Origin of the sequence: Citrobacter sp. Cpo103, from assembly GCF_030332605.1 — a bacterium.
GTDB lineage: Bacteria > Pseudomonadota > Gammaproteobacteria > Enterobacterales > Enterobacteriaceae > Citrobacter > Citrobacter portucalensis.
The window spans coordinates 285,561-343,231 of sequence record NZ_JAOWHO010000029.1 but is presented as its reverse complement, the minus strand read 5'-3'; the positions used below and the strand labels follow the sequence as shown (position 1 = coordinate 343,231).

The following is a 57,671-nucleotide window of genomic DNA, read 5'->3' as shown; positions in this document are numbered from 1 at the left end:
AAAACTATTAAACTGCGGCGACATCCAGGTTTTAAACCCCTCACCCTCTTTCACAATCATATAGACCGCCAGCCCTTCACGACGCACGACTTCTTTGGCCTTTTCCGGGCCGAGCACCATCAATCCTGTATCCCAGCCATCGGCTTCCAGCGCCGTTGGCGCAATCACCGTTACGGATACCAGATTATGTTCGATCGGGCGACCGGTTTGCGGGTCGATAACATGGGAAAGGCGCTTACCGTCCAGCTCATAATAGTTCCGGTAGCTGCCGGAGGTGCTAATGCCATGCCCATTAATGTCGACAATCGCCTGCACCGCGTTTTCACGATCGGTGGGTTTCTGGATTGCCACTCGCCACGGATGCCCTTCAGCATTCATTCCCCTGCTGTTCAGCGCACCACCAACGGAAACCAGATAACGGGCGATCCCCTCTTGCTCCATCAATCGAGCCAGATGATCGGCGGCGTACCCTTCGCCAACGGTTGAGAGATCAACATACAGATCCGGCAAGTCTTTTTGCAGGTAGTTCTGATGCGCTTCATTCACGACTTTCAGATGAGAAAGCCCGGTTTGCGCTTTTGCAGCGTCCATTTGCCCCTGGGTGGGAATATGCAACGGCTGCTGATCCGGGCCAAAGCCCCACAGGTTGACTAACGGCCCCACGGTGATATCCATGGCCCCATCGGTTTTTGCACCAATGCGTAGCGCCGAAGTCACGATATCCGCCATAGCGTCATTAACCGGCCACGGCGACAGACTTTTCGACAGGTTAAAGCGCATTAACGCAGAATCGTTTTTATAGGTGGAGAGCAGTTGATCATCGGCATCAAGCTGAGTCTGGATCTTAGCCTGCAGTTCCCTTGCGCGTTTGGCATCTACGCCTACCATACTGACCCGCCAGAAAGTGCCCATCGTTTTACCTTCCAGAACGGTGGCAGGTGTTGTGGTCTGAGCAGGTTTCGAGGCCTCATCGCACCCGACAAAAAAGATGGTCACAGCCAGCAGTGCTGCGCGATAAAAATTCATTTCCATACGTAATTATCCTCATGCGAACGGGCGCAAGAGTACACCAAAAATCGTTGTTTGTACGGCGGAAAAACGACATTAAAAAAGGCCCCGCAGGGCCTTTTAACGACATGAGCGCAGATTAGAACTGGTAAACCAGACCCAGCGCTACGATGTCATCGGTAGCAATGCCAGCATCACGGGTGAAGTTGTTGTCATCCAGCAGGTTGATTTTGTAATCAACATAGGTAGACATATTTTTGTTGAAGTAGTAGGTTGCGCCAACATCAACATATTTCACGATATCCTGGTCACCGTAGTTGGTGAAACCATTGCTGATGTCTTTACCTTTTGACTGCAGGTAAGCGACGGATGGACGCAGACCGAAATCGAACTGGTACTGTGCCACAACTTCAAAATTCTGTGCTTTATCCGCGAAGCCATATGCAGCAGTCGGGTTGCTACCATTAGAGGTACCGAAACGGGTTGCGTTATAGGACTGGGAGTACTGTGCTGCCAGGTAAACGTTGTTAGCATCGTATTTCAGACCACCGGTATAAACCGTTGCACGGTCACCGCTACCGTACACGCCAACAGCATTCTGATCAGCAGTACGTTTAGACGTCGTGATAGCACCACCGACACCAAAGCCAGCGCCGATATCATAGGTCACAGATCCGCCGTAACCGTCGCCATTCTGGGTCAGCAGGCTACGACCACCTACGTTTTCACCGCTTACGCTGCCGTTTTTACCCTGGTACTGCAGGGCAAAGTTCAGGCCATCAACCAATCCGAAGAAGTCAGTGTTACGGTAGGTCGCATAACCGTTACCACGCTGCTGCATGAAGTTATCAGCACCGTAGGTGTCGCCGCCGAACTCCGGCAGAACGTCGGTCCAGGACGTTACATCATATGTCACGCCATAGTTACGACCGTAGTCGAAAGAACCTGCATCAGCGAATTTAAGACCCGCGAATGCCACACGCGTCCAGGCGTCGTTGCTCGCTTCACTCTGGTTACCCTGAATCTGGTATTCCCACTGGCCGTAACCGGTCAGTTGGTCGTTAACCTGAGTTTCGCCTTTGAAGCCGATACGCATGTAAGTCTTGTCACCATCATCACCTTTGTTGTCGGAGAAATAGTGCAGACCGTCGACTTTACCGTACAGATCTAATTTGTTGCCGTCTTTGTTATAAATTTCAGCCGCATTCGCTGCGCCTGCTACCAGCAGTGCTGGTACCAGGAGGGACAGTACTTTAACTTTCATGTTATTAACCCTCTGTTATATGCCTTTATTGCTTTTTTATGCCACTGCATACTGATTAAGGTCATTAACCAGTCGGCAACTTCATTCTCCGCAAAAACACAGAATAATCCAACACGAATATGATACTAAAACTTTTAAGGTGTTTCATTTATCGGTATAGATGTTTCAAAATATTAATATGAGGGAACTTTTTTAAAATCAAAAAACAGACAAAATAAGCACAAATAATCAAGAATCATTTTAATGATCTTTAAAATCAATGCATTACACAAAAAAATCTTATAGCACTGAATGACAAAACAAAATCTTCACTCGCAACTAAAATAGACCCGCTATCATCATTAACTTTATTTATTACCGTCATTCATTTATGAATGTCTGTTTACCCCTATTTCAGCCGAATGCTCTGCGTTCGGTTTTTTTTTACCCTTCTTTACACAAAACTTACCTTTCCGTGCTACCGATGCAAAACTATAACGACTATTAACTATCTCGGGCGTCACGATCAGATATAAGTTTGATAAATAATTTCTTGTTATTTAATGCTAAATGTATACATTCCGTACGAATATTTGTACCCGCCTTTATCTTCTGTACACCTTTACATCGTAATGGCTGCAACAAAATCAGGCGTAAAAAATGCAAGCCAGGCGACACGGTGTAAGTGTGGTAATTCATACATTACCCTTTATACTGCCTCTTCATCTTTCGCGTCGTTTAACAGGTCATAAACACGAATGAGTCAGTCTGACACAACGGTTTCCACCCGATTCTCCCTGTTACCAGGAAGTATTACCCGTTTCTTCTTATTACTGATCGTTGTGCTGTTGGTGATGATGGGTGTTATGGTCCAGAGCGCCGTCAACACCTGGTTAAAAGATAAGAGCTATCAGATTGTTGATATTACCCATGCCATTCATAAAAGGGTCGATACCTGGCGATACGTGACCTGGCAAATCTATGACAATATTGCCGCCTCAACCAGTTCGCCGGGTGCAGAAGGGCTGCAGGAAACACGTCTGAAACAAGACGTCTATTATCTTGAGAAGCCGCGCAGAAAGACTGAGGCGCTGATTTTCGGCTCGCATGACAGTTCTACATTGGAAATGACCCAGCGCATTTCAACGTATCTGGACACGTTGTGGGGCGCGGAGAATGTCCCATGGTCAATGTATTACCTGAATGGCCAGGACAACAGCCTGATCCTAATCTCAACGTTACCGCTGAAAGATCTGACCTCTGGTTTTAAAGAATCGACGATTGGGAATATTGTCGATTCCCGGCGCGCTGAGATGCTGCAACAGGCTAATGCGCTAGATGAACGTGAAAGCTTCTCTTCACTGCGCCGTCTGGCCTGGCAGAACGGGCATTACTTCACGCTACGCACGACCTTTAATCAGCCAGGACATCTGGCAACGGTTGTCGCCTTTGACCTGCCGATTAATGACTTGATCCCGCCCGGTATGCCGCTGGACAGTTTCCATCTGGAACCTGATGCCACCTCAACGACCGAGCACCTGAATGAAAAAGAGTCGCCTGACAGCGTCAGCATTAATTTCAACAACAGTAAAATTGAGATCTCTTCGGCGCTAAACTCAACGGATATGCGGCTGGTGTGGCAGGTTCCGTTTGGCTCATTGCTACTCGACACATTGCAAAGCATTCTGCTACCGCTTTTGCTGAACATTGCGTTACTGGCTCTGGCGCTGTTTGGCTATACCACCTTTCGCCACCTCCCTGCCCGTTCTACCCAGGTGGCGCCAAATCTTGCGGCAAATAATGAGTTGCGTGTTCTGCGCGCAATCAATGAAGAGATTGTTTCCCTTCTGCCGCTGGGATTACTGGTACACGATCAGGAAGCAAACCGCACGGTTATCAGCAATAAAATTGCCGACCACCTGCTGCCGCATTTAAATCTGCAAAATATTACCAATATGGCAGAGCAGCATCAGGGAGTGATTCAGGCCACCATCAATAATGAACTGTATGAAATCAGACTGTTTCGCAGCCAGATCTCCCCGAGAACGCAGATCTTTATCATTCGTGACCAGGACCGCGAGGTGCTGGTCAATAAGAAGCTGAAACAAGCGCAGCGGCTGTATGAGAAAAACCAGCAGGCCCGAGCGGCCTTTATGCAGAATATTGGCAACGCGCTGAAAGACCCCGCGAAAACGCTGGCTGCTAATGCCGCCGCGCTCAATACACCAGACAGCCTGAAACTGGCCAATCAGGCCGACGTTCTGGTGCGGATGGTGGACGAAATCCAGCTAGCCAACCTGCTGGAGAACGATGCCTGGAAAGGTGAATCCACACTGTTTTCCGTGCAGGCATTAATTGACGACGTGGTTCCGGAAGTTCTGCCGGCCATTAAGCGTAAAGGGCTGCAGCTACTGATTAAAAATCACCTAAGCGCCCATGACGAACGCCGTGGCGATCGCGATGCCTTGCGCCGTATTTTGCTGCTGTTGATCCAATATGCGGTAACCACCACGCAGATAGGTAAAATCACGCTGGAAGTCGACCAGGATGAGTCGGAGGCCGAACGCCTGACCTTCCGCATTCTGGATACCGGGGAAGGCGTCACATTAAATGAAGTTGATAATCTCCATTTCCCATTCATTAATGACACGCAGGGCGATCGGTATGGCAAAGCCAACCCGCTGACGTTCTGGCTGTGCGATCAGTTAGCCCGCAAGCTTGGCGGACACCTGAATATTAAAGCACGGGAAGAACTTGGAACACGTTACATCGTCCATGTTAAAATGCCGCTGCACGATCAACATGCTGATAGTGAAGAGCGCCTGTTGGATGACGTCTGCGTAATGGTTGATGTCACCTCAAATGACGTACGGAGCATTGTATTACGTCAACTGGAAAACTGGGGAGCAACCTGCATCACGCCCGATGAACGGTTGAATAGTCAAGAATATGATCTCTTTTTAACAGATAATCCGTCTAATCTTACTGCCTCGGGCTTGCTTTTAAGCGATGATGAGTCTGGCGTACGGAAAATTGGCCCCGGTCAGCTGCGCGTCAACTTTAATATGAGCAATGCTATGCAGGAAGCTGTCCTTGAGCTGATTGAAGAGCAGCTGGCACAAGAAGAGTTCCAGGAACTCCCCCTCGGCGGAGATGAAAACGCCGAACTTCATGCCAGTGGTTACTACGCACTCTTTGTAGACACAGTACCGGATGATGTTAAGAGGTTGTATACTGAGGCGGCTATCAGCGATTTCGCTGCATTAGCCCAAACGGCCCATCGCCTGAAAGGCGTGTTTGCCATGCTTAATCTGGTACCCGGCAAGCAGTTATGTGAAGCGCTGGAACATCTTATTCAAGAGAAAGATGCTCCAGGTATAGAAAAATACATCAGCGACATTGACGTTTACGTCAAGAGCTTGCTGTAGCAAGGTAGCCCAATACATGAACACTATGAACGTAATTATTGCCGATGACCACCCGATTGTACTGTTCGGTATTCGTAAATCACTTGAGCAAATCGAGTGGGTAAATGTTGTCGGCGAATTTGAAGACTCCACTGCACTGATCAACAATTTGCCTAAGTTGGATGCGCATGTGTTGATTACCGACCTCTCCATGCCGGGAGATAAATACGGTGATGGGATCACGTTAATTAAATATATCAAGCGTCATTTCCCGAGCCTGTCGATTATCGTTCTGACCATGAACAACAATCCGGCTATCCTGAGCGCGGTACTGGATCTCGATATTGAAGGGATCGTACTGAAGCAAGGTGCGCCAACCGACCTGCCAAAAGCACTGGCCGCGCTGCAGAAAGGTAAGAAATTTACCCCGGAAAGCGTGTCTCGTCTGCTGGAGAAAATCAGCGCCAGCGGCTATGGCGACAAACGTCTGTCACCGAAAGAGAGTGAAGTTCTGCGCTTGTTTGCCGAAGGTTTCCTGGTTACTGAGATCGCCAAAAAGCTCAACCGCAGCATTAAAACCATCAGTAGCCAGAAAAAATCGGCAATGATGAAGCTCGGTGTGGAAAACGATATCGCACTGCTGAATTACCTCTCCTCCGTGACGCTGAGTCCGTCAGACAAAGAATAATTCTTTATCACGTCAAAATGCCTGATGGCGCTGCGTTTATCAGGCCTACGAACACACAGCATCATGCACGTTTCGTAGGCCGGATAAGACTAACGCCGCCATCCGGCTCTTTTATTCCCTATCCCCGCGTTTTTCTCACTCTTTCCGCATAGACCGCCAGCGTTTGCTTCAATACGTCTAAGGTCACCGGCTTGGACAGACAGCTATCCATACCTGATTCCAGACAACGCTGCTTCTCTTCGGCAAGCGCGTTTGCCGTTACCCCCACAACAGGCAGCGTTAACCCTAGCTGGCGGATACGCTGCGTCAGGCGATAACCATCCATATTTGGCATGTTGACGTCACTCAGCACAATGTCGATATGGTTTTTGCTGAGTACATTGAGCGCATCCACACCGTCATTCGCCGTTTTACACTGATATCCCAACGATCCCAACTGATCGGCCAGTAAGCGCCGGTTGATAGGGTGATCGTCAACAACCAGGATCATCATGTCATCGTTCGTCGCACCGGCTTTATCCGGGGCTGGCAGCGCCGTGGAGAGATCTTCACTCCCCAGCTCTACACTGTATATATGCGCCAACAGCGCAGGCAGTTCGTGCGGTGACGCCACGCTGTGTACCCATTCTCCAGGCTCTCTTTCCAGCGGAATGCCAATATGGCGGCGGCAGAAAATCACCGCAGCCCGTCCCTGCCACGCCTGTTCCAGCACATCGTCAGCCACCAGCAGGTCATCCGCATCGGGCTGTTGTCCCTCATATCGCAGCACCGTCATCCCGTTACGCGTCAGGCTGGATTCGAGAAAATGGTACAGTGACGCATTACGTACTGCCAGCCAGCAACGCGTGCCAGCCAATCCTTCAACACCCTTTTTCAGCGGATACTGTGCGCCATACAGCGGAATACGTAGCGTAAACTGACTCCCCATTCCCGGCTCGGAATCGACGGAAATATCCCCATCCATCATGCTGATCAGTTTTTCACAAATCGCCAAACCGAGTCCCGTTCCCTGGAAATTACGCTGTACGCCAGTCCCCACCTGGAAGAAAGGATCGAACAACCGAACCACCTCTTTGGCAGGGATCCCTACACCGGTATCACGCACTCGAATGCTCAGGTAGTCGCCGCTGCACTGCACGTGCAGCACAATACAACCGGTATCGGTAAACTTGATTGCGTTACTCAGCAGATTAGAAATCACCTGTTGTAAACGCATCGGATCGCCATTCAGCGCCACAGGCACATCCGGGTCGATAAAGCAGTACAACCCCAACTGCTTGCGGACCACCAGCGGCAAATAGTTAGCCGTAATATGGTTCATGACTTCACGCGGTGAAAACTCTCGCGGCTCAATCTTCAGCTGTTCAGATTCAATTTTTGAGAAGTCGAGAATATCGCTGATAATTTTCAGCAGCAGACTGGAAGAGTTATTCATCGCCGTTACCAGACGATCCACCCCACTCGGTAACTCTTTGGTTTGCAACAAATCAAGGTTACCGATAATGCCATATAGAGGTGTACGTAGCTCATGGCTCACCGTCGCAAGGAACATCGATTTGGACTGGCTGGCCTGTTCCGCCGCCTGCGCCATCTCCTGCAACGACTCTTCCATTTTAACGCGCGCACTGACATCAACCAGGACACAAATTGCCACGTTTTCATTGCGATAGCGCGAGTGCACAAAGCTGATTTGCAGATTGGTATTGTTGCTGGTCAGCACATCAACAAAATTGACCTGTTGGCCGCAAATAATTTGCGTTAACCGCTGACGGTCTTCATGCGTCAGCATGTTCAGATAGGTGTGCGCCAGTTCGTTACTCAGGATGTTAATGCCATCCATCGTGCGCAGAATACAAATACCCACCGGCGCAGAAGCTACGATTTTACGGTTAAACTGCTCATGTTCTTCCAGACGCTGAGCATCGCTTTCCGCTGGAATAAAAATGCGCCGTTCATACATGCGCGTGAGCATAAACAATGCCGCGCCGACCAGCACGTTCAACAAGATAGCGTTCAGGATCATCATGCGGATCCGCTCCAGCACCAGATCGACCGGTACGGAGTACACGATGCTCAGGGAGGACGGAGGCAGATTCTTCTTCAATACCAGCTCGCGGAAACCCGGTGTGTAACCAAACCAGGAGCGTTCCTGCATCCAGTGGGGCTCAGCCTTAATATTCCCTTCAGGGCCAGTGAGAGAAATTAGCGCATGCCCATTTTCGTCGAGGATGGTCACGCCCATCGGTAAACTGCCCGGCGTGAAGAAATTCTCCATGCGAATTGGCTGCTCTACGCCCAACAGCGCCTGGAGGCGATTGGCGAGGTAAACCGGCGTCAGCGCATAGAAATACCCTACTCCCGGACGTGGCCCCTGGCTGATCCAGAACAAGTTGTTGCCATTTTCGTCTTGCGTAGCATTACGATACTTAATAATGCGCTCATGCAGCGCCTTCAGGGCCTCGTCACGTTCAACGGGCATATCACGCAAACCGAAATTGGCCATACAGAGGTTGTCGCTGCCGATCAGGAACACTCGATTTAAATCATAGGCGGCGGAAAAGTTGTCGCGCCAGTAGCGCATAAACCATGCCAGTGATTCCAGAGAACCTCGCCAGGCGTTGCCCATGACAGAACAGTCGGAGTCGGCAAACAACGGCTCAAAATTAGGCACGACGGTTTTATCATCTCGCGCCCGCAGCGACATCACACCGTTTTCCGCCGTTAAGCGATTCTCGGCAATATATTTCAGCTCTTTAATGACATCAGATGTACGCTGAATGTAGCGCTGGGCCTGATCGGAGCTGAGATTAAGCTCCTGATGGATCTCAGACTCTCGCTGGTGCAGCGCATTCACAATGTAGAACACGGAAGCAAACGCAATCAGACACCAGATAACGAGCGCCAACGCTCTGAACAGGTAGCGTGAGACTTTTAGGGTTGAATGAACGGAAGCAAGGTATTTCAAAGGGGCGAAGCTCCGCCTCAGGGCATTAATAGAGTGTGGTTAAGGTAGCGGTAAATGTCTTTTGTCGCAATGCCATTAAAAAAAGGGCCGGATTTCTCCGGCCCTTTTTATAGCGTCTTAATTACTCGTCAGCGTCATCCGCTGCTGCATCGTCATCGCTTTCCGCTTCAGGTGCGATATCCTCGTCACCTTCAGCTGCGCTTCCGTCGATGGAGTCGAGCTCTTCATCATCAACCGGTTCAGCAACGCGTTGCAGACCCACGACGTTTTCGTCTTCCGCAGTACGGATAAGGATCACACCCTGGGTATTACGCCCTACCACGCTGATTTCCGACACGCGAGTACGTACCAGCGTACCTGCGTCGGTGATCATCATGATCTGGTCGGTATCTTCAACCTGCACTGCGCCAACAACGGAACCGTTGCGCTCGGTAACCTTGATGGAGATAACGCCCTGGGTCGCACGAGACTTGGTCGGATACTCTTCCGCCGCCGTACGTTTACCGTAACCGTTCTGAGTAACGGTCAGGATCGCACCTTCACCGCGCGGAACGATCAGCGATACCACGCTATCTTTTTCCGCCAGCTTGATACCGCGTACACCGGTCGCGGTACGACCCATTGCACGGACAGCATCTTCTTTAAAGCGTACCACTTTACCTGCCGCAGAGAACAACATGACTTCGTCACTGCCGGATGTCAGATCTACACCAATCAGTTCGTCGCCTTCGTTCAGGTTAACCGCAATAATACCGGCAGAACGCGGACGGCTGAACTCAGTCAGCGCCGTTTTCTTCACGGTACCGCTGGCGGTTGCCATGAAGACGTTCACGCCCTCTTCGTACTCACGTACTGGCAGAATTGCGGTAATACGTTCGTTAGCTTCCAGCGGCAACAGGTTGACGATTGGACGTCCACGTGCGCCACGGCTTGCTTCCGGCAACTGATAGACCTTCATCCAGTACAAACGACCACGGCTGGAGAAGCAGAGGATCGTGTCATGGGTGTTGGCCACCAGCAGGCGGTCAATAAAGTCTTCTTCTTTAATGCGTGCTGCTGATTTACCTTTACCGCCACGACGCTGCGCTTCGTAATCGGTTAACGGCTGATATTTCACGTAGCCCTGATGAGACAAGGTTACGACAACATCTTCCTGGCTAATCAGATCTTCGATGTTGATGTCAGCGCTGTTCGCGGTGATTTCAGTACGACGAGCGTCACCGAATTGTTCACGAATCAGCTCCATCTCTTCACGGATAACTTCCATCAGACGATCGGCGCTGCCCAGAATGTGCAGCAGTTCAGCGATCTGTTCCAGCAGCTCTTTGTATTCGTCGAGCAGTTTTTCGTGCTCAAGGCCGGTCAGTTTCTGCAAACGCAGATCCAGAATAGCCTGGGCCTGCTGTTCAGTCAGATAGTACTGACCGTCACGCACGCCAAATTCCGGCTCCAGCCATTCAGGACGCGCGGCGTCATCACCGGCACGCTCCAGCATGGCGGAAACGTTGCCCAGTTCCCACGAACGCGCAACCAGCGCAGCTTTCGCTTCAGCCGGGGTCGGCGCGCGGCGGATCAGTTCGATGATCGGATCGATGTTCGCCAGCGCAATCGCCAGCGCTTCAAGGATGTGCGCACGGTCGCGGGCTTTACGCAGTTCAAAGATAGTACGACGGGTAACGACTTCACGGCGGTGACGTACGAACGCGGCAATAATATCTTTCAGGTTCATGATCTTCGGCTGGCCATGGTGCAATGCAACCATGTTGATACCGAAGGAAACCTGCAGTTGGGTCTGGGAATAGAGGTTGTTCAGAACCACTTCCCCGACCGCATCGCGTTTCACTTCAATCACGATGCGCATACCGTCTTTGTCAGACTCGTCACGCAGCGCGCTGATGCCTTCAACGCGTTTGTCTTTTACCAGCTCGGCGATTTTCTCAATCAGGCGCGCTTTGTTTACCTGATACGGAATTTCGTGAACGATGATGGTTTCACGACCCGTTTTGGCATCCGCTTCGACTTCCGCGCGTGCGCGAATGTACACTTTGCCACGACCGGTACGGTAGGCTTCTTCGATACCACGACGACCGTTGATGATCGCGGCAGTCGGGAAGTCCGGACCCGGAATATGTTCCATCAGCCCTTCAATGCTGATGTCTTCATCGTCAATATATGCCAGACAGCCGTTGATCACTTCGGTCAGGTTGTGCGGCGGAATGTTGGTCGCCATACCTACCGCGATACCGGACGAACCGTTCACCAGCAGGTTAGGAATTTTGGTCGGCATGACGTCAGGAATTTGTTCGGTGCCGTCATAGTTGTCGACGAAATCAACCGTTTCTTTTTCCAGGTCAGCCATCAGCTCATGGGCGATTTTCGACATACGGATTTCCGTATAACGCATCGCCGCTGCGGAGTCGCCATCGACAGAACCAAAGTTACCCTGACCATCTACCAGCATGTAGCGCAAGGAGAATGGCTGCGCCATACGAACAATGGTGTCGTAAACGGCGATATCACCATGAGGGTGGTATTTACCGATTACGTCACCAACGACACGGGCAGATTTTTTATAGGCTTTATTCCAGTCGTTGCCCAATACGTTCATGGCGTAAAGTACGCGACGGTGAACCGGTTTCAGGCCATCTCGGACGTCCGGCAGCGCACGGCCAACAATGACCGACATCGCATAATCCAGATAGGAGCTCTTCAGCTCTTCCTCAATGTTGACCGGTGTAATTTCTCTCGCAAGGTCGCTCATCTAACCGCTATCCCTCTACTGTATCCCGGATTCAAAGGTCGCAAATTATAACACATCCGTGCAGATTCAGGTAAATGGATTCCCCCTGACAGAGGCTTTATTCATCCCGTCAGGCTGATATACTCATTTGCATCGCAAATTTAGGAGTAGAAGCCCCAATGAATGCCGAAAAACCTCCGGTAGCTCACAACGTTGACCATGAAGAAATTGCCAAGTTTGAAGCAGTCGCGTCACGCTGGTGGGATCTTGAGGGTGAATTTAAGCCGCTGCACCGCATTAACCCACTGCGTCTGGGCTATATTACTGAGCGCTCAGGCGGCCTGTTTGGTAAAAAGGTACTCGACGTCGGATGCGGCGGCGGTATTCTGGCGGAGAGTATGGCGCGCGAAGGCGCCACCGTCACCGGACTGGACATGGGTTTTGAACCGCTGCAGGTAGCGAAACTGCATGCGCTGGAAAGCGGTATCCAGGTAGAGTACGTACAAGAAACCGTCGAAGAGCATGCGGAAAAGCATGCACATCAGTATGACGTTGTCACCTGTATGGAAATGCTGGAGCACGTGCCAGACCCACAGTCAGTGGTCAGAGCTTGCGCCAGGCTGGTCAAACCGGGTGGCGAAGTATTTTTCTCCACGCTTAACCGCAACGGCAAATCCTGGCTGATGGCGGTGGTCGGAGCGGAATATATTCTGCGCATGGTGCCGAAAGGCACGCACGATGTGAAAAAGTTTATTAAGCCTGCTGAATTATTAGAGTGGGTTGACCAGACCGTACTGAAAGAGCGTCATATGACCGGCCTGCATTACAACCCCATAACCAACACCTTCAAACTTGGCCCGGGCGTTGATGTGAACTATATGGTACATACCACCGCCAAGGTTGATTAACTGCTCCTGTAGGCCGGAAAAAGCGTGCTACGCCGCCATCCGGCCTGCTTACTGGAACCATGCCTGATGACGTTTCGCTTATCAGGCCTACAAATCCTGTGCCAGATCATAAGAACTTTCCTTGCCTTAGATGAAGAAATCAGCACTCGATCAAATTTTCTATTTTTTTTCTCAATTATTGACATCCTCGCCAGGCCTTATAAGACGCGCACTTAGCGATTATCACCCTTTTGCAACCTCAATTTAACCTCAAAATCAACTCTTGTGCTGAAAAGAATCCCTACTAGAATACTCACCATATAGCGTCTATTTTATCAAACAACCCCTACATATAGTATTTATCCACAGACTTAGTCACAACATGACTCTGTGGATAATATGGGGGATATTTTTTCTTTCACGGACAGGTAAAAAACCACATGAATCAGAGTCTGCTGGTGACAAAGCGTGATGGTAGTACAGAGCGCATCAATCTCGACAAAATCCACCGAGTTCTGGATTGGGCGGCAGAAGGACTGAATAACGTATCGATTTCTCAGGTCGAGCTGCGCTCCCACATTCAGTTTTATGACGGAATCAAGACCTCCGACATCCATGAAACAATCATCAAAGCAGCCGCCGACCTGATCTCCCGCGAAGCGCCGGATTATCAGTATCTGGCTGCCCGTCTGGCGATTTTCCACCTGCGTAAAAAAGCCTACGGTGAGTTTGAACCGCCAAAGCTGTTCGACCATGTCGTGAAAATGGTTGAAATGGGCAAATACGACAATCATCTGCTGGAAGACTACACGGAAGAAGAGTTCAAGCAGATGGACTCGTTCATCGTACACGACCGTGATATGACCTTCTCCTACGCTGCGGTGAAGCAGTTGGAAGGTAAATATCTGGTGCAAAACCGTGTTACCGGTGAGATCTATGAAAGCGCGCAGTTCCTCTACATTCTGGTAGCGGCTTGCCTGTTCTCTAACTATCCGCGTGAAACACGTCTGCAATATGTAAAACGTTTCTACGACGCCGTTTCTACGTTCAAAATCTCGCTGCCGACGCCAATTATGTCCGGCGTGCGTACCCCAACGCGTCAGTTCAGCTCCTGCGTACTGATCGAGTGCGGCGACAGCCTGGACTCCATCAACGCAACCTCCAGCGCAATTGTGAAATACGTTTCTCAGCGTGCCGGTATCGGCATTAACGCTGGTCGCATCCGTGCGCTGGGGAGCCCGATTCGCGGCGGTGAAGCGTTCCACACCGGCTGTATTCCGTTCTACAAGCATTTCCAGACTGCGGTGAAATCCTGCTCTCAGGGGGGCGTACGCGGTGGTGCAGCCACGCTGTTCTACCCAATGTGGCACCTGGAAGTTGAAAGCCTGCTGGTCCTGAAAAACAACCGTGGCGTCGAAGGCAACCGCGTTCGTCACATGGACTATGGCGTACAAATCAACAAGCTGATGTACACCCGTCTGCTGAAAGGCGGCGACATCACCCTGTTTAGCCCGTCCGACGTCCCGGGTCTGTATGACGCGTTCTTCGCCGATCAGGATGAGTTCGAGCGTCTGTACACCCAATATGAAAACGACGACAGCATCCGCAAACAGCGCGTAAAAGCAGTTGAGCTGTTCTCACTAATGATGCAGGAACGTGCCTCGACCGGTCGTATCTACATTCAGAACGTTGACCACTGCAACACCCATAGCCCGTTTGATCCGGTTGTCGCGCCGGTACGCCAGTCCAACCTGTGCCTGGAAATCGCCCTGCCGACCAAACCGCTGACCGACGTTAACGATGAAAACGGCGAAATTGCGCTGTGTACACTGTCCGCATTTAACCTGGGCGCTATCGAAAGTCTGGACGAACTGGAAGAGCTGGCTGTACTGGCGGTACGTGCGCTGGATGCGCTGCTCGATTACCAGGATTATCCGATTCCGGCCGCCAAACGCGGTGCGATGGGTCGTCGTACGCTGGGTATTGGCGTGATCAACTACGCTTACTGGCTGGCGAAAAACGGGAAACGCTACTCTGACGGCAGCGCCAATAACCTGACTCACAAAACCTTTGAAGCGATTCAATATTACCTGCTGAAGGCTTCTAACGAGCTGGCAAAAGAGCAAGGCGCATGCCCATGGTTTAACGAAACCACCTATGCGAAAGGTATTCTGCCGATTGATACCTATAAAAAAGATCTTGATGCTATCGCTAACGAACCGCTGCATATGGACTGGGAACAGCTGCGTGAATCTATCAAGACTCACGGCCTGCGTAACTCCACGCTGTCAGCCCTGATGCCGTCCGAGACCTCTTCGCAGATCTCCAACGCCACCAACGGCATTGAACCGCCACGCGGTTACGTGAGCATCAAAGCATCGAAAGATGGGATTCTGCGTCAGGTCGTGCCGGACTACGAACACCTGCACGACGCATACGAACTGCTGTGGGAAATGCCAAACAACGACGGCTATCTGCAGCTGGTAGGCATCATGCAGAAATTTATCGATCAGTCGATTTCCGCCAACACCAACTACGATCCGTCGCGCTTCCCGTCCGGAAAAGTACCGATGCAGCAGTTGCTGAAAGACCTGCTCACCGCCTACAAATTTGGTGTTAAAACGCTGTATTATCAGAACACCCGTGACGGTGCGGAAGACTCTCAGGACGATCTGGTGCCGTCCATTCAGGACGATGGCTGCGAAAGCGGCGCATGTAAGATTTAATCTTTTGCCGGGTGGCGTAGCGCTTACCCGGCCTACAAATTAATTCGCGGTATTGTAGGCCGGATAAGCAAAGCGCATCCGGCAGTACATTCCAGACAGGATTCACATCAATGGCATACACCACTTTTTCACAGACGAAAAATGATCAGCTTCTGGAACCGATGTTCTTCGGCCAGCCGGTGAACGTCGCCCGCTACGATCAGCAAAAATATGACATCTTTGAAAAACTGATCGAAAAGCAGCTCTCTTTCTTCTGGCGTCCGGAAGAAGTCGATGTTTCTCGCGATCGTATCGACTTCCAGGCATTGCCGGAACATGAAAAACATATCTTCATCAGCAACCTGAAGTATCAGACGCTGCTGGACTCCATTCAGGGACGTAGTCCTAACGTCGCGCTGCTGCCGTTAATCTCGATCCCTGAACTGGAAACCTGGGTGGAAACGTGGGCGTTTTCTGAAACGATCCACTCCCGCTCTTACACCCACATCATCCGTAATATTGTTAACGATCCGGCGGTGGTGTTTGACGATATCGTCACCAACGAGCAAATCCAGAAACGCGCAGAAGGCATCTCCAGCTACTACGACGAATTGATCGAGATGACCAGCTACTGGCATTTGCTCGGTGAAGGCACGCATACCGTTAATGGTAAAACGGTTGTCGTAAACCTGCGTGAGCTGAAGAAGAAGCTGTATCTGTGCCTGATGAGCGTGAACGCGCTGGAAGCGATCCGCTTTTATGTCAGCTTCGCCTGCTCTTTCGCCTTCGCCGAACGTGAACTGATGGAAGGCAACGCGAAAATTATTCGTCTGATCGCCCGCGACGAAGCCCTGCACCTGACCGGTACTCAGCATATGCTGAACCTGCTGCGCAGCGGCGTGGACGATCCGGAGATGGCGGAAATTGCCGAAGAGTGCAAACAAGAGTGCTACGACCTGTTCGTACAGGCCGCGCTGCAGGAAAAAGAGTGGGCAGACTATCTGTTCCGTGATGGCTCAATGATTGGCCTGAACAAAGACATTCTGTGCCAGTATGTTGAGTACATCACCAACATCCGTATGCAGGCTGTTGGACTCGATCTGCCATTCCAGACACGTTCTAACCCGATCCCTTGGATCAATACCTGGCTGGTGTCTGACAACGTCCAGGTTGCGCCGCAGGAAGTGGAAGTCAGCTCTTATCTGGTCGGCCAGATCGATGCCGAAGTCGATACTGACGATCTGAGTAACTTCCAGCTCTGATGGGCCGCGTGACTCTGCGCATCTCTGGCACGCAGTTGCTGTGCCAGGATGAACACCCTTCCCTGCTTGCCGCGCTCGAGTCGCACGATGTTGAAGTCGAATATCAGTGTCGTGAAGGCTACTGCGGCTCCTGCCGTACCCGCCTGGTGGCGGGACAGGTTGACTGGATTGCAGAACCGCTGGCCTTCATTCAGCCCGGTGAAATATTGCCGTGCTGTTGCCGGGCAAAAGGCGATATTGAAATAGAGCTGTAGTGTTTAGTGAACTTCATGCGCGGAGACCAGTACCACGTCTCCGCGTTTTTTCATCTGCATGATATACAACGCCCCGGCCAGTACCACCAGCAGCGCCCCCACCAGATAAATCGCCCGATATCCCACATCCTCGACCATCATCCCCATGATAAACGCGCCGATTGCCATTCCTGCATCCATCGCATTGAAAAACAGCGAATTGGCGATACCAATTTTATGGGGTTCCACCGAACTAATAATTTGTGTCTGAAATACGGGTGTGACCGAACCATAACCGATGCCAATTAATCCACCGGAAATAATCATCATAATGCTACCGTTAGTATAGCCAAGCGCCACCAGCCCGACTGTGAAAGCCAGCAAACACGGATAGACCACGTATTTCGGCCCTTTTTTATCACAAACATTGCCGGTAAAGGTTCGACAGATCATCAGGCAAATGGCGTAACACAACAGGAAATTACTGGCGGCGGCCATCAGATCGAGCTCGCGCGCATACAGTGCGAGAAAAGCGGAAACGCCCGCGTAGGAAAAGGTCATGAAAAACGTCACCATCGCGAAAGGCAGTGCGGCGCGATCAAACATTGCCGCAAATCCCAGCTTCGGTTTTGAGCCGTCAGCATGACGGATAACCGGCGGTACGGCGACAATCAATGACAGGATAATACCCAGTACGGCAACCGCGCTACACAGCCAGAATGCTGTGGTAAAAGCTCCCCAGCGTGCCATGTTCAGCCCTACCCACGGCCCCACAACCATTGCCAGTCCCATGGCTAACGAGAAAAAACTGATGCCCTCTCCACGTCGGGAGGCCGGTATCAACCGCGCGGAAATCGTTCCTTTTACCGTGGTAATAACGCCAAACGTTACACCATGAAGCACCCGAATCAACAGCAGTGATTCAATTGAGTGGCAAACAGGATACAGCGCAGTGACCACCAAAAAGGCCAGAGAAGAGAGCACCAGAATTGTTTTATTCGAATATTTTCCTACCCATTGTCCCGCAAACGGGCGCACAACAATTGCGGCCCCCAAAAAGAAGGTGACTAATAATCCGGCCTTATCTGGAGTGGCATGCAGGCGATCCGAAATATAGATCGGTAACAGCGTGAGCAGGACATAAAAAACAAAAAATATAATAAAGCTGATTATCGTTATTGCCCAAAAATCTTTCGTCCACAGTTTTTCTTTCATATTCGACAACCTGTCCAGACGGCGCACGCAGGCAACGCTCAGCTCAACTGAACTACGGACAGGTGCGTCGAAGTGTGATTTTACGGTAGACCGCAAGTATAAACAGGTCCATTATATTAGAGAAATTAATCGTTTTAATATTGTTGATTAGAATAAACTAATGACACTAACCCAGATCCACGCCCTGCTTGCCGTACTTGAGTACGGTGGATTTACCGAAGCCAGCAAGCGGCTGTACATGACCCAATCCGCCGTTAGCCAGGCAATTTCAGCGCTAGAGGAAGAGCTAGGGGTTGATATTCTTATCCGAGAACGCCGCAAAGACATTCAACTTAGTCCGGCCGGGAGTCGGATCGTTTCACACCTGCGGACGATCGTGTCTGAAACCAACGCGGTGAAAGAGATTGCCGAGCAGGAGCGACAAAACCCGGCCAGAACCCTGCGTATCGGCTGCTTTCCCAGCGCCTGTGCCTGCATTTTGCCCGGCATCATCCACCACTTCGAACAGCACCACCCGCATATCAAAATTATCCCTTATGAAGAAAACAGCACGGCAATAGTTGATTCCCTGCGCAGTGGGGATATCGATGCGGGATTTGTGCATTTCCCGGTAAATGGCATGTACTGCGTACCGGTGTATCGCGACAAATTTACCGTTGTAGTTCCTGAAAGCCATCCGCTGGCGGCCAATAGCACGATTTCAGTGGAACAACTGGTTGGAGAACCGCTCATTATCAGCAAAGGTCGCTATGAATTAAGCATCATGGCGCTATTTAAAGAGAAGGGGATTGAACCGGTCATTAAATACGAGTTTAACCATCCGGATACCGCGATGAGCTTTATTCGTCAGGGGCTGGGTATAGCATTATTACCGGAATTAACGCTGAAGGCTGTTGGTGGGAAAGTACGCTCAGTCGCGCTGGAACCAACGTTCTATCGACAGATATCCTTACTGGCAAAAGAGCCGCCGGTGGACGGCAGCCCTTTATTTCTCCTGCAGGCATGTATGGAAACGTTGACAGCAGACGGCCTTATCTAGCAGTTAAAACGTTCATCCATTAAGGCCTGTGACCGGAGGTGCATCACAGGCCTTACATCATCACTCTTTATTCAAGAATTTCACTGCTTTGTCGGGGAAGTCGGTGAACAGCCCGTCAACGCCCGCCTTGTTATAAAGAATGTCATACAGCTGGTTTACGTCAGTGGTGTAATCCGGCAGTTGATCGGCGCGAACGGTATAAGGATGCACCACCATCTTACTCTGATGTGCGTCCTGCACCATGCCAGTTAACGAGATATTGCCCTTCTTCGACTTCTCATCAATCAGCATGTGGTAGTCCGGCCCAATGCCGTCCGCATACTGCGCAACCTGCTTCATGGCACCCGGTTTAAACATCCAGTCGTAGTTGTAATTCACCCAACTGCCGTCCGGCTTTTTCTCCTGGGTTTCATTCCAGTCAGTGTACGCAATCAACTGTACCAGATTGAGATCCATCCCCATCTTCGGTTCCAGTTCATTTTTAATGCGCTTCAACTCTGCAACATCAAAACACTGTAGATAGACCTTGTCGTTCTTGTCGGTATACCCGTACTTTTTCAGTACTTCCAGTGTTTTAGCCGCAATGTCCTTCCCTTCCTGGTGATGGAACCACGGTGCTTTCATTTCCGGGTAAATACCGATGTTTTTACCGGTGGAATGATTTAATCCCTGAACAAACTCAATCTCTTCTTCGAACGTGTGCACGCGGAAATCAGATTTACCCATCGGGAAGCGCCCTGGGTAGGTCTGGACCTTTTTGCCATTTTCGATATCGAAGCCTTCGGTAAATTTCAGCGATTTAATTTCATCCAGCGTAAAGTCGATGGCGTAGTAACGCCCATCTTTACGCGCACGATCCGGAAAACGCTCGGCAACATCGGTGACGCGGTCAAGATAGTGGTCATGCAGGACGACCAGATGGTCATCCTTGGTCATAACCAAATCCTGCTCCAGATAATCCGCACCCTGGGCATAGGCCATCGCTTTTGCTGGCAGCGTATGCTCCGGCAGATAACCGCTGGCGCCACGATGCGCAATCACGATTTTATCTGCGGCAACCGCTGCACTGCTGACCACCATACCTGCGAGCATCAGCGCCACGCTGAGGCTTTTCAATGTGGTTTTCATCTATTAGCCCCCGTTACGCTTCAGTTCCATCTCTTCGTGATGGCGTTTTTCGCCAATCATGACGACTACCAGCAGAATAACCGCCAGCACGCTACCGCCAATCATCACCATAAAGCCGCCGTCCCAACCGAAGAAGTCAACGGTGTAGCCAACAATGGCGCTCGCGGCCACAGAACCACCGAGATAACCGAACAGACCGGTAAAGCCAGCCGCCGTTCCCGCCGCTTTTTTCGGTGCCAGTTCCAGCGCGTGCAGACCAATCAACATTACCGGGCCGTAGATCAGGAAGCCGATGATGATCATACAAGCCATATCCACGTTCGGGTTGCCTGCCGGGTTCATCCAGTAAACGATGGTTGCAATAGTTACCAGCGTCATAAAGAACACGCCGGTCGCACCACGGTTACCACGGAAGACTTTATCCGACATCCAGCCGCACAGCAGCGTGCCCGGAATACCCGCATACTCATACAGGAAGTAGGCCCAGGATGACTTGTCCAGTGCGAAATGCTTCACTTCTTTCAGGTAGGTCGGTGACCAGTCCAGGATGCCGTAACGCAGCAGATAAACAAACACGTTAGCGATAGCGATGTACCACAACAGTTTGTTCGGCAGTACGTACTGCATGAAGATCTGCTTCGCAGTCAGCTCTTCTTCCGCTTTCTCGGTGTAATCGTCCGGATAGTCGTTCTTATACTCTTCGATAGGCGGCAGACCACAGGACTGCGGCGTATCACGCATCAGGGCAAAAGCAATCAGCGCGACGACGATCGCACCGAAAGCAGGCATATACAGCGCCGCTTTCCAGTCATTGAACCAGGCCATACCCAGCAGGAACAACAGCGGAGGCAGACCGCCACCCACGTTGTGCGCACAGTTCCAGACGGAAACAATTCCTCCACGCTCTTTCTGCGACCACCAGTGCACCATAGTACGGCCACACGGCGGCCAGCCCATCCCCTGGAACCATCCGCAGAGGAACAGCAGCACAAACATAATAGCAATACTCGATGTCGCCCACGGCACAAAGCCCATGAACAGCATCACTGCGGCGGCCAGAATCAGACCGGCTGGCAGGAAAACGCGCGGATTCGAGCGATCCGAAATGGACCCCATGATGAATTTCGAAAATCCGTAAGCAATGGAGATACCGGACAACGCAAAACCCAGATCGCCACGCGAGAAACCTTGCTCAACCAGATACGGCATCGCAAGGGCAAAGTTCTTACGTACCAGATAGTACGCGGCATAACCAAAGAAAATCCCCAGAAAAATCTGCCAACGTAATCGACGATATGTCGGGTCGATCTCCGCTGCAGGTAAACGCGCCGTGTGTGACGCTGGTTTAAAAATGCTCAACATAGTGTAGCCTCCGTGGCCGTCTTTCATTCGAAGTAAACACTGCAGTTCGTCATTACTACCCTACCGCTCCCAGTGTGGCCGCGATGTTAAGGAAAGATACATAACAAAAATGTGAAACGCAGCACATATTGTTACAGATTTATGACAAATGTTCATAAAGGCGCACGAAATCACGTTTCATTTTCGAATAATGAGCGATTATGCGCGAAATCAAACAATCCATGTTTTTTATGTGGCTAAATGATAAAAAACGAACTGTGAGGAAAAACAATGAAAACTCGCGACTCGCAAACAAGTGACGTGATTATCATTGGTGGAGGAGCAACAGGTGCAGGGATCGCACGTGACTGTGCGCTGCGCGGGTTGCGCGTCATCTTAGTGGAACGCCACGATATCGCCACAGGTGCGACCGGGCGCAACCACGGTCTGCTGCACAGCGGTGCACGCTACGCCGTCACCGACGCTGAATCTGCCCGTGAGTGCATCAGCGAAAACCAAATTCTGAAACGTATCGCCCGCCATTGCGTTGAGCCAACGGACGGTCTGTTTATCACCCTGCCGGAGGATGAGCTGTCCTTCCAGTCCACCTTTATTCGCGCCTGTGAAGAGGCAGGGATTCGCGCAGAAGCGATTGACCCTCAGCAGGCACGTATTATCGAACCTTCTGTGAATCCACAGCTGATTGGTGCAGTAAAAGTACCAGACGGCACGGTCGATCCTTTCCGCTTAACAGCAGCTAACATGCTGGATGCGCGTGAGCATGGCGCGGTTATCTTAACGGCGCATGAAGTGACGGGACTGATCCGCGAAGGCGCAACGGTTTGCGGCGTTAACGTGCGCAATCATCTGACAGGCGAAATGCAGTCCCTGCATGCACCGGTTGTCGTCAACGCCGCTGGGATCTGGGGTCAACGCATTGCGGAATATGCCGATCTGAGCATCCGTATGTTCCCGGCCAAAGGTTCGTTGCTGATTATGGATCATCGCATTAACCAGCATGTCATTAACCGCTGCCGTAAGCCATCTGACGCCGATATTCTGGTGCCTGGCGATACCATTTCACTGATCGGTACCACCTCACAGCACATTGATTACGACGATATCGACAGCAACCGCGTCACCGCAGAAGAGGTCGATATTCTGCTGCGTGAAGGCGAGAAGCTGGCGCCGATTATGGCGAAAACGCGCATTTTACGCGCCTACTCTGGCGTACGCCCGCTGGTGGCTAGCGACGACGACCCAAGCGGTCGTAACGTCAGCCGTGGGATTGTACTGTTCGATCACGCTGAACGTGACGGACTGGACGGATTTATCACCATTACCGGCGGCAAACTGATGACCTACCGCCTGATGGCGGAATGGGCCACCGATGCCGTTTGTCGTAAGCTGGGCAATACCCAGCCTTGCACAACGGCAGACACCGCGCTGCCTGGCTCACAGGAATCTACCGAGCATACGCTTAAACGCGTGATCTCATTGCCTGCGCCACTGCGCGGCTCGGCGGTCTACCGTCACGGCGATCGCACCCCTGCGTGGCTTAGCGAAGGCCGCCAGCACCGCAGTCTGGTCTGCGAATGCGAAGCAGTCACCGCAGGCGAAGTGCAATACGCCGTCGAGAATTTAACCGTCAACAGCCTGCTCGATTTGCGTCGCCGTACCCGTGTTGGAATGGGGACCTGCCAGGGCGAATTGTGTGCCTGCCGCGCCGCAGGTTTACTGCAACGTTTTAATGTCACTACCGCAGCGCAGTCCATTACCCAGCTTTCCGACTTCCTCAATGAACGCTGGAAAGGCGTGCAGCCTATCGCCTGGGGAGATGCGCTGCGCGAAAGCGAATTCACGCGCTGGGTTTATCAAGGGTTGTGTGGTCTGGAAAAGGAGCACCAGGATGAAATTTGATACCGTCATTATCGGCGGCGGCCTCGCCGGACTGCTATGTGGCCTGCAACTGCAAAAAAGCGGACTGCGCTGCACGATTGTTACCCGCGGCCAAAGCGCCCTGCATTTTTCCTCCGGCTCACTGGATTTGCTCAGCAGCTTACCCGATGGTCAACCGGTGACGGATATAGAAGCGGGTTTGAATGCGCTGCGCACTCAGGCACCCACACATCCGTATAGCACCATCGGAACGCAGAACGTTCTGGAACTGGCCCAGCAGGCGCAAAATTTACTGGATGAATGCGGAACGCATTTGCAGGGCAAAGTGCATCAGGCGCATCAACGTGTTACCCCGCTGGGCACCCTGCGCTCAACCTGGTTAAGTTCCCCGGAAGTGCCGGTCTGGCCGCTGTCCGCGCAGCGTATCTGCGTTGTAGGGATTAGCGGGTTACTGGATTTTCAGGCGCATCTCGCCGCAGCGTCATTACGCCAACGCAATCTCAGCGTCGAGACGGCAGAAATCGAGCTGCCGGAGCTGGATGTCCTGCGTGATAACCCAACCGAGTTTCGCGCCGTTAATATTGCGCGCCTGCTGGATAACGAAGATAAATGGTCGCTGCTCTATGACGCATTGCTGCCAATGGCAAAAACCTGCGACATGATAATCATGCCGGCATGCTTTGGTCTGGCCGATGAGCGGCTCTGGCAGTGGCTTAACGAGCGCCTCCCCTGCTCGCTGACACTGTTACCGACCCTACCACCTTCGGTGCTGGGCATGCGTTTGCACAACAAATTACAGCGCCAGTTTGTGCGCCAGGGCGGTGTGTGGATGCCGGGTGATGAAGTGAAAAAAATCACCTGTCAGGATGGCGTGGTCAGCGAAATCTGGACCCGAAATCATGCCGATATCCCCTTGCGGCCACGTTTCGCCGTGCTCGCCAGCGGCAGCTTCTTCAGCAGCGGGCTGGTCGCCACGCGTGAGGCAATCCACGAACCAATCCTGGGACTGGATGTACAGCAAACAGCTACCCGCGCCGAGTGGTATCAGCGTGATGTTTTCGATCCACAACCGTGGCAACAGTTTGGCGTAACAACCGATACCGCATTGCGTCCATCACTGGCGGGAAAAACGATAGAGAACATGTATGCCATCGGTTCCGTCCTCGGCGGATTCGACCCTATCGCCCAGGGTTGCGGAGGCGGCGTGTGCGCAGTTAGCGCCTTACATGCCGCGCATCATATTGCGAAACGTGCAGGAGGACAGCAATGAGCGACACACGTTTTGAAAGTTGTATCAAATGTACGGTGTGCACCACCGCCTGCCCGGTAAGCCGCGTCAATCCGAGCTACCCGGGCCCTAAGCAGGCCGGCCCGGACGGTGAACGTCTGCGCCTGAAAGATGGCGCGCTATATGACGACGCGCTGAAATACTGCATCAACTGTAAACGCTGCGAAGTGGCCTGTCCGTCAGACGTGAAAATCGGCGATATCATCCAGCGCGCGCGTGCCAAATACGACACGACGCGCCCATCGTTGCGTAACTTTGTCTTAAGCCATACAGATTTAATGGGTAGCGTATCCACCCCCTTCGCCCCAATAGTGAATACCGCCACCTCATTAAAACCGGTGCGTCAATTGCTGGATTACGCGTTAAAAATCGATCATCGCCGTACGCTGCCGAAGTACTCCTTTGGCACCTTCCGCCGCTGGTATCGTAGCGTTGCCGCACAGCAGGCGCAGTATCAGGATCAGGTCGCCTTTTTCCACGGCTGTTTTGTGAATTACAACCATCCCCAGCTCGGCAAAGACCTGATCAAGGTGTTGAATGCGATGGGAACCGGCGTGCAACTGCTGAGTAAAGAGAAATGCTGCGGCGTGCCGCTGATTGCCAACGGTTTTACCGATAAAGCGCGTAAGCAGGCAGTAAGCAACGTGGCCTCACTCAGAGAGGCAATTGATGGCAAAGGCATTCCGGTGATTGCCACCTCATCAACCTGTACCTTTGCGCTACGTGATGAATATCCGGAAGTGCTGGATGTCGACAACTCAGGCCTGCGTGAACACATTGAACTGGCAACCCGCTGGCTATGGCGCAAGCTGGATGAAGGTAAAACGCTGCCGCTGAAAACGCTGCCGCTGAAGGTGGTCTATCACACGCCATGTCACATGGAGAAAATGGGCTGGACGCTCTATACGCTGGAGCTACTGCGACAAATTCCAGGGCTGGAGCTGACGGTGCTGGATTCTCAGTGTTGCGGGATTGCCGGGACTTACGGCTTTAAAAAGGAAAACTATCCGACTTCACAGTCTATCGGCGCACCGTTATTCCGCCAGATTGAAGAAAGCGGCGCTGATATCGTCGTCACCGACTGCGAAACCTGTAAATGGCAGATTGAGATGTCAACAAGCAAGCGCTGCGAACATCCTATCACCCTGCTTGCCAAAGCGTTGGGTTAACTCTGTTGCCCGGTAGCATTTGCTACCGGGCATTTTTGCGTAGCCCGTTCCGCTTAATTGAATACGTTGCAGTCGGACGTATTTATCTCTGATTCATCCACGCAAAGAACCCATTTCCCACATGCAGTGCATATTAAAAGTAGATACCGTCACGCCATCTTCTCTTTCTGGTGACGGACTACCATGGCTAAATCCACTACATCTACACCGCATGATGCCGTTTTTAAAAATATAATGTCTTACCCTGAGATGGCTCGGGATTTTCTGGATATACACCTTCCCATCGCATTACGTGAGATATGTGATTTACAAACGCTGAAGCTGGAGTCCACCAGTTTTATCGAACAGGATCTCCGCGCATACTACTCCGACGTAGTGTGGTCACTAAAAACCCGCGAAGGCCTGGGCTATATCTATTGTGTTATTGAACATCAGAGTACCGCGGTACCGCACATGGCATTTCGCCTGATGCGATATGCCACCTCGGCGATGCAGCATCATCTTGATGCCGGCAATAAAACTCTGCCGCTGGTGATCCCCATGTTGTTTATCACGGCCAACAAAGTCCTTATCCCTGGTCACTAAACTGGCTGGATGAATTTGACAATCCACAGCTGGCACGACAGCTTTATTCAGAAGCCTTTCCGCTGGTCGACCTTACCGTAATACCTGACGATGAAATCGCGCAGCATCGTGGGGTTGCGCTGCTTGAGTTGATGCAAAAACATATCCGCGATCGTGATTTAATGGGGTTAGTGGATCGACTGGTCTCGCTATTAGTTACAAGCACGGCTAATGACAGCCAGCTACAAACGCTATTTAATTACCTGCTACGGTACGGCGACGTTTCTCGCGCCAGCGAGTTTATCCGCGAAGTTGCCGAACGATCCCCCCAGCACAAGGAGAAGCTGATGACAATTGCAGAGAGGCTCAGGCAGGAAGGCCACCAAAATGGACTGCAAGAAGGGATACAGCAAGGGTTAGAACAAGGGGTGCAAAAAGGTACGCAAGAAGAAGCCTTACGTATCGCTCACATAATGCTGGAACAAGGTATTGATCGTGATTTAGTTCAGTTAATTACCGGGCTATTGCCTGGCGATACCACCGCATGAGCCAGATTGGGAAGGCATTTAGCCTTCCCAATCAATGATTAAATCGTCAACGACTCAACCACTTCGATCCAGCCGTGTTCGCTAGCGATATCCTGATTGTTAAGCCAGCGGCGCAGCATATTTAGCGCCATCATCGCGCACACTTCCTGACGAATCGCCAGACTGTAGCGATTTGCATTCAGCCGTACGCGCAAGGCGTGTGTCCCATCAGGCGTGGCCAGCGCAAAGTTAATATGTTCGTTTTCGAAAGCCGATATCGCGAGCGCCAATCCAGCATAATGCTTGCTGCGTCGCTCGGTTATCCAATGCGCCGTTTGTGCCAGCGTTTCTTCCTGGGGCGGAACCACTTCACTCGCCAATAACGGAGCATTCGCACGAGAAAGCTGCAATGCCACCAGACCACCGGTGAATTGTTCGCTCAGCGTCAGGCTGTATTGCCGTTCCTGCAATGTGCGGGCGATTTGCGCGGGTAAGCCTTCCGTACCTTCAAAAATCATATTCTGCCCGGCAACCCGCTTAACTTCTGGCCACAGCGCCAGCATCGCTTCCCGTTGGGAATCCGGACCGGTCAGCTTCAGCTCAATAATCGGCATTGAGGAGCGATAGCCCATTGTTACTCCCGGAGGCAACGGGAGCGGATCCAGGCTCTGCGCCAGGTCGCTTTCAGAACGGCCAAATGTGGTTAATCGCAGGCATAACGGGGGTTGAGCCAAAGAGAAACGCTCACGCAAACGAGGCAGGATCTCATGCTCCACCATGACTTTGAATTCTGACGGTACACCCGGTGTAAAGAACATCAGGCAGCGGTTAAGCTTCAGGGCGAACCCACACGCGGTACCCACCGGATTATTGATAAACTCAGCGCTGGCTGGGAGTTCAGCCTGTTTGCGGTTGCTTGACGCCATCACGCGGCCACGATCGCGGAAATATCGCTCCATCTCGGCCAGCCATGCTTCATGCAACACCAGCCCTTCGCCTTTTGCCGCTGCCGCTGCCAGCGCGCTCAAATCATCGCTGGTTGGTCCCAGACCGCCATTAACGATCAGTACATCGGCGTGTTCGCTACGCTCACGCAAAATGGCGACCAAATCGTTAAGATTGTCACCTACCGTGTTGCGGCGTGTTAGCGGTAAACCCTGATTAAAGAAAAAATCGGCCAGCCAGGCGGCATTAGTGTCGACGATTTGTCCGTGCAACACTTCATCCCCTGTGGATAGCATCTCCACGTTTAACATCGTGTTCTCCTGCTTTTATGATGAAAACACTATAACGCATGGAGGGGGGAGGGCGCGACTGAACGCCGCGCCAGAAATGTTAGAAGCTGGCGTTAACCCCAACGTACGGGCCATCAGCAATCGCGTTATCACGGTTGCCGTCTTTGCCTGCCAGGTTTAGGTAACGATAACCGGCTTCGATGCTCAGCGGACGCATAATGGTCAGACGCGCACCGGCATTCGCTTCTTCATAGCTGTCGATACCGCTGGAAAGTGAATCAGGAGAGTAATAATACTCACCAAACAGACGGAAGCTATCGCCAATCGGCCATTGTAAACCACCACCGACAGCGGCAGCATAGCCTTCATCGCCATCATTTGGATTGGTATAAACACCTTTACCACCAACGGTCGCCATCAGCGGCCCCAGTGGGATATTCAGACCTAAACCCAGCCCGGCAACATCACCGTCGTCATCGTTATGCATCCAGTTACCGCTGACAGCCAGACCGGTGGTCTCAGTGCCCATACCGAATCCCAGGTTGGTGTAGTCTTCACCAGCCTGGCCGCTGATGCTAATCGCGTTCGCCGACGCGGAAACAAACAGCATTCCGGCAAAACCCAACATTAAACTTTTTTTCATTTTCTATCCTTTCCAGCAAGAATCAAAACATAGCCCCAAAACCGATGAATTGTACTGTCAGATGACGAGGAATCAATGAGCTAAAAAAGCGATGCAATGACATATTGTAACTAAATACTACTCACAAGATTTGTTAAAGGTTAAATTCTTGTGCCAATTACACAGATGGACGTCCCAGAACGTCATTTTCAACAAACATCCTGATTTCCCTGCCAAAGCGCTCTTAATTGCCGATGAAACATTTTTTCTGCCGCCAGCAAAAGGTAAGATGAGCACATGATGGAATTTTTCTATACCTCCCCCACAAGGACTCGAATGATGCGCCAAAGAACGATTGTTTGCCCATTAATTCAAAACGATGGCTGTTATTTACTCTGCAAAATGGCTGATGACCGCGGTGTGTTTCCCGGTCAGTGGGCGCTTTCCGGTGGCGGTGTTGAACCGGGTGAACGTATTGAAGAAGCTCTGCGCCGTGAAGTGAGGGAAGAGCTGGGCGAACAACTGGTGTTATCAGAAATTACCCCCTGGACCTTCAGTGATGATATTCGCACTAAAACCTATGCTGATGGCAGTCAGGAAGAGATTTACATGATTTATCTCATCTTCGATTGTGTGGCGGCGAATCGTGAAGTGAAGATTAACGAAGAGTTCCAGGCATTCGCCTGGGTTAAACCAGAAGATCTCGGTGCCTACGATTTAAATATCGCCACGCGTAAAACGTTAACCTTGAAAGGGTTACTGTAGGTTATCATTTTAATAACGGCATATAATTAACATTCCGAATAGCGGCATTGCACTCATAAACTTATAGCAAACAGCAATGCCGCAAAAACAGAAAAAATAATTTAATTTCATCAAGATAAATAAAAATCACCTCTATTTATCCGTCTATCCCAAACCTTAAACTCTTAAGGATAAATTAACCTTCAGTCATTAACCTTTGTAGCCTGATGAAATAATTAACGACGCCCCTGTTTATCACTAAAAATAAAGCTTTGGTGGCGTTAAATGGCTTGAAGGAATAATGATGTCTGACTTTTTGCCTTTCTCTCGCCCGGCAATGGGTGCTGAAGAACTTGCCGCAGTGAAGGCAGTTCTGGACTCTGGGTGGATAACCACCGGCCCGAAAAATCAACAGCTGGAAGAAGCCTTCTGTCAGCTCACAGGAAATCAACACGCCGTCGCCATCTGCTCCGCCACGGCGGGTATGCACATCACGCTGATGGCATTGGGCGTAAGCGCAGGCGACGAGGTCATAACGCCGTCGATGACGTGGGTTTCTACCCTCAACATGATTGTCCTGCTGGGGGCAACGCCCGTCATGATCGATGTCGACCGCGATACGCTTATGGTCACACCTGAGCAAATTGAAGCCGCTATCACCCCACGAACCAAAGCCATTGTTCCGGTACATTACGCTGGCGCTCCCGCCGACCTCGACGCGATTTATGCCATTGGCGAGCGTTATGGCATCCCGGTAATAGAAGATGCAGCCCATGCCGTAGGGACATTGTATAAGGGCCGTCATGTCGGTGCTCGCGGTACGGCAATCTTCTCGTTTCACGCTATTAAAAATATCACCTGTGCGGAAGGTGGACTGATCGTTACCGACGACAGCCAGCTCGCTCAGCGGCTTCGCAGCCTGAAGTTTCACGGTCTGGGCGTTGATGCTTTTGATCGACAAACCTACGGCCGGGCACCACAAGCCGAAGTGCTTGCACCTGGATACAAATACAACCTGACGGATATCAATGCCGCTATTGCGCTGGTACAGCTGAATAAGCTGGAGCAACTGAACTCACGCCGGGCGCAAATTGCCCAGCACTATCAACAAGCGCTGGCTGATACGCCATTTCAACCGCTGGGCCTGCCCCAATGGTCGCACGTTCATGCCTGGCACTTATTCATCATTCGAGTTGACGAAACGCGCTGCGGGCTGAGCAGAGATGCCCTGATGGAAGCGCTGAAGACCAAAGATATCGGCACCGGTCTGCATTTTCGTGCGGCCCATACGCAAAAATATTATCGCGAACGCTTCACTACCCTTTCGCTCCCAAATACTGAATGGAACAGCGCGCGCATCTGCTCGCTGCCGTTATTCCCAGACATGACTGAAGCGGATACCCAGCGGGTCATTACGGCGCTTCGCGAGATCGCAGGACAATAACCATGTTTGAAGCTGCACCAATCAAAAAAGTCTCGGTGGTCATTCCCGTTTTTAATGAACAGGAAAGCCTGCCAGAGTTAATCAGACGCACCAGCGCCACCTGCGAGAAATTGGGCAAAGACTATGAAATTCTGCTCATCGACGACGGCAGCAGCGACCGTTCCGCTCAGTTGATGATGGACGCCTCTCAGGCACCGAACAGCCATATTGTCTCTATTTTACTGAATCGTAATTACGGACAGCACTCGGCGATTATGGCCGGTTTCAGCCATGTCACCGGAGACTTGATCATCACACTGGATGCCGATTTGCAAAACCCGCCGGAGGAGATCCCACGGTTGGTCGCCACCGCAGATGAAGGCTTCGATGTGGTAGGCACGGTACGCCAGAACCGTCAGGACAGCGTATTTCGTAAGACCGCCTCACGAATGATCAACCATCTGATACAGCGCACCACCGGTAAAGCAATGGGTGATTACGGCTGCATGCTACGCGCCTATCGCCGTCACATCGTCGATGCCATGCTGCATTGCCAGGAGCGCAGCACCTTTATCCCTATTCTGGCCAACATTTTTGCCCGTCGCGCCACGGAGATCCCGGTACATCATGCAGAGCGTGAATTTGGTGACTCCAAATACAGCTTCATGCGTCTGATCAACCTGATGTATGACCTGGTAACATGCCTTACCACAACACCGCTTCGCATGCTGAGCCTGTTGGGCAGCGTGATCGCCGCCACGGGCTTTACCTTATCAGTCTTGCTTGTTGTTCTGCGCCTGACGCTCGGCCCACAGTGGGCAGCGGAAGGGGTATTCATGCTGTTTGCCGTCCTGTTTACCTTTATCGGCGCACAGTTTATTGGCATGGGTTTACTCGGCGAATATATCGGTCGCATCTATAACGATGTCCGCGCCCGCCCCCGCTATTTTGTTCAACACGTTATTCGCCCACAAACCACGCAGTCAACCGAGGAAAACCGCGCATGAAAGCCGTCGTATTTGCCTATCACGATATGGGATGTCAGGGTGTCCAGGCCTTGTTGGATGCAGGTTATGAAATCGCTACCATTTTTACGCACACAGACAATCCGGGTGAAAAAGCGTTTTTTGGATCTGTTTCCCGCCTCGCGGCCAGCGCCGGTATTCCGGTTTACGCCCCCGACGAGGTTAATCATCCCCTGTGGGTTGAGCGCATTAGCCAACTGGCGCCGGATGTTATCTTCTCATTCTACTATCGCCATTTACTGAGTGATGAGATCCTCAGTCTTGCCCCTAAGGGCGCATTTAATCTGCACGGCTCGCTGCTGCCGAAATACCGTGGTCGCGCCCCGCTGAACTGGGTATTGGTCAATGGCGAAACCGAAACCGGCGTCACGCTTCACCGCATGGTCAAACGCGCGGATGCCGGTGCCATTGTTGCCCAGCAGCGCGTTGCTATTTCACCAGATGATGTGGCGTTAACGCTGCACCATAAGCTGTGCCAGGCAGCGCGTCACCTGCTGGAAGAGGCGCTGCCCGCGATTAAAACGGGAGATTATGCAGAACTCCCCCAACAAGAAGCAGAGGCTACCTGTTTTAGTCGCCGTACTCCGGAAGATAGCTTCCTCGACTGGTACAAAGCTGCCGCGGAGTTACATAACCAGGTCCGCGCCGTCAGCGATCCGTGGCCGGGCGCATTTAGCTATGTTGGCACACAAAAGTTCACCGTCTGGTCATCGCGCGTTTGCACAAACGACATTGCGGCCCAGCCGGGCACCGTCATCTCCGTGTCTCCTTTACTGATCGCCTGTGTCGATGGTGCACTGGAGATTATTACCGGACAAGCTGGCGATGGTATTGCAATGCAGGGTTCACAACTGGCGCAAGTTCTGGGTCTGGTGCCAGGTTCTCACCTGAACAGCCAGTCAGTGACCACCAGCAAACGCCGTACTCGCGTACTGATCCTCGGCGTTAACGGCTTCATTGGTAACCATCTGACCGAGCGCCTGCTGCAAGAAGATAATTACGAAGTGTATGGACTCGATATTGGCAGCGACGCCATTGGGCGTTTCCTGCAACATCCGCGATTCCATTTCGTCGAAGGTGATATCAGCATTCACTCCGAATGGATTGAATATCATGTGAAAAAATGCGACGTTGTGCTGCCGCTGGTGGCGATCGCAACGCCTATCGAATATACCCGCAACCCGCTGCGCGTATTTGAGCTCGATTTTGAAGAAAACCTGAAAATCATTCGTTACTGCGTGAAATACCGCAAGCGCATCATTTTCCCGTCAACCTCCGAAGTCTACGGCATGTGTACCGACAAAGTCTTTGATGAAGACAGTTCGAATCTGATCGTCGGTCCGGTCAATAAACCACGCTGGATCTACTCCGTATCCAAGCAGTTACTGGACCGTGTTATCTGGGCGTACGGCGAAAAAGAGGGATTGCGCTTCACCCTGTTCCGCCCGTTTAACTGGATGGGACCGCGTCTGGACAGCCTTAACGCCGCGCGTATCGGCAGCTCACGCGCCATTACACAGCTGATCCTCAACCTCGTGGAAGGTTCACCGATTAAGCTGATTGAAGGCGGTAAGCAAAAACGCTGCTTTACCGACATTCGTGATGGTATCGAAGCTCTGTACCGCATCATTGAAAACGAAGGCGGCCGCTGTGACGGTGAGATTATCAACATCGGTAATCCGCAGAACGAAGCAAGTATTCAGGAACTGGCAGAAATGCTGCTTTCCTGCTTTGAAAAACATCCGTTGCGTAACCACTTCCCGCCGTTTGCCGGTTTCCGTGACGTCGAAAGCAGCAGCTACTACGGTAAAGGTTATCAAGACGTTGAGCATCGTAAGCCTAACATTCGCAATGCAAAACGCTGCCTGAACTGGGAACCGACCATTGAGATGCAGGAAACGGTAGAAGAGACGCTGGACTTCTTCTTACGCAGTGTGGATATCACGGAACACACATCATGACCAAAGTAGGCTTGCGTATTGATGTCGATACATTCAGGGGGACGCGCGAAGGCGTGCCCCGCCTGCTGGAGACATTAAACCGACATAACGTTCGGGCAAGTTTTTTCTTTAGCGTTGGGCCTGACAACATGGGGCGCCATCTCTGGCGTCTTGTGAAGCCGCAATTTCTGTGGAAAATGCTGCGTTCAAACGCAGCATCGCTCTACGGATGGGATATTTTATTGGCGGGAACCGCATGGCCGGGAAAAGAGATTGGCCAGGCCAACGCGGCAATCATTGCACAAACCGCCCAGATTCATGAAACCGGTTTGCATGCCTGGGATCATCACGCCTGGCAGGCACGAAGCGGAAACTGGAATGACAAACAGCTGATTGATGATATTTCGCAAGGCATCACCGCACTTGAAGCCATCATCGGTCAGCCAGTCTCCTGCTCTGCCGTTGCCGGATGGCGTGCCGACAACCGTGTCGTCCATGCCAAAGAAGCATTCCATCTGCGCTATAACAGTGACTGTCGGGGAACGTCGTTATTTCGTCCGGTGCTGGAATCCGGGAAAACGGGGACGCCACAAATTCCCGTCACCCTACCAACATGGGATGAGGTGGTTGGCCAGGAGGTCCAGGCGGTGGACTTCAACTCTTATATCCTCTCCCACATCCAGATGAGCAGAGGAACACCGGTGTACACCATTCATGCGGAAGTTGAAGGCATCGCCTTTCATCAGAATTTTGACGAGCTGCTTACTCGCGCCGCGGACATGGGGATGACATTCTGCCCGCTTGGCGAGCTGTTACCTGACGACATCAGTACACTGCCGTTAGGACAGATCGTACGTGGAAAAATACCCGGCAGAGAGGGATGGCTCGGCTGCCAACAACCGTTGAGTGTGACACAATGAAATCTGCTGCCCGCTACACTCTGGCATTTATCGCTTTAATCGCACTGTATTTTATTTTACCTATCAACAGCCGTATGCTCTGGCAGCCTGATGAAACGCGCTATGCTGAAATCAGCCGGGAAATGCTCAACTCTGGTGACTGGATCGTTCCACACTTTTTAGGGCTGCGTTATTTTGAAAAACCAATTGCCGGATACTGGTTGAACAGCATCGGACAATGGTTGTTTGGCGCCAATAATTTTGGCGTCAGAGCGGGGGCTATTTTTGCCACTTTGATGACGGCGCTACTGGTAGCCTGGCTTGCCATGCGACTGTGGCAGGATAAGCGTACCGCCGTACTCTCCTCCGCTATCTTTTTAACGTTTTTTTCGGTTTACAGCATCGGCACCTACGCGGTACTTGATCCCATCATTGCGCTTTGGCTGATGGCGGGCATGTGCTGTTTTTGGGAAGGCATGCAGGCCACCACCAGAACACGCAAAATCATCGCTTTTTTGCTGCTTGGTCTGACCTGCGGTATGGGTGTAATGACCAAAGGTTTTCTGGCACTCGCCGTTCCTGTGCTTAGCGTATTACCATGGGTTTTTGCACAAAAGCGTTGGAAAGACCTCATTCTCTACGGTCTGCTGGCGGTGATCGGCTGCATCGCGATCGTACTACCGTGGGGTATAGCGATTGCGCAACGCGAGCCGGATTTCTGGCATTACTTCTTCTGGGTTGAACATATTCAGCGCTTTGCGCAGGATGATGCCCAGCATAAGGCTCCTATCTGGTACTACATCCCGATATTTGTGGCAGGCACATTACCGTGGCTCGGGCTACTCCCCGGCGCGCTGCGTACGGGCTGGCGTGAGCGGGATGTTCCGCGCAGTGCTCTGTACCTGTTAAGCTGGATTATTATGCCAATCCTGTTTTTCAGCATCGCGAAAGGAAAACTGCCGACCTATATTCTTTCCTGCTTCGCGCCGCTGGCGATATTAACGGCGCGCTTCGGCCTGCAGGCTGCGGAAAAAGGCTCGACCGCGCTGCGCGTGAATGGTTGGATCAACGTGCTGTTCGGCATCGTCGGCATCGTCGCCACGTTTATTGTTTCCACGCTGGGTCCATTGAAGACGCCAGTCTGGTCGCATATCGAAACGTATAAGGTTTTTTGTGCCTGGGGCATCTTTATCATCTGGACGCTTTTTGGCTGGTATACGCTAAATAACCGCGAGAAGAACTGGAAATTCGCAGCACTATGCCCATTAGGGCTGGCGCTGTTATTTGGCTTCTCCATTCCTGACCGGGTGATGGAATCTAAACAGCCGCAGTTTTTTGTCGAGATGACCAAAGAATCGCTGGAGCCGAGCCGTTATATTCTCACCGACAGCGTTGGCGTCGCTGCGGGACTGGCCTGGAGCCTGAAGCGCGACGACATCATGATGTACGGACAAACGGGCGAGTTAAAATATGGCCTCAACTACCCGGATGCCCAGGGTCGCTTTGTCAGCCGGGAAGGCTTTGCCGACTGGTTAGCGCAACATCGACAGCAAGGAAACATTACGCTCGTGCTCTCGATTGATAAGAATGAAGATATTAATCAACTTGCCATCCCTCCCGCTGACTACATTGATAATCAGGGGCGTCTGGTCCTGATTCAGTATCGGCCCAAATGATCTGGATAGCCTTAGTCCTCGCCAGCCTGCTCAGCGTCTGCGGCCAGCTATGCCAGAAGCAGGCGACCCGACCGGTGTCTGTTCGTGCGCGAAAACGCTACATTACGCAATGGATTGGGCTTGCTCTGGCAAGCCTCGGCCTGGCCATGCTGCTATGGCTGGCGGTTTTACAAAACATTCCTGTCGGTATTGCCTATCCCATGCTGAGCCTTAACTTTGTCTGGGTTACTCTCGCCGCATGGAAAATCTGGCGCGAACCCGTAACAACCCGCCACTGGCTGGGCGTTGGGCTGATCATTACCGGCATATTTATTCTTGGGAGTGCAGTGTAATGGGCGTATTTTGGGGATTATGTAGCGTGATGATCACCTCTATCGCCCAGTTGAGCCTCGGCTTTGCGATGGATAATCTGCCGCCAATGCTGCAGCCGCTGGCGTTCATCTCTGCCGTATTCTCTGTCAGTATCGGAGCGTTTGCTTTATATGCCGGATTGACAGGGTATTTACTGTCAGTGATTTGCTGGCATAAAGCCCTACACCAACTCGCGCTGAGCAAAGCCTATGCCCTACTCAGCCTGAGCTATGTGCTGGTGTGGGTTGCCTCAATGATCCTACCCGGCTGGCAGGGAACATTTTCAGTGAAAGCGCTGGCAGGGGTACTGTGCATCATGGCAGGGCTAATGACGATTTTTCTGCCTTCACGCAAACACCAACCCTGAGATTACTTATCTTCAGACTGTCGTAACAGACGTTCCCATTCATCACAGATGTACTGTCTGGCATCAATTACCTTAATGACCCGGGATTTATCGCGGTTAATACAATACTGTGCATCCTTCAGCGGTGAAAGGAGATCGCCGGGCTTAACCCGCTCGGAAGATTGCGCCTCAGCAAGCATCTTTAGCGAACCACCGCTATCGCAAAGTACGATATAGAGCTTCCCTGCTTTTTTGTGACAGCAAGACTTCTTCACATGCCATTCCATAGCGCACCTTTTGTTAATAAATTTCACAATAGGTTACACTTTAGCAGATAAACAAAAGGACAATCGCTGCTGAATGACAAAAACGAGAAATACTGTTAATGTTTTCTTAATGTTAATGATGAAGTACTTACCCAATCCAATAACGCACGGCGCGAAATTTTAATTCCTCCAGCTTTGAGCTCGGGCGGCAATGTTAGCCAACATACCGGCTGCTGAAAGCGGGCCAGCTTATCTTTTACCCACACTGCGAGATTAGTTTCTCCAGCATTAGCGTCATACTCAATGACCGCCACCGGGCGATGGCCAAACTCTTTGTCTTCTATCGGCACAATAAAGGCTTGTAGAACATGCGGATGCGCTGCAATCACGCGTTCCACTTCTTCCGGCTGTATACCTTCCCCGCCGCTAAAAAACAGATTATCCATACGACCGACAATCGTTAACTTGCCGTCCTTTAGCATGCCGCGATCGCGGGTTGCAAACCAGCCTTCCGCGTTCACTAAAGGAATAAGCTGTCCGTTACGCCAGTAACCTTGCGCCATGCTGGCAGCCCGTAACCAGACTTCATCATCAACGATTCTGACTTCTCTGCCTGCCAGAGGGGAACCCACATCTGCCAGACCATCCGCCTCTTTCGCACAGACCGTAGAAGCAAACTCCGTTAATCCGTAACCGCACCAGCAACGAATCCCTTGCTCGCGCGCTTGCTCCGTCAATTCAACAGGAATTGCAGCGCCACCCAGCAGTACCGCTTTGAGCGTGACTGGCGTGTTGTTGACCAGCAAGCGCCACAGCTGCGTGGGCACCAGTGAAGCGTGGGTACATCCAGCCAGCATTTGCTCCAGCGGCTGCTTGTCGCGCACGGTCATTCGCGCTCCGGCGAACAACCAGCGCCACAAAATACCCTGGCCGGAAACATGAAACAGCGGCAGCGAGAGCAGCCAGTCATCCTCAGCACCAAACGGCATTAATGACAGGACGCCCTGCGCGCTTGCCAGATGCGCCTGACAGGTATGAACAGCCGCTTTTGGCAATCCGGTAGAACCTGAAGTTAACGTCATCGTGCTCAAACGTTCAGGCAACCACGCTGCGGCGTGATCGCCTGGCAATGGCTGCATCTGCAACGGGCTGAGTTCCGGAAGTGCGATAGCGGCCTCCAGATCCAGCGCAAAACGTAGCGTTAAGTCCGGGATCAGCGCATCAAGCAGCGGCTGAGGCAACTGTGGGTTCACAGGTAAAACTCGTGCCCCACATTGCAGCAGCGCGAGCCAGGCCAGCAAAGCGCGCGGATGATTCCACGCGCGAAGCAGAACACCATCGCCCTCTTCCACGCCCTGAGCGGCAAAACCGCAGGCCAGCTGATCTACACGTGTGCAGAGATCGCTCCAGCTTAATACCTCATCGTTGAGGCGTAAGGCTGGCACCTTCGCACGAACCTGTCGCCAGTGACGCCACGGCCAGTCACCCGGTTGTACCAAGCCCGATAAGCTCACGCTATCGGACCTTTCCTGCTGGGTCATAGCAGACGTTCCAGCGCATCAACGTCGATACACGGCAACGTGCTACCCGGCCAGGTGCGAACCTGCTGGCACTGCATCAGGCTCAGGGTATCCAGACCCGGAATGGTCTGCGGCGTTAACCATGCGGCAATTCGCGCCAGCTGGGTTAAGCCCAGACTCGACTCGATTGACGAACTGATAACGGCAGTAAGACCAAGCGCATGCGCCGCAGCCACCTGTTCACGGACTTTATCGAGACTGCCGGTCAGCGTAGGTTTGATAACAACGGCCTTGACGCCTTCTTCGGCTTCGAAGGTGAAATCCGCTTCACGCAGGCTTTCATCCCAGGCGATGGCAATGCCGGTTTCACGCGCGAAGGCACGGGAGTCGTCGCGGGTTTTGCACGGTTCTTCGAGGAAGGCAATGCGTCCGCGATACTCCGGATTAACGTATTTCGCGAACTGCTGAGCTTTCAACGGCGTCCAGGCCCGGTTGGCGTCAAGTCGCAAATGCAGCTCCGGGATCGCCTCAAGCAGCAGATTGGCTACCATGCCGTCACGGACCGCTTCATACAGACCGACCTTGATCTTCGCCACTTTTTCGCCCGGCATGTCCGCCAGTTGTAGCACCAGATCGTCAGGATCGCCCGTGCACAGCGGCGCAGCACGATAGTCCGCGTCCTGTGGCAATACGCCAGTCAGTTCGGCCAGCGCACAGCTTACGCCAAAGGCGACCGAAGGCAGTTGCGGTAAGGAGTCATCCCCTTGCAGCCAGCCTTTCACCCAGGCCAGCAGCTCGGTTTGCGCCTCTTCCCAGCTTTCCTGACTGAAGCCCGGCAGCGGGGAGATCTCTCCCCACCCTTCGCGCTCACCGTCACGAAGACAAACGTACAACCCGTCACGCGTTTTTAACCGCCTGTCGCGCAGAATCACCCCCGCGTCCATGGGGATCTGCCAGCGGTATACCTGCGCGCTACGCATTACGGATTCCGTTTGAATTTGCTGAAATCAGGCTGACGTTTTTGGTTAAAGGCGTTACGGCCTTCCTGACCTTCTTCCGTCATGTAGAACAGCATAGTGGCGTTACCTGCCAGCTCCTGCAGACCAGCCTGACCATCACAGTCGGCGTTCAGTGCGGCTTTCAGGCAGCGCAGCGCCATTGGGCTGTTTTGCAGCATTTCACGGCACCAGCGTACGGTCTCTTTTTCCAGATCCGCCAGCGGAACCACGGTGTTGACCAGACCCATATCCAGCGCCTGTTTCGCATCGTACTGACGGCAAAGGAACCAAATTTCACGCGCTTTTTTCTGACCGACGATGCGCGCCATGTAGGAAGCGCCCCAACCGCCGTCAAAGGAACCGACTTTCGGGCCGGTCTGACCGAAAATAGCGTTTTCAGCCGCAATGGTCAGGTCACACATCATGTGCAGCACATGGCCACCGCCAATGGAGAAACCTGCAACCATCGCTACTACCGGTTTCGGACAGGTACGAATCTGGCGCTGGAAGTCCAGTACGTTCAGGTGATGCACACCGGAGTCATCCTGGTATCCGCCGTAGTCACCACGCACTTTCTGATCGCCGCCTGCGCAGAACGCTTTGTCGCCAGCACCAGTCAGAATAATGACGCCGATGTTGTCATCATAGCGAGCATCCGCCAGCGCCTGGATCATCTCTTTCACGGTGACCGGACGGAAAGCATTGCGTACCTGCGGACGATTAATGGTGATTTTTGCGATACCGTCGGTGGATTTCTCGTAAAGAATGTCGGTATAGCCTTCAGAGCAATCGTGCCATTCTACCGGTGCGTAAAGCATTGTTTCATCAGGATAGATCATAAAATGTCCTATAGTTAGCGACGCAGAATCTGAGCCAGACAGTCCACCACGCCCGCGGGGTTGTCCCGATGCGCGTTGTGTCCGGCATTACGAATCACATGGTTTGGTACTGATATTTCCGCCGCCAGAGCGCGGAATTTATCGTCACGTTCACCACATAAATAATAAAACGGAAATGTGCGCATCGTGAGTTGCGCACGTAAATCAGGTTGTACGGCAAGCGAGGTGGCCTCCAGCATTGCCGCCAGCGTTTGCCCATTATTCTGGCTACGCAGAGCGACCAGCGCCTCTCTTTGTGCCGCGTTCAGCGAGGAAAAAACGGGCTGTTGATACCAGTCATTAAACACCTCACGTAGCGGCTCTGCGCGAAAACGCGCAGCCCAGCGGCCATCCGAGAGACGACGCTGAACGCGCGCTTCTTCGCTTTGCAAGCCGGGATGTCCACCCTCAACCACCAGACCACAAAGCCCTGGCATCTCCTGACTGGCCGCCATCATCGCGACTCTGCCGCCAAGAGAGTATCCCACCAGCCAGTAGTTAAGTATGTTGTAACTAAGTAGAGTATTACGCAGCAAAACGCTGACATCATCGAACCCGCTCACGCTGATGTCAGCGGAGCCACCGTGTCCCGGCAGGTCGATGTATAGCCGCGAATAATCCTGAAACGCTTCGCCGACCGTCTGCCATTCCTGGCAATCACCAGAGAAACCGTGCAGGAAAACCAGCCAGGGAAACCCCGTCTGCCCCTCTTTCGCCTGCGCATGCAGGATCATAGGTGACTTACCTTCGCCAGCAGTTGCTGCAAGGTTTGCGCCCCGTCAGTTTCGTTCACCACCAGCTCAATCACCGTGGCCGCAGGTGTACGCCACGCGTTAGTCAACGCGCTCTCCAGCTGCTCCCAGTTTTCCGGGCGCTGGTATTTAAGGTTAAACATGGCGGCAGCATGCTCGAAATGTACGTTCTGCGGCATCAGATAGAACCGTTCGCGTTCGCTGGCTGGCGTCGGCAGCAGGGAAAAAATCTGCCCGCCGTTATTATTGACCACTATCAGGACAAACGGCGCGGATACCTGGCGCAATAATGCCAGCGCATTCAGGTCATACAATGCAGATAAATCGCCAACAATCGCCAGCGTCGATTTCGCGCTGGCACGCTGTACGCCTGCTGCCGTTGACAGCAGGCCATCAATACCGCTCGCGCCACGGTTGCTATAGACCGGGTAACCAGCCGGAAGCTGCGACAGCGCATCAATCAGGCGCACCACCAGACTGTTACCCACGAACAGCTGGCCCTGCTCCGGCAAGTAGTCGCGGATACGGTGGGCTAGTTGCGCTTCACCAAACGCCTCGCGACGGGCTTCTACCGCCTGCCAGGCCTGTTGCGCCAGACGAGGGATCTCAATACACCAGGGCTGACGTTTCTCCGCCGGATGTAGCTCCAGCCAGTCGCCAACTTTCGCTACCAACCTGCGGCCGCGATGATGGGCCGGATCGAGGCGGCCTTCGATATTATCGACAATCCAGTATTCCTGCGGATCGCAGCTGGCCTGCCATTGCAGCAGACGTTTTCCGGTCAGGCTGCTACCAAGCTGCACCACAATCTGCGCCTGCTGCAATTCAGCTACAGCTTTCGCATTTCCCAGCCACAGGTCGGCGCACGGCAGCGGTTGTCCGGTTTGCGACAGAACATCGCCAATCAGCGGCCAGCCTAATGTCTGCGCCCACTGCGCAACCTTCTTACCTTCTTCCGCGCTCATGCGACCGGCAATGACTACGCCGCGTTTTTGTCGCCAGAAAAACCAGTCGCGCTGTTTGTCGCTTTCCAGCCGACGCGCTTCTCGCAGCCAGGGTTTATCGTCCTGCCACCAGTCGCCGAGGCGCTGCTGCCAGGCAATCCCCGTTTCGTCCATATCGCCATACAGCGGTTCCGCAAACGGGCAATTGATATGAACCGCCCCGCTATGCAGGGCAGCTAACGCATTATCAATAGTGGACACCAGCCAGCTTGCCGGAATGTCCTGAGTCGGACGCGGTAAAGAGAGCGTTTGCGATGGATGCGAGGCAAACATTCCGGCCTGACGAATCGCCTGGTTCGCGCCACAGTCGATAAGCTCTGGCGGTCGGTCTGCCGTAAGTAAAATCAGTTTTTCACCGGTCAGGCCCGCTTCAATCAACGCGGGATATAAATTCGCCACCGCGGTACCGGACGTCACAATCACGGCGACAGGCTGCCGGCTGACTTTTGCCAGACCTAAAGCCAGATGCCCAAGACCGCGCTCGTCAAAATGGGTGTGGTGGATGAATGCGGGGTTTTCCGCTGCCGCCAGCGTCAACGGTGTAGAACGAGAGCCAGGGGCAATGCAGACATGCCTGACGCCGTGGCGAGTGAGTGCTTCCAGAATGACCGCCGCCCAGCGTCGGTTAAATGCGCTTACTGACATGAGATTGTCCGGTATCAATATTGCGACACAGTATAGAGAATCGAATAAATGGATTTTTGATATGAATCGGAAATATACACGAAATCACTATCCTTCCATCTGTAATAAAGTACGTAACCCTGCCGCTTTATTGTCTATTTCTTGCCATTCCTGCTCAGGATCTGAGCCACGTACAATCCCTGCCCCGGCATACAGGCGTACCACGTTTGCGCTAATTTTCGCCGAACGCAATGACACACAAAACTCGCTTTGGCGCAAAGAAAGATAACCCGCTGAACCGGCATACCACTCTCGTTCAAAGGGTTCATTTTGTTGGATGAACTCACGCGCCAGCTCACGCGGAATACCGGCAACGGCCGCCGTGGGCTGGAGCTGCATCAGGCAAAGCGTATCGTCGGCCTGATTCAGTTCCGTCCAGATGCAACGGCGCAGGTGCTGCACTTTACGCAGCCTGAGCACCTGCGGTGGCAGCACATCGAGAGTTTGCGTACAGCCTTGTAGCCGCTGGCAAATATCTTCGACCACCAGCATATTCTCGCGCTGGTTTTTGTCATCTTTCATTAGCCAGTCGCCCAATTGCCAGGCCCGATGATCCTCAGGGTGATTGGCCACAGTTCCGGCCAGCGCCTCGGTGCGCAGCGCCGTATCACGTCGTCGATACAGACGTTCAGGAGAAGAGCCAAGAAAAGCGGTGTCGGCGGAGAATGCCATAAAGAAATGGTAGCAGTTCAGATTTAAGCGACGGCTGGAAGCCATCACGGCAGCGGCATTAACCGACTGAGAAAACTGTAAATCGGTCGCCCGCGCCAGCACGACCTTATCGAGGTCTTCTCCTGCGATCGTTTGAGTAGCGAGTTTTATCAGGTCTATCCAGCCAGCTTTCTCCGGCCAGTGCTGTTCTCCCGTCAAATTCAAACGCAATGCAGGGAGCGGTTTTACGGGAGCAAGCGATGAGATGAAGGCGATCGCTTGTGCAGCGTCTTCACGTAGCGACACGTCGCTATAGAGATGTAAGCGTAAGCTCGCCACTCCGGCACAACGTCGCCACTCCAGCCGCGGCAGCAGTAAATTGCCACGCTGAGGCTCAAAGGCATTCAGGCCCCAGATGCGCAGGTCGGGATGATTATCATGCTGATGTAAAAATTGCTGGGCTGATTCCAGCGAGGAAAATGCGGCGACGGCCCCTAATACGGCGGCTTCTTCATCGCCGTTACGCTGCTGCCAGTAAAACTGGGGCCAGACGGGTTGACTGGCCAGCCATCCTAAAGCGTCAAACGCATCATTCAGTGGGAAAGGTATATCGTAAATACGAATTCCAGGTGCTGCTGGCATCTCTTGCGATAAATGACGCATCAGACTTTCCAGCGCAGTAGTGATTGAATGCACGCGGACCTCTCCCTGTTAAAAACCTCTCATTATACGGGGTACTGAGCAGAAAAAGCAGTACCCCCAGTTAGGGAGTACGTACAAATGCGATGACAGAACGGAATTTATCGCCGCGCTAACAATAATCCCATCACTAAACCGACTGTGGCGCCAACGCCGATTCCGCGCCAGGGTTTTTCGTGCACATAGTCATCCGCCCGACAAACGGCTTTTTTCGCACGGTAATAGTAGCTATCAGAAGCATGGCTGACGCGATTTCTCACCTCTTCTAACGCCCGCTCTGCCCGCGCTTTTAACTCAAGGTATTTTTGATCTGCTGGGTCGCCAGAAGAACGCAGCACCTCTTCCAGCGTTTCGCTTAATAATTCCAGATCATCATCGATACGTGATTCATAAGAATGAAAAGACATTATATTCTCCCTTTCTATTGACGTACCCGCTAACTATAGACAACCTGGACTGATTGCGCCTGTTTACGCCTGATGTGCTTCCCGCGCCATTCCGACGTGTGGAATACCATCTTCGTCATAGATATCCGTCACCGGAACAAAGCCAAAGCGCGCATAGAACGATTGCAGATGCGCCTGCGCGCCCAGATACAACGCCTTGTGTGGCCAGTGTTGCACGCAGGATGCCAGCGTCTGGGCCATTAGCTGTTGCCCCAGTTTTTCACCACGCAGCGCTTCGCTTACAATCACCCGACCAATCACTACCGGCTCCAGCTCGTCATCGCTTTTCAGAATCCTCGCATACGCCACCAGCTCATCGTTATGCCAGCCCAGAATATGCCGATTCTCTCCAGCCAGGTCATCGCCATCCACATCCTGGTACGGACACTGTTGCTCAACTACAAACACCGCGCATCGTAGCTGAAGTAGTGCGTACAGTTGTTGGGTACTCAGCTTTGCATGGTGGAGATCTTGCCAGTGAATCATTGTCTGCCCCTATGTTGTGATAACCTGAACACCCTGCCTTATTGATGGCGAAAAGTGTAACGCAAAGATGGAATTACTATTTTTAGGCACGTCTGCGGGAGTCCCCACGCGCTCACGCAATGTAACGGCAATTTTACTGAATCTGCAACACCCGACTCAGGCGGGGCTGTGGCTTTTTGATTGCGGCGAAGGGACGCAGCATCAGATGCTCACCACGCCTTTCAATCCAGGAAAACTCGATCGTATTTTTATCAGCCATCTGCACGGCGATCACCTGTTTGGTTTACCGGGGCTACTGTGCAGTCGCTCAATGGCCGGCAATGTCCAGCCTCTGACGCTCTACGGGCCAAAAGGGTTGCGAGAGTTTACCGAAACCGCATTGCGTCTGAGCGGCTCCTGGACCGATTATCCGCTGGATATTGTGGAAATTACCGCGGGTGAGATTGTGGATGACGGCCTGCGAAAAGTAACGGCGTACCCGCTGGCGCATCCGCTGGAATGCTACGGTTTTCGCATTCAAGAGCACGACAAACCGGGTGCGCTTGACGCCAATGCCCTGAAGGCGGCAGACGTTAAAGCGGGCCCGTGGTTTCAGGATTTGAAAGCCGGAAAAACCATCGTGCTGGAGGATGGTCGAGCGATTAACGGTGCCGATTTTCTTTCCCCGCCCACCAGGGGAAAATCAGTCGCTATTTTCGGTGACACAGGACCCTGCGCGTCCGCCATTGAACTGGCTCGAGGTGTAGATGTCATGGTACACGAAACCACGCTGGACGCGTCAATGGAGGAAAAAGCAAACAGTCGCGGGCACAGCTCAACCCGACAAGCCGCACAGCTGGCGCTGGATGCCGGAGTGGGACGTCTGATAATGACCCACGTTAGCTCACGCTACGATGAAAAAGGCTGCCAGCGCTTACTCGCAGAGTGCAAAACAATATTTCCAGACACGGCACTGGCTCACGATTTCGCCATTTTCAGCGTTTAACGCTCTATTTTTCCGCCTCAGTGCCGATAACAGTGGAAAGGCTGGCTTTCACACTGAGGACAGGATGAACAATTTCCAGAAAGATATTGATGACAGGACAAACCTAACCCTGTCTAACCGTTTTGAACTGCTGCTGTTTCGCCTCGGCAAATCTGTTGAGGAGCAGAAATCAGAGCTGTTTGGCATCAACGTATTCAAGCTACGTGAAATCGTGCCGATGCCGACCTTTACGCGTCCGGCGGGTATGAAGGCCCCGTTACTGGGTATGGTTAATATTCGCGATCAGGTGATCCCGGTGATTGACCTGCCCGCCGTTGCGGGCTGTAAGCCAGAGACCGGACTCAACATCCTGTTGATCACAGAATATGCCCGCAGCGTCCAGGCGTTTGCTGTGGAGTCAGTGGAAAACATTATGCGCCTGGACTGGCAACAGGTGCATACCGCCGAGAAAGCCGTTAATGGTCGCTATATCACCAGTATCGCTTGCCTGGACGACAACAAAGAGACTAACAACCTGGCGCTGGTGCTCGACGTTGAGCAGATCCTGTACGACATCGTACCGGCGAACCACGACCTGCGCGCAACCGATCTTAAAACCAATAAATTCAACATCACGCCGGGTGCGGTGGCGATTGTGGCTGATGATTCCAAAGTGGCCCGCGCCATGCTGGAAAAAGGGCTTAACGCCATGGAGATCCCGCATCTGATGAATGTAACAGGTCAGGATGCGTGGGAAAAAATACAGCAGCTTTCCGCAGAAGCGCAGGCGGAGGGCAAGCCAATCAGTGAGAAGATCGCCCTGGTGCTCACCGATCTCGAAATGCCGGAGATGGACGGTTTTACGCTTACCCGTAAGATAAAAACCGACGAACGTCTGAAGAAAATCCCGGTCGTTATCCACTCTTCGCTTTCCGGTAGCGCGAACGAAGATCACGTTCGCCGAGTAAAAGCGGATGGCTACGTGGCCAAATTCGAAGTCAATGAGCTTTCTTCAGTGATCCAGGAAGTGATGGATCGCACAGCGAAAGGCATCAGCGGTCCGCTGGTGAGCCGTCAGCTATTAAACTGACCGTATTTCACGCATAAAAAAACCCGCCAAGGCGGGTTTTTTCGTTTCTGCATTTCGTTTACATCAGCGGAGTCGCTAACTGCACAATGCTGATCAGCGGTTGTGGGTAAATACCCAGCACCAGAACCAGCAGGGCAGAAATCAGCACTACGATACCGCCCGCGCTGTACTGCCAGTTAGACGGCGCATCACGGTTCAGCTGTTGCGGTGCGCTCAGGTACAGGCTCACGGCAACACGCAGGTAGTAGTACAAACCAATCGCGGAACCGACCACCACAGCGGCAACCAGCCACCACAGGTTAGCCTGCACACCGACGGCCAGTACGTAGAACTTACCGATAAAGCCCAGCGTCATCGGGATACCTGCCAGAGACAGCATCATCACCGTCATCACTGCCGCGAGGATCGGACGATGCCAGAACAGACCACGGTAGGAGAACAGAGAGTCCGCATCCGGGCCGCGGTACGGGCTGGACATCAGGCTGACCACACCGAACGCGCCGAGGCTGCTGAACAGGTAACCGGCCAGGTAAACGCCAACCGCTTCCATCGACATCTCGCCGCTCTGCAGAGCAATCAGCGCCACCAGCAGGTAACCGAGGTGAGAGATAGAAGAGTAACCGAGCAGACGTTTAATGTTGGTCTGGCTCAGCGCCATCAGGTTACCGAAGATGATGGAAGCAAGGGCAATTACGCCCAGTACGATACGTACCGCTTCGCTATCCCCTACCGGGGCGTACAGGAACAGACGCATCACCACGCCGAAGATAGCGATTTTGCTCGCCGTCGCCAGGAAGGTGGAAACCGGAGCAGGAGCACCCTGGTATACGTCTGGGGTCCACAGGTGGAACGGAACCAGCGAGAGTTTAAAGCCGAGGCCAACAATCATCAGACCGAAGCCAGCCAGCAGCAGCGGTTCGTGCAGCATGCCGTCGCCGAGGCTCTTACCGAGTGCAACAAACGACAGATTTCCAGACTGCGCGTACACCAGCGCCATACCGAACAGCAGGAAGGAAGACGCTGCGGCAGACAGAATGGTGTATTTGATACTGGCTTCCAGCGAACGTTTCTGACGGAACGCATAGCCAACCAGACCAAACAGCGGCAGAGAGATCAGCTCAATACCAAGGAACAGCGCCGCCAGATGGTTAGCGTTAGCCAGCAGAATACCGCCAAGTGCGGCAATCAGCACCAACAGGTAGAACTCTTCCCGGTTGTCATCGTAGCCTTCCAGCCACGGGTAAGCGAAGGTACAGGTGGCAAGACTCGCCAGTAGCACCAGCCCGGTGTAGAGCATGGCGAAACCGTCAACCCGCATCAGTGGGGTGACGTCCATGGCGCCCGCCTGGCCAACAAACCAGAGCGAAACCAGCGCGGCGTTAAGCCCAATGACCGACAGCGTGGCATTGAGGAAGTGATTGCGTCGCCACGCAATGGAGAGCATCACAACCACCACCGTCAAGCCGACGATCAGCAGCGGTAGCAGCGCAATCAGGTGTTGTGGAGTTATTGTCATGGCGATTTACGGCCTTGTAGTAGTAACGGAATTAACAAACCACTGCTGGATGTTGCTCATCGCAGAATGCGAGGTATCCAGAATCGGCTGCGGATAGAAGCCAAGCAGTACCAGAAGCACGACCAGCAACAGGATGATAAACAGCTCACGCAGCGACATCCCTGGCAGTTCAACACTGGCAATCTGGCTCTTCGCTTTACCGAAGTAAGCGCGATGCAGCATCGCCAGCGAGTAAACAGAGGCAAACACCAGACCAAAAGTCGAGATCACGGTAATGACCGGAACCACCTGGTAGCTGCCGAACAGAATCATAAATTCGCCAACGAAGTTACCTGTACCCGGCATACCCAGCGTACACACTGCGAAGAACATCGACAGCGCAGGCAACCATTTCATTTTGCCCCACAGGCCGCCCATCATACGCATATCACGCGTGTGCAGACGTTCGTACAGCTGACCACACAGAATGAACAGACCGGCTGCGGACAGACCGTGCGCAATCATCTGGATAACAGCGCCCTGGTACGCCAGCTGGCTGCCGGTGTAGATAGCAATCAGTACGAAGCCCATGTGCGATACGGAGGTGTAAGCGATCAGACGTTTGATATCGTACTGATTAAAGGCCATCCACGCGCCATAGAAGATACCGATAACGCCCAGCCACATTGCGATAGGTGCAAACTCCGCCGACGCGTTCGGGAACAGCGGCAGAGAGAAGCGCAGCAGACCGTAAGCCGCGGTTTTCAGCAAGATCCCCGCCAGGTCAACGGAACCTGCCGTCGGCGCCTGGGAGTGCGCATCCGGCAACCAGCCGTGCAGCGGAACCACCGGCATTTTCACCGCGAAGGCGATGAAGAAGCCCAGCATCAGCAGATATTCCACACCGTGGGACATCGGGGTATTCAGCAGCTCTTCATAGTTGAAGGTCCACACACCGGTCGCTTTATAGTGCACAAACACCAGCGCCAGGATGGCAATCAACATCACCAGACCACTCGCCTGGGTATAAATGAAGAACTTGGTCGCCGCCGTGATACGCGTTTTACCGTCAGAGGCTTTATGCCCCCACAACGCGATCAGGAAGTACATCGGCACCAGCATCATTTCCCAGAAGAAGAAGAACAGGAACATGTCGATGGCAAGGAACACGCCGATCACGCCGCCTAAGATCCACATCAGGTTCAGATGGAAGAAGCCCTGGTATTTTTCGATTTCATTCCAGGAGCAAAGTACCGCCAGAACACCGAGCAGACCGGTCAGCACTACCATCAGCAGCGACAGACCGTCGATAGCCAGATGAATAGAGATGCCAAAACGTGGGATCCACGGCAGGACAAATTCAGACTGCCACTGCGGAATGCCAGCGGATTGCGTCAGTGAATAGCCGCCCTGCAACCACAGTTGCAGGCCAAGCGCCAGCGTCAATCCCATGGTAATCAGCGCGATCCAGCGCGGCACCTTCACGCCAAAGCGTTCGGTCTGCCAGCACAGGAAGCCACCGATAAAGGGAATTAATATCAACCAGGGTAATAACATAGCTAAGTATGTCCCTTATATTTACTCCTGCTCAGGCTATCTCACTCGTCAGCCCAAATCCCGGCAGTGCTCGCAATCCTCACGTACTTCAGTACGCTCCGGTTGCTCTGCGCTGGCGGTCTCCGGTCTGACTTCGCCGATGACGCCTGTACATCAGGAACAGATTTTCAACGAATTCTAAAAATTATTTTTGGGTTTGTAGGCCGGATAAGCGCAGCGCCATCCGGCAATCGTTCATCCAGCCAACAAACTCAACGCAGTACCATCAACAGTGCCAGCACAACGACGGCGCCGATGCTCATTGATGCAACATACCAGCGCAGATAACCGTTCTCGCTCAACAGCAGGCCTTTACCTGCAAAGCGGGAAAGGATCGCCGGAATGTTCATCATTGAGTTGAGCGGATCGCGTTTCAGCAACCAGGCAACACCCAGGAACGGCTTAACGAACACTTTGTCGTACAGCCAGTCGAAGCCCCAGGCGTTATACCACCAGGTACCCAGCAGGCGGCCCGGCGCACTGTTCGCAATCGACGTCACCAGCGTGCGTTTACCCAGCCACAGCCATGCTGCGATCAGGATGCCCGCAATCGCTACGATACCGGAGGTAATTTCCAGCGTCATGACGCGACCATGCTCAAGCTCTGTCGTCGCAGGCAGTACACCATGCAGCGGCGGCACAATCAGCGCGCCAACGAAGGTGGACAGGATCATCAGCACAATCAGCGGCAGATGATGGGTAATCCCCTTCCCTGCGTGAGCGTGAATTTGTTCTTTACCGTGGAACACGATGAAAATCATACGGAAGGTGTACAGAGAGGTCATGAATGCACCGACCAGACCTGCAACCATCAGATTAATATGACCATTCGCCATTGCACCGGCCAGAATCTCATCCTTACTGAAGAAGCCAGCGGTAATCAGCGGCAGAGCCGACAACGCCGCACCACCGATCAGGAAGCAGAGATACACCAGCGGAATTGACTTACGCAGCCCGCCCATCTTGAAGATGTTCTGTTCGTGGTGGCAAGCCAGGATAACCGAGCCGGATGCCAGGAACAGCAGCGCTTTAAAGAAGGCGTGCGTCATCAGGTGGAAAATCGCCGCGTCCCACGCCTGTACGCCGAGAGCCAGGAACATATAACCAATCTGGCTCATGGTGGAGTACGCAAGAACGCGTTTGATGTCGGTCTGTACCAGCGCAGCAAAACCCGCCAGCACCAGAGTGATAGCACCGATAATCCCCACCAGGTGCAGGATTTCAGGCGTCATCAGGAACAGGCCGTGCGTACGAGCTATCAGGTAGACACCAGCGGTAACCATCGTCGCGGCGTGGATCAACGCGGAGACAGGCGTCGGGCCGGCCATCGCATCAGCAAGCCAGGTCTGCAACGGCAGCTGTGCAGATTTACCGACCGCACCGCCCAGCAGCATCAGGGTTGCCCACATCAGCATGTTGTTACCGTCTGCAAAGTGCGCAGGCGCCAGTTCCACCATTTCGCGGAAGTTCAGCGTGCCCAGCTCGTTGTAGAGGATGAACAGCGCGAACGCCAGGAATACGTCACCAACGCGGGTTACCACGAAGGCTTTCATTGCCGCAGCGCCATTCTTCGGATCGGTGTAGTAGAAACCAATCAGAAGATAGGAGCACAGGCCCACGCCTTCCCAGCCGAGGTACATCAGCAGCAGGTTATCCGCCAGTACCAGAACCACCATGCTGGCGATAAACAGGTTGGTGTAGGCGAAGAAACGAGAATAGCCCTCTTCTCCGCGCATATACCAGGAAGCGAACATGTGGATCAGGAAACCAACGCCGGTCACCACGGAGAGCATGGTCAGCGACAGGCCGTCCAGCACCAGGTTAAAACCGATGTTGAAGTCACCGACTGACATCCACGTCCACAGCGGCTGGCTGTAAGCCTGCTGACCATTGGCAAAGAAATCAACGCCAACAAACGCAGTCACCAGCGCGGCCAGGCCGATCGAACCGACACCCACGGTAGCGGACAGATTTTCTGACCAACGACCACGAGAAAACGCCAGTAATACAAAGCCAATAAATGGCAGAATAATGGTTAAGGCAAGCATGTTCATCCACGCATCTCACTTACTGAATCGATGTTCAGGTTCTGGCGACGGCGATGAAGTTGCAGCAACAGCGCAAGCCCAATGCTCGCTTCGGCAGCCGCAAGGCTGATGGCGAGAATATACATCACCTGACCATCGGTCTGGCCCCAGTAGCTTCCGGCGACCACAAAGGCCAGCGCGGAGGCGTTAATCATGATTTCCAGCCCAATCAGCATAAACAGCAGATTGCGGCGGATAACCAGACCGGTTAAGCCCAGCACGAATAAGATCGCAGCGAGGATCAGTCCATGTTGTAAGGGGATCATGCGTGCTCCTCCGTTTTTCTTTTCGCGCGGTCGTCGGTGCGATTGCTCAGCACTTCACCAGAACGCTCTTCGCGCCCCACATGGAAGGCCACAACCAGACCCGCCAGCAGCAGCATCGAAGCCAGTTCAACCGCCAGTACATACGGTCCGAACAGGGAAATACCGACTGCTTTCGCGCTAATTGGCGTGCCGTCGATGCCCTGATCGTTAACGCCCAGAATGGCGTAAACAATAACCACCAGCATAATGGCCGACAGAATCGCCGGACCAATCCACACCTGCGGTTTCAGCCACTGACGTTCCTGTTCAATTTCAGAACCACCAAGGTTGAGCATCATCACCACGAACACGAACAGCACCATGATGGCGCCCGCGTAGACGATAATTTCCAGCGCACCAGCGAAGTAAGCGCCTAACGAGAAGAACACCCCAGAAATCGCCAGCAGCGAAATAATCAGGTACAGCAACGCGTGTACCGGATTGGTGTGGGTGATCACCCGCAAGGTTGCGAGAATGGCTATCAGGCCACAGATATAAAAAGCGAACTCCATTGCCCCTCTCCTTACGGTAACAGGCTCTTGACGTCGATAGGCTTAGCTTCGTTCTCTGCTTCGCCCTTATCTTTGCCGTCGATTGCCATACCTGCCATCCGGTAGAAGTTATATTCCGGGTATTTGCCCGGACCGGAGATCAGCAGATCCTCTTTCTCGTAAACCAGGTCCTGGCGCTTGTACTCACCCAGCTCGAAATCTGGAGTCAGCTGAATAGCCGTAGTCGGACAGGCTTCTTCGCACAGGCCGCAGAAAATGCAGCGTGAGAAGTTAATGCGGAAAAACTCCGGATACCAGCGACCGTCTTTGGTCTCTGCTTTTTGCAGAGAGATACAGCCTACCGGACACGCTACCGCACACAGGTTACAGGCAACGCAGCGCTCTTCACCGTCTGGATCACGAGTCAGAACGATACGACCACGAAAACGGGGCGGTAGATAGACCGGCTCTTCCGGATACATCTGCGTTTCGCGTTTCGCGAACGCATGCAGGCCGATCATCCAGATACTACGTACCTGGGTGCCGAAACCTACGAACAATTCTTTTAAGGTCATGGTCTTTGTGTCCCTTATTGCGCCTGCCAGAGAATGACAGCCGCCGTTACCAGCAAGTTGACGAGCGTCAGCGGCAGACAGACTTTCCAGCCGAAGGACATTACCTGGTCATAACGAGGACGCGGTAACGACGCACGAATCAAAATGAACATCATCATGAAGAACGCGGTTTTCAGCGCGAACCAGACGAATGGCGGTAAGAACGGGCCATGCCAGCCACCGAAGAACAGGGTAACCATCAGTGCAGAAATGGTGACGATACCGATGTACTCACCCACGAAGAACAGACCGAATTTCATACCGGAATATTCAATGTGGTAACCGTCGGCCAGTTCTTGCTCGGCTTCTGGCTGGTCAAACGGGTGACGGTGGCACACCGCCACGCCCGCGATGGCAAAGGTGACAAAACCAAAGAACTGCGGAATAACGTTCCAGATATCAGCCTGGTTGTTGACGATGTCGGTCATGTTAAATGAACCGGCCTGCGCCACCACGCCCATCAGGGAAAGTCCGAGGAACACTTCATAGCTCAGCGTCTGCGCAGACGCACGCATCGCACCGAGCAAAGAGTATTTGTTGTTACTGGACCAGCCGGCGAACAGTACCGCGTATACCGCGAGGCCCGCCATCATCAGGAAGAACAGGATCCCGATGTTCAGGTCAGCAACCACCCAGTTCGGACTCACCGGCACGATGGCGAAAGCCAGCAGCAGCGAGGTGAAGGCGATCATCGGTGCCAGGGTAAAGATGACGCGATCCGAGAATTTCGGGATCCAGTCTTCTTTAAAGAACATCTTGATCATATCCGCAACCAGCTGGAGCGAACCGCCCCAGCCAACACGGTTCGGTCCGTAACGGTTCTGGAACAGACCCAGCAGACGACGTTCGCCAAAGCTCATGAATGCCCCGCAGGTGACCACCACCAGCAGGATCACGACCGCTTTGAGAATGCTCAGCAGGATCTCAATCAGATCGGGTGTAATCCAACTCATTGTTGTGCCTCCTGCAGATCCTCAAGACGCGCACCAGCCAAAACCGGCGCGATGCCAGGCATACCCATCGGCAAACCAACCTGCCCTGCCGTTAATCCTTCGGCTATTTCAACCGGCAATGTAACCGTGTTGCCATCGTAGCTGAAAGAAACGCGCGTACCGGCATTAACACCCAACTTCGCGGCATCAGCCGGGTTGAGTTTGATGTACGGCTGCGGCATACGGGTCTGGAAGACCGGCGCACGCTGGGACATTTCGTCACTGCCAAACAAATGGTAGTACGGCGCGATACGCCACTGACCATCCTGAGCCTGGAAGCTCGCCGGAACGGTAGTGAAGTAATCCAGACCATCCGCAGAAGCTTCGATCAGGCGCACACCCGGATCGCCATGACGCAGTTTACCGCCCACTTCATCCTGGAACTTGTTCCACGCCTGTGGGGAGTTCCAGCCTGGAGCCCAGGCAAACGGAATTTGTGAACGCGGCGCAGACGGTTGGTTGTTCCCTTCCATAGAGAAGGCGAACATGGTGTCTTTGTCCTGCGGCTGGCGCGGTTCGTGTACGCTGATGTTGGCGCGCATTGCGGTACGACCGCTGTAGCGGTGCGGTTCACGTGCCAGTTTCTGTCCACGGATACGGAAGGTTGCGTCCGGCGCGGCATCTTTGATACCCGCCAGTTGCGGCAGCTTCTCAACGACCGCGTCGATAACGTGGTCGAGCTGCGTCCAGTCCACTTCACGGCTCTGCACGGTGCTGTGCAGCGAATGCAGCCAGCGCCAGCTTTCCAGCATGATAGTGTTACTGTCGTAGTAGGACGGATCATAAACCTGGAAGAAACGCTGGGCGCGGCCTTCGTTGTTAATCACCGTACCATCGCTTTCGGCGAAGCTTGCGGCGGAAAGCACCAGATGAGCGTTTTCCATAATTGCCGTACGCTGATGGTCAATGACCAGTACCAGAGGTGCTTTCGCCAGCGCAGCGTTCACACGCGTTGCTGAAGCATGGCGATGCAGGTCATTCTCCAGCACCACAACGGCGTCAGCACGACCTGTTTCCAGCTCGGTCAGCGCATCGTCAAGGGAACCACCGCCAATCATACCCAGGCCCATGCTGTTAACAGAGCGAGCAATCATGGTGATGCCAACGTCTGCGCCACGGCCTTTCAGCGCCTTCGCCACGTTGGCAGCCGCCTGAATCACTTCGGCGCTACCAGCGTTGGTGCCGGAAATAATCAGTGGTTTCTTCGCCCCGGCCAGTGCCTGAACGATAACGTCAATTTTGTTCTGCAGGTCACGGTCGATACCGTCAACCGCCGGAGCGTTGTTATCCAGCGCATGAGCGATAGCGAAACCTAAACGCGCCTGATCTTCAACCGGTGCACGATAGGTCCATGCGGCGATGTCATCCAGACGGGTGTTATCGACGTTGGTAACGAACAGCGGGTGCTTAGCACGCTGGCCGATGTTAAGGATTGCTGCGATCTGCCAGTCAGCCACTTTCTGTGCCGCCGCCATTTCACGCGCTTTACCTTTCACCGCCTGACGCACTGCCAGCGCAACGCGTGCGCCGGTCTGGGTGACATCTTCGCCCAGCACCAGAACCGCATCATAAGATTCGATTTCGCGCAGTGCCGGAGTATGAATCCCGCCGTCACGCAGCACGCTCAGTGCCAGTTGCAGACGTTCCTGCTCGCCCTGGGCGATACCGGTATAGAAGTTTTCCGCACCCACCAGTTCACGCAGCGCGAAGTTACTTTCAACGCTGGCGCGCGGGGAGCCGATACCAATTACTTTCTTCGACTGACGCAGAATATCTGCCGCGCCCTGCATCGCCTGCTCGGCGTTCAGCGTGATCAGGTCATCGCCACGACGCTGTACCGGCTGACGTGGACGGTCTTTCAGGTTCACGTAACCATAGCCAAAACGACCACGGTCGCAGAGGAAGTAGTGGTTAACGGTACCGTTATAACGGTTTTCGATACGACGCAGTTCACCGTAGCGTTCACCCGGGCTGGTGTTACAGCCGATGGAACACTGCTGGCAGATGCTCGGCGCAAACTGCATGTCCCATTTACGGTTATAACGCTCGGAGTGCGTTTTATCAGTGAAGACGCCGGTCGGGCA

Annotated in this window: 46 protein-coding genes and 1 pseudogene (2 of these 47 cut by a window edge); 21 read left to right on the top strand and 26 right to left on the bottom strand. The window is 52.9% G+C overall.

From position 1 onward, the window contains the following. On the bottom strand, nucleotides 1–1,032 hold the 5' portion of the coding sequence (gene apbE / locus OGX89_RS10330; RefSeq protein ID WP_286560374.1) for an FAD:protein FMN transferase ApbE. The gene continues 21 nt to the left of window position 1, outside the view; only the first 1,032 of its 1,053 coding nucleotides appear in the window; the start codon lies at nucleotides 1,030–1,032; its stop codon lies beyond the left edge, outside the window. A gap of 115 nt (nucleotides 1,033–1,147) precedes the next feature. Continuing rightward, nucleotides 1,148–2,272: a porin OmpC gene (locus OGX89_RS10325; protein ID WP_003834654.1), complete on the bottom strand. Its 1,125-nt coding sequence runs from the start codon at nucleotides 2,270–2,272 to the stop codon at nucleotides 1,148–1,150. Nucleotides 2,273–3,009: 737 nt separating this feature from the next. On the opposite strand from OGX89_RS10325, the gene rcsD reads away from it, so the two are divergent. Together rcsD and rcsB are read left to right on the top strand one after the other, a co-directional pair. Next, a complete protein-coding gene (gene rcsD, locus OGX89_RS10320) occupies nucleotides 3,010–5,679 on the top strand; it encodes a phosphotransferase RcsD (RefSeq protein WP_003834657.1) in 2,670 nt (889 codons plus the stop codon). A 16-nt stretch (nucleotides 5,680–5,695) separates the two neighbouring features. Next, on the top strand, nucleotides 5,696–6,346 hold the full coding sequence (gene rcsB / locus OGX89_RS10315) for a response regulator transcription factor RcsB (RefSeq protein ID WP_003027592.1): 651 nt from the start codon (nucleotides 5,696–5,698) through the stop codon (nucleotides 6,344–6,346). A 118-nt stretch (nucleotides 6,347–6,464) separates the two neighbouring features. On the opposite strand, the gene rcsC is transcribed toward rcsB, so the two are convergent. Next, entirely contained in the window at nucleotides 6,465–9,311 is a 2,847-nt protein-coding gene (gene rcsC, locus OGX89_RS10310) for a two-component system sensor histidine kinase RcsC (protein WP_125112621.1), read from the bottom strand. A gap of 121 nt (nucleotides 9,312–9,432) precedes the next feature. Beyond that, nucleotides 9,433–12,072, bottom strand: coding sequence for a DNA topoisomerase (ATP-hydrolyzing) subunit A (gene gyrA, locus OGX89_RS10305; RefSeq protein WP_057066395.1), 2,640 nt, complete (start codon nucleotides 12,070–12,072; stop codon nucleotides 9,433–9,435). Between the two features lie 158 nt (nucleotides 12,073–12,230). Here gyrA and ubiG point away from each other — a divergent pair, with 158 nt between their 5' ends. The 4 genes from ubiG to yfaE all read left to right on the top strand — a co-directional run bounded on the left by ubiG (nucleotide 12,231) and on the right by yfaE (nucleotide 17,159). Further along, on the top strand, nucleotides 12,231–12,959 hold the full coding sequence (ubiG, locus tag OGX89_RS10300; protein ID WP_008785314.1) for a bifunctional 2-polyprenyl-6-hydroxyphenol methylase/3-demethylubiquinol 3-O-methyltransferase UbiG: 729 nt from the start codon (nucleotides 12,231–12,233) through the stop codon (nucleotides 12,957–12,959). 419 nt (nucleotides 12,960–13,378) lie between these two features. After that, nucleotides 13,379–15,664, top strand: a complete 2,286-nt coding sequence (gene nrdA / locus OGX89_RS10295; RefSeq protein WP_003834667.1) for a class 1a ribonucleoside-diphosphate reductase subunit alpha — start codon at nucleotides 13,379–13,381, stop codon at nucleotides 15,662–15,664. Between the two features lie 110 nt (nucleotides 15,665–15,774). Then, on the top strand, nucleotides 15,775–16,905 hold the full coding sequence (gene nrdB / locus OGX89_RS10290) for a class Ia ribonucleoside-diphosphate reductase subunit beta (protein WP_003834668.1): 1,131 nt from the start codon (nucleotides 15,775–15,777) through the stop codon (nucleotides 16,903–16,905). Continuing rightward, on the top strand, nucleotides 16,905–17,159 hold the full coding sequence (yfaE, locus tag OGX89_RS10285; protein ID WP_003027609.1) for a ferredoxin-like diferric-tyrosyl radical cofactor maintenance protein YfaE: 255 nt from the start codon (nucleotides 16,905–16,907) through the stop codon (nucleotides 17,157–17,159). Before nrdB ends, yfaE begins: the two co-directional genes overlap by 1 nt. 3 nt (nucleotides 17,160–17,162) lie before the next feature. Here the strand turns inward: yfaE and OGX89_RS10280 are convergent, their stop codons facing one another. Continuing rightward, entirely contained in the window at nucleotides 17,163–18,353 is a 1,191-nt protein-coding gene (locus tag OGX89_RS10280) for an MFS transporter (RefSeq protein WP_125112622.1), read from the bottom strand. Nucleotides 18,354–18,513: 160 nt separating this feature from the next. Here OGX89_RS10280 and OGX89_RS10275 point away from each other — a divergent pair, with 160 nt between their 5' ends. Then, nucleotides 18,514–19,392, top strand: coding sequence for a LysR family transcriptional regulator (locus OGX89_RS10275; RefSeq protein ID WP_008785317.1), 879 nt, complete (start codon nucleotides 18,514–18,516; stop codon nucleotides 19,390–19,392). 60 nt (nucleotides 19,393–19,452) lie between these two features. On the opposite strand, the gene glpQ is transcribed toward OGX89_RS10275, so the two are convergent. Continuing rightward, nucleotides 19,453–20,520, bottom strand: coding sequence for a glycerophosphodiester phosphodiesterase (gene glpQ, locus OGX89_RS10270; RefSeq protein ID WP_003834675.1), 1,068 nt, complete (start codon nucleotides 20,518–20,520; stop codon nucleotides 19,453–19,455). A 3-nt stretch (nucleotides 20,521–20,523) separates the two neighbouring features. Then, on the bottom strand, nucleotides 20,524–21,882 hold the full coding sequence (gene glpT / locus OGX89_RS10265) for a glycerol-3-phosphate transporter (RefSeq protein WP_003834677.1): 1,359 nt from the start codon (nucleotides 21,880–21,882) through the stop codon (nucleotides 20,524–20,526). 270 nt (nucleotides 21,883–22,152) lie between these two features. On the opposite strand from glpT, the gene glpA reads away from it, so the two are divergent. The 4 genes and pseudogenes from glpA to OGX89_RS10245 all read left to right on the top strand — a co-directional run bounded on the left by glpA (nucleotide 22,153) and on the right by OGX89_RS10245 (nucleotide 27,329). Next, nucleotides 22,153–23,781, top strand: coding sequence for an anaerobic glycerol-3-phosphate dehydrogenase subunit A (glpA, locus tag OGX89_RS10260; RefSeq protein ID WP_125112623.1), 1,629 nt, complete (start codon nucleotides 22,153–22,155; stop codon nucleotides 23,779–23,781). Beyond that, nucleotides 23,771–25,030, top strand: a complete 1,260-nt coding sequence (glpB, locus tag OGX89_RS10255) for a glycerol-3-phosphate dehydrogenase subunit GlpB (RefSeq protein ID WP_003834683.1) — start codon at nucleotides 23,771–23,773, stop codon at nucleotides 25,028–25,030. Before glpA ends, glpB begins: the two co-directional genes overlap by 11 nt. Next, nucleotides 25,027–26,217, top strand: a complete 1,191-nt coding sequence (gene glpC, locus OGX89_RS10250) for an anaerobic glycerol-3-phosphate dehydrogenase subunit GlpC (RefSeq protein WP_003834686.1) — start codon at nucleotides 25,027–25,029, stop codon at nucleotides 26,215–26,217. The genes glpB and glpC overlap by 4 nt, the downstream gene beginning before the upstream one ends. 183 nt (nucleotides 26,218–26,400) lie before the next feature. After that, nucleotides 26,401–27,329 (top strand): annotated as a pseudogene (locus OGX89_RS10245) (Rpn family recombination-promoting nuclease/putative transposase). 38 nt (nucleotides 27,330–27,367) lie between these two features. On the opposite strand, the gene OGX89_RS10240 reads toward OGX89_RS10245, so the two are convergent. Together OGX89_RS10240 and OGX89_RS10235 are read right to left on the bottom strand one after the other, a co-directional pair. Beyond that, entirely contained in the window at nucleotides 27,368–28,564 is a 1,197-nt protein-coding gene (locus OGX89_RS10240; protein WP_125112624.1) for a nicotinamide mononucleotide deamidase-related protein YfaY, read from the bottom strand. Between the two features lie 79 nt (nucleotides 28,565–28,643). Continuing rightward, nucleotides 28,644–29,186, bottom strand: a complete 543-nt coding sequence (locus OGX89_RS10235) for a YfaZ family protein (RefSeq protein WP_003834693.1) — start codon at nucleotides 29,184–29,186, stop codon at nucleotides 28,644–28,646. Nucleotides 29,187–29,504: 318 nt separating this feature from the next. On the opposite strand from OGX89_RS10235, the gene nudI reads away from it, so the two are divergent. From nudI to arnF, 8 genes are all read left to right on the top strand, one after another. Beyond that, complete coding sequence (nudI, locus tag OGX89_RS10230; RefSeq protein WP_125112762.1) at nucleotides 29,505–29,930, top strand: nucleoside triphosphatase NudI; 426 nt, start codon at nucleotides 29,505–29,507, stop codon at nucleotides 29,928–29,930. A gap of 283 nt (nucleotides 29,931–30,213) precedes the next feature. Further along, nucleotides 30,214–31,353 (top strand): UDP-4-amino-4-deoxy-L-arabinose aminotransferase, encoded by a 1,140-nt coding sequence (arnB, locus tag OGX89_RS10225; RefSeq protein ID WP_125112625.1) that lies wholly within the window; start codon nucleotides 30,214–30,216, stop codon nucleotides 31,351–31,353. A gap of 2 nt (nucleotides 31,354–31,355) precedes the next feature. Further along, nucleotides 31,356–32,339 (top strand): undecaprenyl-phosphate 4-deoxy-4-formamido-L-arabinose transferase, encoded by a 984-nt coding sequence (gene arnC / locus OGX89_RS10220; RefSeq protein WP_003834699.1) that lies wholly within the window; start codon nucleotides 31,356–31,358, stop codon nucleotides 32,337–32,339. Continuing rightward, a complete protein-coding gene (arnA, locus tag OGX89_RS10215; RefSeq protein WP_125112626.1) occupies nucleotides 32,336–34,318 on the top strand; it encodes a bifunctional UDP-4-amino-4-deoxy-L-arabinose formyltransferase/UDP-glucuronic acid oxidase ArnA in 1,983 nt (660 codons plus the stop codon). Before arnC ends, arnA begins: the two co-directional genes overlap by 4 nt. Continuing rightward, on the top strand, nucleotides 34,315–35,217 hold the full coding sequence (arnD, locus tag OGX89_RS10210; RefSeq protein WP_125112627.1) for a 4-deoxy-4-formamido-L-arabinose-phosphoundecaprenol deformylase: 903 nt from the start codon (nucleotides 34,315–34,317) through the stop codon (nucleotides 35,215–35,217). The genes arnA and arnD overlap by 4 nt, the downstream gene beginning before the upstream one ends. Beyond that, on the top strand, nucleotides 35,214–36,872 hold the full coding sequence (gene arnT / locus OGX89_RS10205; RefSeq protein WP_125112628.1) for a lipid IV(A) 4-amino-4-deoxy-L-arabinosyltransferase: 1,659 nt from the start codon (nucleotides 35,214–35,216) through the stop codon (nucleotides 36,870–36,872). Before arnD ends, arnT begins: the two co-directional genes overlap by 4 nt. Then, complete coding sequence (gene arnE / locus OGX89_RS10200) at nucleotides 36,869–37,204, top strand: 4-amino-4-deoxy-L-arabinose-phosphoundecaprenol flippase subunit ArnE (RefSeq protein ID WP_003834709.1); 336 nt, start codon at nucleotides 36,869–36,871, stop codon at nucleotides 37,202–37,204. The genes arnT and arnE overlap by 4 nt, the downstream gene beginning before the upstream one ends. Continuing rightward, nucleotides 37,204–37,590, top strand: coding sequence for a 4-amino-4-deoxy-L-arabinose-phosphoundecaprenol flippase subunit ArnF (gene arnF, locus OGX89_RS10195; protein ID WP_003834713.1), 387 nt, complete (start codon nucleotides 37,204–37,206; stop codon nucleotides 37,588–37,590). Before arnE ends, arnF begins: the two co-directional genes overlap by 1 nt. Before the next feature lie 2 nt (nucleotides 37,591–37,592). On the opposite strand, the gene pmrD is transcribed toward arnF, so the two are convergent. The 9 genes from pmrD to OGX89_RS10150 all read right to left on the bottom strand — a co-directional run bounded on the left by pmrD (nucleotide 37,593) and on the right by OGX89_RS10150 (nucleotide 45,953). Continuing rightward, a complete protein-coding gene (gene pmrD, locus OGX89_RS10190; RefSeq protein ID WP_003834715.1) occupies nucleotides 37,593–37,856 on the bottom strand; it encodes a signal transduction protein PmrD in 264 nt (87 codons plus the stop codon). Nucleotides 37,857–37,951: 95 nt separating this feature from the next. Next, nucleotides 37,952–39,376, bottom strand: a complete 1,425-nt coding sequence (menE, locus tag OGX89_RS10185) for an o-succinylbenzoate--CoA ligase (protein ID WP_063940554.1) — start codon at nucleotides 39,374–39,376, stop codon at nucleotides 37,952–37,954. Further along, nucleotides 39,373–40,335: an o-succinylbenzoate synthase gene (gene menC, locus OGX89_RS10180; RefSeq protein WP_125112629.1), complete on the bottom strand. Its 963-nt coding sequence runs from the start codon at nucleotides 40,333–40,335 to the stop codon at nucleotides 39,373–39,375. Before menC ends, menE begins: the two co-directional genes overlap by 4 nt. Beyond that, the gene (gene menB / locus OGX89_RS10175) at nucleotides 40,335–41,192 is read right to left on the bottom strand and encodes a 1,4-dihydroxy-2-naphthoyl-CoA synthase (protein WP_003027671.1); all 858 of its coding nucleotides are present in this window, start codon (nucleotides 41,190–41,192) and stop codon (nucleotides 40,335–40,337) included. Before menB ends, menC begins: the two co-directional genes overlap by 1 nt. Before the next feature lie 14 nt (nucleotides 41,193–41,206). Beyond that, entirely contained in the window at nucleotides 41,207–41,965 is a 759-nt protein-coding gene (menH, locus tag OGX89_RS10170; RefSeq protein WP_063940556.1) for a 2-succinyl-6-hydroxy-2,4-cyclohexadiene-1-carboxylate synthase, read from the bottom strand. Further along, nucleotides 41,962–43,632 carry a 2-succinyl-5-enolpyruvyl-6-hydroxy-3-cyclohexene-1-carboxylic-acid synthase gene (gene menD, locus OGX89_RS10165; RefSeq protein WP_003834726.1) on the bottom strand — a complete coding sequence of 557 codons (1,671 nt, stop codon included), beginning with the start codon at nucleotides 43,630–43,632 and terminating at the stop codon, nucleotides 41,962–41,964. Before menD ends, menH begins: the two co-directional genes overlap by 4 nt. Nucleotides 43,633–43,719: 87 nt before the next feature. Beyond that, complete coding sequence (menF, locus tag OGX89_RS10160) at nucleotides 43,720–45,018, bottom strand: isochorismate synthase MenF (protein WP_057066387.1); 1,299 nt, start codon at nucleotides 45,016–45,018, stop codon at nucleotides 43,720–43,722. A 104-nt stretch (nucleotides 45,019–45,122) separates the two neighbouring features. Then, a complete protein-coding gene (elaB, locus tag OGX89_RS10155) occupies nucleotides 45,123–45,428 on the bottom strand; it encodes a stress response protein ElaB (protein ID WP_003027683.1) in 306 nt (101 codons plus the stop codon). Between the two features lie 63 nt (nucleotides 45,429–45,491). Next, nucleotides 45,492–45,953 carry a GNAT family N-acetyltransferase gene (locus OGX89_RS10150; RefSeq protein ID WP_003834735.1) on the bottom strand — a complete coding sequence of 154 codons (462 nt, stop codon included), beginning with the start codon at nucleotides 45,951–45,953 and terminating at the stop codon, nucleotides 45,492–45,494. Nucleotides 45,954–46,020: 67 nt separating this feature from the next. On the opposite strand from OGX89_RS10150, the gene rbn reads away from it, so the two are divergent. Together rbn and OGX89_RS10140 are read left to right on the top strand one after the other, a co-directional pair. Further along, nucleotides 46,021–46,938 (top strand): ribonuclease BN, encoded by a 918-nt coding sequence (gene rbn / locus OGX89_RS10145; protein ID WP_003834737.1) that lies wholly within the window; start codon nucleotides 46,021–46,023, stop codon nucleotides 46,936–46,938. Nucleotides 46,939–47,002: 64 nt separating this feature from the next. After that, nucleotides 47,003–48,007, top strand: a complete 1,005-nt coding sequence (locus OGX89_RS10140; RefSeq protein ID WP_125112630.1) for a chemotaxis protein — start codon at nucleotides 47,003–47,005, stop codon at nucleotides 48,005–48,007. Between the two features lie 58 nt (nucleotides 48,008–48,065). On the opposite strand, the gene nuoN is transcribed toward OGX89_RS10140, so the two are convergent. From nuoN to nuoG, 8 genes are all read right to left on the bottom strand, one after another. Then, nucleotides 48,066–49,523: an NADH-quinone oxidoreductase subunit NuoN gene (gene nuoN, locus OGX89_RS10135; protein ID WP_125112631.1), complete on the bottom strand. Its 1,458-nt coding sequence runs from the start codon at nucleotides 49,521–49,523 to the stop codon at nucleotides 48,066–48,068. Nucleotides 49,524–49,529: 6 nt separating this feature from the next. Further along, the gene (gene nuoM, locus OGX89_RS10130; protein WP_003027692.1) at nucleotides 49,530–51,059 is read right to left on the bottom strand and encodes an NADH-quinone oxidoreductase subunit M; all 1,530 of its coding nucleotides are present in this window, start codon (nucleotides 51,057–51,059) and stop codon (nucleotides 49,530–49,532) included. 251 nt (nucleotides 51,060–51,310) lie between these two features. Beyond that, nucleotides 51,311–53,152 (bottom strand): NADH-quinone oxidoreductase subunit L, encoded by a 1,842-nt coding sequence (gene nuoL, locus OGX89_RS10125; protein WP_125112632.1) that lies wholly within the window; start codon nucleotides 53,150–53,152, stop codon nucleotides 51,311–51,313. Then, nucleotides 53,149–53,451 (bottom strand): NADH-quinone oxidoreductase subunit NuoK, encoded by a 303-nt coding sequence (gene nuoK / locus OGX89_RS10120; protein WP_000612644.1) that lies wholly within the window; start codon nucleotides 53,449–53,451, stop codon nucleotides 53,149–53,151. The genes nuoL and nuoK overlap by 4 nt, the downstream gene beginning before the upstream one ends. Further along, the gene (nuoJ, locus tag OGX89_RS10115; protein WP_003028059.1) at nucleotides 53,448–54,002 is read right to left on the bottom strand and encodes an NADH-quinone oxidoreductase subunit J; all 555 of its coding nucleotides are present in this window, start codon (nucleotides 54,000–54,002) and stop codon (nucleotides 53,448–53,450) included. The genes nuoK and nuoJ overlap by 4 nt, the downstream gene beginning before the upstream one ends. Nucleotides 54,003–54,013: 11 nt before the next feature. Then, nucleotides 54,014–54,556, bottom strand: coding sequence for an NADH-quinone oxidoreductase subunit NuoI (gene nuoI / locus OGX89_RS10110; RefSeq protein WP_003028062.1), 543 nt, complete (start codon nucleotides 54,554–54,556; stop codon nucleotides 54,014–54,016). Nucleotides 54,557–54,570: 14 nt separating this feature from the next. Continuing rightward, the gene (gene nuoH / locus OGX89_RS10105) at nucleotides 54,571–55,548 is read right to left on the bottom strand and encodes an NADH-quinone oxidoreductase subunit NuoH (protein ID WP_003028063.1); all 978 of its coding nucleotides are present in this window, start codon (nucleotides 55,546–55,548) and stop codon (nucleotides 54,571–54,573) included. Then, a protein-coding gene (nuoG, locus tag OGX89_RS10100; RefSeq protein WP_032934609.1) for an NADH-quinone oxidoreductase subunit NuoG crosses the window boundary here: on the bottom strand, nucleotides 55,545–57,671 show its 3' portion. The gene runs 600 nt beyond the window's last position; only the last 2,127 of its 2,727 coding nucleotides appear in the window; the start codon falls outside the window, past its right edge — the gene reads right to left on this strand; its stop codon occupies nucleotides 55,545–55,547. The genes nuoH and nuoG overlap by 4 nt, the downstream gene beginning before the upstream one ends.

Excerpts from the sequence above, each read along its gene's own strand:
- OGX89_RS10325 (WP_003834654.1), bottom strand. The coding sequence starts at position 2,272 with ATGAAAGTTAAAGTACTGTCCCTCCTGGTACCAGCACTGCTGGTAGCA.
- rcsD (WP_003834657.1), top strand. The coding sequence starts at position 3,010 with ATGAGTCAGTCTGACACAACGGTTTCCACCCGATTCTCCCTGTTACCA.
- rcsB (WP_003027592.1), top strand. The coding sequence starts at position 5,696 with ATGAACACTATGAACGTAATTATTGCCGATGACCACCCGATTGTACTG.
- gyrA (WP_057066395.1), bottom strand. The coding sequence starts at position 12,072 with ATGAGCGACCTTGCGAGAGAAATTACACCGGTCAACATTGAGGAAGAG.
- ubiG (WP_008785314.1), top strand. The coding sequence starts at position 12,231 with ATGAATGCCGAAAAACCTCCGGTAGCTCACAACGTTGACCATGAAGAA.
- nrdA (WP_003834667.1), top strand. The coding sequence starts at position 13,379 with ATGAATCAGAGTCTGCTGGTGACAAAGCGTGATGGTAGTACAGAGCGC.
- nrdB (WP_003834668.1), top strand. The coding sequence starts at position 15,775 with ATGGCATACACCACTTTTTCACAGACGAAAAATGATCAGCTTCTGGAA.
- yfaE (WP_003027609.1), top strand. The coding sequence starts at position 16,905 with ATGGGCCGCGTGACTCTGCGCATCTCTGGCACGCAGTTGCTGTGCCAG.
- OGX89_RS10280 (WP_125112622.1), bottom strand. The coding sequence starts at position 18,353 with ATGAAAGAAAAACTGTGGACGAAAGATTTTTGGGCAATAACGATAATC.
- OGX89_RS10275 (WP_008785317.1), top strand. The coding sequence starts at position 18,514 with ATGACACTAACCCAGATCCACGCCCTGCTTGCCGTACTTGAGTACGGT.
- glpQ (WP_003834675.1), bottom strand. The coding sequence starts at position 20,520 with ATGAAAACCACATTGAAAAGCCTCAGCGTGGCGCTGATGCTCGCAGGT.
- glpT (WP_003834677.1), bottom strand. The coding sequence starts at position 21,882 with ATGTTGAGCATTTTTAAACCAGCGTCACACACGGCGCGTTTACCTGCA.
- glpA (WP_125112623.1), top strand. The coding sequence starts at position 22,153 with ATGAAAACTCGCGACTCGCAAACAAGTGACGTGATTATCATTGGTGGA.
- glpB (WP_003834683.1), top strand. The coding sequence starts at position 23,771 with ATGAAATTTGATACCGTCATTATCGGCGGCGGCCTCGCCGGACTGCTA.
- glpC (WP_003834686.1), top strand. The coding sequence starts at position 25,027 with ATGAGCGACACACGTTTTGAAAGTTGTATCAAATGTACGGTGTGCACC.
- OGX89_RS10240 (WP_125112624.1), bottom strand. The coding sequence starts at position 28,564 with ATGTTAAACGTGGAGATGCTATCCACAGGGGATGAAGTGTTGCACGGA.
- OGX89_RS10235 (WP_003834693.1), bottom strand. The coding sequence starts at position 29,186 with ATGAAAAAAAGTTTAATGTTGGGTTTTGCCGGAATGCTGTTTGTTTCC.
- nudI (WP_125112762.1), top strand. The coding sequence starts at position 29,505 with ATGCGCCAAAGAACGATTGTTTGCCCATTAATTCAAAACGATGGCTGT.
- arnB (WP_125112625.1), top strand. The coding sequence starts at position 30,214 with ATGTCTGACTTTTTGCCTTTCTCTCGCCCGGCAATGGGTGCTGAAGAA.
- arnC (WP_003834699.1), top strand. The coding sequence starts at position 31,356 with ATGTTTGAAGCTGCACCAATCAAAAAAGTCTCGGTGGTCATTCCCGTT.
- arnA (WP_125112626.1), top strand. The coding sequence starts at position 32,336 with ATGAAAGCCGTCGTATTTGCCTATCACGATATGGGATGTCAGGGTGTC.
- arnD (WP_125112627.1), top strand. The coding sequence starts at position 34,315 with ATGACCAAAGTAGGCTTGCGTATTGATGTCGATACATTCAGGGGGACG.
- arnT (WP_125112628.1), top strand. The coding sequence starts at position 35,214 with ATGAAATCTGCTGCCCGCTACACTCTGGCATTTATCGCTTTAATCGCA.
- arnE (WP_003834709.1), top strand. The coding sequence starts at position 36,869 with ATGATCTGGATAGCCTTAGTCCTCGCCAGCCTGCTCAGCGTCTGCGGC.
- arnF (WP_003834713.1), top strand. The coding sequence starts at position 37,204 with ATGGGCGTATTTTGGGGATTATGTAGCGTGATGATCACCTCTATCGCC.
- pmrD (WP_003834715.1), bottom strand. The coding sequence starts at position 37,856 with ATGGAATGGCATGTGAAGAAGTCTTGCTGTCACAAAAAAGCAGGGAAG.
- menE (WP_063940554.1), bottom strand. The coding sequence starts at position 39,376 with ATGACCCAGCAGGAAAGGTCCGATAGCGTGAGCTTATCGGGCTTGGTA.
- menC (WP_125112629.1), bottom strand. The coding sequence starts at position 40,335 with ATGCGTAGCGCGCAGGTATACCGCTGGCAGATCCCCATGGACGCGGGG.
- menB (WP_003027671.1), bottom strand. The coding sequence starts at position 41,192 with ATGATCTATCCTGATGAAACAATGCTTTACGCACCGGTAGAATGGCAC.
- menH (WP_063940556.1), bottom strand. The coding sequence starts at position 41,965 with ATGATCCTGCATGCGCAGGCGAAAGAGGGGCAGACGGGGTTTCCCTGG.
- menD (WP_003834726.1), bottom strand. The coding sequence starts at position 43,632 with ATGTCAGTAAGCGCATTTAACCGACGCTGGGCGGCGGTCATTCTGGAA.
- elaB (WP_003027683.1), bottom strand. The coding sequence starts at position 45,428 with ATGTCTTTTCATTCTTATGAATCACGTATCGATGATGATCTGGAATTA.
- OGX89_RS10150 (WP_003834735.1), bottom strand. The coding sequence starts at position 45,953 with ATGATTCACTGGCAAGATCTCCACCATGCAAAGCTGAGTACCCAACAA.
- rbn (WP_003834737.1), top strand. The coding sequence starts at position 46,021 with ATGGAATTACTATTTTTAGGCACGTCTGCGGGAGTCCCCACGCGCTCA.
- OGX89_RS10140 (WP_125112630.1), top strand. The coding sequence starts at position 47,003 with ATGAACAATTTCCAGAAAGATATTGATGACAGGACAAACCTAACCCTG.
- nuoN (WP_125112631.1), bottom strand. The coding sequence starts at position 49,523 with ATGACAATAACTCCACAACACCTGATTGCGCTGCTACCGCTGCTGATC.
- nuoM (WP_003027692.1), bottom strand. The coding sequence starts at position 51,059 with ATGTTATTACCCTGGTTGATATTAATTCCCTTTATCGGTGGCTTCCTG.
- nuoL (WP_125112632.1), bottom strand. The coding sequence starts at position 53,152 with ATGAACATGCTTGCCTTAACCATTATTCTGCCATTTATTGGCTTTGTA.
- nuoK (WP_000612644.1), bottom strand. The coding sequence starts at position 53,451 with ATGATCCCCTTACAACATGGACTGATCCTCGCTGCGATCTTATTCGTG.
- nuoJ (WP_003028059.1), bottom strand. The coding sequence starts at position 54,002 with ATGGAGTTCGCTTTTTATATCTGTGGCCTGATAGCCATTCTCGCAACC.
- nuoI (WP_003028062.1), bottom strand. The coding sequence starts at position 54,556 with ATGACCTTAAAAGAATTGTTCGTAGGTTTCGGCACCCAGGTACGTAGT.
- nuoH (WP_003028063.1), bottom strand. The coding sequence starts at position 55,548 with ATGAGTTGGATTACACCCGATCTGATTGAGATCCTGCTGAGCATTCTC.